Raw genomic sequence first — 57,671 nt, 5'->3', positions numbered from 1 at the left:
AAATAGATCAATTTTTAAGTAGTGAAGAGGATTTTGGATATTTTGGTCAAGTAGAGGCAAACTATAAAGATCAGTTTATTGCTACCGTAGGGTATCGTTTGGATAAGTCCAGCAGAAATGGTGACCCCAATAAGTTTTATGGTTTTCCAAAAGCTTCGTTAGCCGTTAATGTTGCCAATTTTGATTTTTGGAACGTTGAAGCTATTAGTCAGTTGAAGTTTAGAACCGCGTATGGAGAAACAGGAAGTCCTGCTAACTTCGGTGCTACTTTTACCAGTTTAGGTGCCAGTAATATAGGTGGTGCTATTGGACAGTCGGTTTTAGGATCCAAGGGAGATCCAGGTATTGAACCTGAAACCTCTGCAGAATTTGAAGTCGGTTTCGATTTAGGTCTTTTTGATAATAAAGTAGCGTTTGAAGCTACTTACTATAATAAAACTGTAAACGATCTTATTCTAACAAGGGCTTTACCATCTTCTTCAGGATTTGCCTCAGAAACGACTAACCTTGGCGATCTAGTCAATAAGGGCATTGAACTTGCTTTAAGAGCTGATGTAGTTGAAAACGAAAATTTTAAATGGAATACAGGATTGAATTGGTTTAGGAACCGATCGGAAATGACCCGACTAGACGTGCCTGCGTTTCCACAGCCCGGTGCAGGTTTCGGACTTGGCTTAGGAACAATTTTTATTCAAGAAGGAAAACCTGTAAACCAATTTGCTACCAATTTGGACTTGGATGGTGACGGGGTTACTGAACCTACACAAATAGGCGTAGCGGAACCGGACTATCAAATGGGCTGGAGTAATAACATTACCTTGTTTAAGCAGTTCGATATTTCGTTTATCTTTCAGATGAAAGTAGGAGGGGATAACCTAAACCTTTCTAAGTTCTTAACCGATTTAGGAGGTGTGACCCCAGATTTGGAAACTCCAGAAGGGCAAGCGAGATTGGCTATACCTGCAAACGGACAGCGTTTTCTGGAGCCAGCCGGTTACTTAAGATTACGTGAAGCGGCTGTGTATTACAGGTTGCCGTCTGATATTGTAGCCAATGTTTTTGGTGAGACCGTTGAAGCCGTTAAATTTGGTATATCTGGTAGAAACTTATTCTTAGTTACAGATTATTCAAGCTATGATCCGGAGGTTTCTGTAAATGGAAGTGGAGGTTTGTCAACAGGAATAGAAGTAACTCCTTTTCCAAGTTCACGTCAGTTGTACTTTCACTTAAATGTTAACTTTTAAAAAATTGATGATGAGAAATAATACAAAAATAATAACCCGATCGTCATTTTCATTGCTATGTGCACTACTAGTGTTTTCTTGTAGCATTGATACCGTGGTAGATCCTAATGGCCCCAGTATAGATGGTGTGGGAGCAAATGCATCTAAAGGGCAACTGAATGAACTAGTCACGGCTATAGAATCTACCTTAAGAAACGGTTTGGGAGGTGCAACTTCGCAAATGGGTTCCATGGCACGAGAATTATATGTTTTTAACGCCGACCCAAGAAATACAGGTGACGTTCTTGGAAAAAACGGGATACCACTAGACCCTAATGGTTTTTATGTTACGGGTTTATGGAATTCTAGTTACAGGAACATTAAGAATGTAAATCTCTTGCTAGACGCAGCTGCGAATACTGAGTTGTTAAGCGATGCAGAACAAAGCGGGTATTCCGGTTTTGCAAAAACAGTGAAAGCGTATCGGCTTGTGCAATTAATTAAGGCGCATGGCAAAGCAAGGATAGTGGTGATTGATCCCGAAAATTTAGGTCCAATCGTAGAATTCGACCCGGCCATGGATGCAATTAGGGCATTATTGGATGAAGCAAATACCGAGCTAGGTAATGCGGGCGACAGTTTTGCTTTCTCTCTTAGCGACGGTTTTGAAGGTTTTGACACCCCGAGTACGTTTGCACAGTTTAACCGGGCTGTAGCCGCTGTAGCTGCTTTATATGATGGAGACAGTGCAGGAGTATTAAGCGCATTGAACGCTTCTTATTTTGATCTTGCCGGCGACTTGAATGTAGGGCCTAAACATATTTATGGATTAGGCGCAGGCGACCAACCGAATCCAATGTTCAAAGTGGCATCTACACCCGATTTACCTAATAACGGTGATCAATTTATTGTTCATAATAGTTGGATTACGGAAGCAGAAGCTGGTGATGCAAGGGTAGCTGCAAAATCTGCGGTTAGGCCAGATGCAAGCAGCCAAGATGATCTTAACGGTACTCATGAAACAACATTGTATGCAACCAATGTATCCGATATAGCTATCATTAGGAATGAAGAATTAATATTGGTCTATGCCGAAGCAAATATATTAGCTAGTGATTTGCCAGAAGCAGAAACAGCACTAAATATAATACGCACTTCTGCGGCACTACCTGCCTACAGCGGGCCAGTTACGGCAGATGCATTGACTACAGAAATGCTAAATCAACGACGGTATTCACTTTGGGCAGAAAATCATCGATTCTTTGACCTAAGACGGTACGGTTTATCCAACACTCTACCCATAGATAGAACCGGTGACCAGATATTTAACCAACTTCCTATTCCTTTGTCAGAAAACGAGTAGTGCAGCCAGTTATATAAGATAATGCTTGTTTAGAGTTGGCCATTGGCAACAACAAACGGAGTCGAGATGCTATGAACTAAAAAGGTTCTTAGTTATCGACTCCGTTTTGATTTAAAACCTAAGTTAAATCTTTTAAAAATAGATTTGTGATATAGGAAAAAATAGAGCTAGCGCTGTCGTTCCACCCATTGCAGCTGCATATGTTTGCCAGTAACGCAGGTTTGGCCAGAACTCTAGTGCTGAACGAAAGCTCCTTCCAACGAATACTAGATGAACAGAGGTTTATATCGCAGTGTTTCTTTTACGCGTTCAATTTCTTAGTAATTCTGATAATGCATATGTATAGGGGCAAAATTTATTAGTGTTAAGAAATTAAAACACCCTTCTAGCTAGGAAATATTGGTTTTCAAGTTAGAACGGTGTTTTGGTAATTCTCTTACTTTTAATTACGATTAAGCCGCAGTTTCCAAGGTGTCTTTGGAAGTTTCTGTTTTCTTTCCACGCCCCTTTATCGCTGTTTTAATCCGATAGGTAATATTGAAAAGTACTGGTACAATAATCAAGGTTAAGAAGGTAGCGACTATCAAACCAAAAATAACCGTCCATGCCAAGGGCCCCCAGAAGATTACATTGTCTCCGCCGATATAGATTTTTGGGTCAAAATCCGTAAAAAGTGAGAAGAAATCTATGTTTAACCCTATCGCTAATGGAATCAATCCAAGAACTGTTGTAATAGCGGTTAAAATAACCGGTCGTAATCTCGCTTTTCCACTTTTAACGATAATTTCCGTGGCATCATCCATAGGTAATAAATCCTTATCGCCTAAATCAAGTTTTACTTTTCTACGGTCAATTAATATTTGTGTATAATCCAATAATACCACCCCATTATTTACCACAATACCTGCAAGAGAGATGATTCCCATCATCGTCATCAGAATAACAAAAGACCAACCGGTAATCATAAGTCCGCCGAATACACCTATAAAACTTAGGAAAATAGCGATCATAATGATAAGGGCTTTGGAGATACCACCGAATTGAAAGATAAGAATGAGCATAATAAGTCCAAGACCAGAGAAAAAAGCGCCAATCAAAAACTCCATTTGTTTGTTCTGTTCTTCAATCTCACCCGTGTAATCAACCTTCACGGTACCTGGAACACCATCATAGTTTTCCATCACTTTTTTAATTTCTTCTACCACCAATGCGGGATTTCCACCGGCTTTTAGTCCGGAATATATAGTTACGACACGGTTGCCATTTCTGTGTTTGATGGCACTAAAACCTGATGAGTTTTTTTGACTTGCCACTGCAGAAACAGGAACTTCCTTTATTTTACCTGTAGCCGCATCCCTGAAAATAATGTTTTGATTAAAGAGTGCATTTTTATCAAAACGGATGTCTTCGTTAAAACGTACGTTAATATCGTAATCCTCACCGTCCACTTTATAAACACTCGCTTTTTCTCCAAACAAGGAACGTCTTAATTGTTGCCCTACCTGGCCAACACCTACGCCTAGTTCACCGGCTTTTTGGCGGTCCACACTTACCTCCATAGAAGGCTTGCTCTGATTTACGTTAATCTTTAATTCCTCTACAAACGCAACGTTTTTAGTGTTGATAAAGTTTCGAATATCTTCTGCTGTACTGATCAACTCATTGTAATCATCACCTTCCAGTTCTATATTTACAGGATAGCCCGGTGGTGGACCATCTGCATTTTTTTCAACAGAAATAGATACACCAGGATAGATACCTGTGAGTGTTTTTTGAATTTCACCTCTTAGTTTCTCCGTGTCTAGACCGTTTCTGTACTTGTATTCACGCATAGATACAGTCACTTTGCCACGATGCGGCATCTCCGCAGAAGAACCGCCATCCGTTTGCGGGTTTCCAGCTCCCTCACCTACTTGAGAAACGGCAGATTCTACCAAATAATTCTCGCCCTTTGGATCTACATACATTTCCCTATTTACCACATCATAAACGCGACCTTCAATAGCTTTGGTAAGCGTGTTCGTCTTTGTGATGGAAGTACCTTCGGGGTATTCTATATAGACATAAATTTCATTAGGTGTATTTTCTGGAAAGAACTCAATTTTAGTTCTCCCTGACCCTACGGACATTCCAAAAAGCATGACCGTCGTAATTAAAAGCGCGAAGGTTAAACCAAAGAACCAATAGACGTTCTTGCCTCTTAACGCGTGTTCTATTCTTCTTTCGTACCAGTTTTCAAACCGTACCATGGTATTGTTCTGAAATTTGGTAGCCCATTTTTTAATAAGGTATTTGTAGACCCAAAATAGGATAGCGGTAAAGATCATTATGGTTCCCAAACCTCGCATCGCCCCTCCGAACACTAAAATGAAAATACCAAAGCCACCTAAAATCCCACTGATGCGAAACAGTTGTTTTATAGTGAGTTCCTTTTCCTCGGTATTCATGAATTGAGATACGAGCATAGAGTTCATGAAAATGGCCACAAATAATGAGGATCCCAATACCACAGATAAGGTTATTGGAAAGAAAATCATAAACTGACCAAAGATACCTGGCCAAAAAGCCAAGGGTACAAATGCCGCTACTGTGGTGACCGTAGAAATAATAATGGGAAGTGCAATTTCGCCAACTCCTTTTTTGGTCGCTTCTGTACGGCTCATCCCTTCACTCATTAAACGATATACGTTTTCTACTACTACGATACCATTATCTACCAACATACCAAGTCCCATAATCATTCCAAAAAGAATCATTGTGTTCAAGGTGTAACCAGCTAAATTTAATACGGCAAAGGAGATAAACATGGACATTGGAATAGCAAACCCTACGAACAGGGCGTTTCTAAAACCAAGGAAGAACATTAAAACCGTTACCACTAAAATAATCCCGAAAATGATGTTGTTTACTAAATCATCCACTTGGTTTAAAGTTCGGTCTGAAGAATCATTCGCTATGGAAATATTAAGATCTGCTGGATAGTAATTCTTTTTTGCTTTTTTTACGATTTCTCTAATTTGAGTTGTAGCTGCAATAGTATTTTTCCCCGATCGTTTTTTAATATCTAGCATCACTACGCTTTCTCCAAATTCGCGGGCGTAGGTGGTCTTTTCTTTTTCTTGGAAATATACTTTGGCTATATCTTTAAGATATACAGGGCCATTATCAGATTTGACAACAAAATTATTAAGTTCTTCTGGTTTTTCAATTTCGCCCAACACACGAATAGTACGCCTTTGTTCCGAGGTTTTAATATTCCCTGCGGACATGGTCATGTTCCCATTACTGATAGCCCCAATAACATCTTGAAAATTTACTTTGGACGCCATCATCTTGTAAACGTCAACGGCTACCTCCACCTCTTTTTTCTGTGCACCACGAATATCTACCTGTTTTATCTCTGGTAAATTCTCAATCTCTTCTTCTAGGTATTCCGCAAATTCCTTTAGTTTTTCTACAGGGTAATCTCCCGTAAAATTTACGTTCATTATGGGGAAGGATTCTGCCAGGTTGAGGTCGAAAATATTGGGTTCTACCTTTGCTCCGTTGAAAGTGGGCCAATCTTCACCTGCTTTTTCCCCATCCACTTCATCTTTTACCTTTTGTTTGGCTTGTTCTACGGTAATATCCTCGTCAAATTCAACCGTTATGATAGAGTAGTCCTCTTGTGAGGTAGACGTAGTCTCTACCACATTACTCACATTTTTTAAACGGTCTTCCAAAGGATCGGTCAATAAACGCTCAATATCTTCTGCGGTATTTCCAGGATACGGCGTGCTTACATAAATCTTAGTCTCCACAATCTCTGGATAATCCTCTCTAGGCATGGATTGATATCCTTGATAGCCAATGATAAGAAACAGTATAATCATGACATAGATGACGGAGGGGTTGTCAATTGCCCAAGAAGACAGACCAAATTCTTTATCCGCGTTTTTCTTTTGTTTACTCATTTTTGGTGTGTAATTAGTCGTTTTTATAAGGTGGTGTTCCTTCTTAAAACTTTTAGTTTTCTATTTTTTTCAAGCAGTTTTAGAATACATCAACTATATACTACTCAAAACCTGTACGTTCTGACCGTCCTTTACGCTTCTAGCTCCTTCTTTTATCAATAAATCACCTTCTGTAATCCCAGAAAGTACTTCCACCATATTACCTTGAGTACGCCCTGTTGTAATAATTCTTCTTTTTGCAATTGCCTTATTATCTTTTTTGTCATTGGCCACATAAAGATATTGTTGCCCATCAGCATTTTCAGAGATGATACCCTGTGGTACTAAAATTGCTGCATCGGAGCTGTAGTCGTTAAGGCTTACTTTTGCAGTCAGATTCGGTTTTATCGCATCGTTTATATTAGGAACGGCTACTTCAACCGTAAAGGCTCTGTTGCCGGGATTTATAAAATTACCTGTTTGTCGTATTTTAGAAATAATAGTATCTCCTAAAACCGGAAAATAAACTTTTGCTAGGTTTCCTTTATTAATATCGCTCAGGTAGCTTTCCGGGACATCTACTTCTATATACATATCAGATAGATTTACAATTCTAAATACTTCGGAGCCTGGGCCAGGCGCAACAACGGTTCCCTGGTCTTTTATCACGTCATCAATAATACCGGAGAAGGGAGCGCGAATGTTTGATCTACCTAACTGGCTACGGATTTGTTTAACGCTGCTTTCGGCAGCCACAAAATTTGTTTTAGCCTGCAGGTATTGGATTTCAGAACCGATTTTTTGATTCCAAAGTCGCTTTTGTCTCTCAAACGTAGTTTTTGCCAATGCGGTTTGGGTTTCTAATTGCGCAAGCTGACTCCCCATACCGCCATCATCGATTGTTGCAAGAAGCTGCCCCTTAGAAACGCTTTGTCCTGCTTTTACCAAAACGCGTTGCAAGGTGCCTTGCATTTCAGGATATATCAGCACGTTTTGTTTTGTGGCAACATCTCCCTGTAATTCTAAGAAATGATTGAATTTTTCTGCTTTAGCAGTAATAGTAGAAATAAGGGGAAGGTTGCTCTCACCCGTTTGCACTGCGATAGCGGAATCTAGTTGTTTTATCTCCACGCCCAGGGTATTATAGGTTTCGGAGATCTGGTTTTTCTTAGACCTAAGGATTTCTAGATTTCCTTCAGCAATTAAATCATCTACTGATTTTTCCCCAGAGCCTCCACAGGAAGCTATCAATAAGCTAAGGAGTAGTAAATAGGATATGTTTTTCATTATGTTGTAAGTTTTTATGATTGGTGTTTTAGGATTTGTTGTTGAGTATTGTTTCTAGTGCCGTCTTCTTATTAATAACCTCTACCATGCTTTGTAAATATCCCTGTTGGGCATCATAAAGCTGGGTTTGAGCTTGGCGAAGCTCAAAACTGCTAGCAAGGCCTTCTGCATATTTGATTTGATTTTTATTCTCAATACGTTCTGCCAAGTTTAAATTGTTTTTGGAAGTTTCATATTCTTCAACAGAAAGGATGTAATTGCTTTTAGAACTCTCTAATTGTAATCTTATTTGTTCTTCGGCCTCTGTCAATTGGGTTTTGGCTTTTTCTAAGGCTATTTTTGCGCGTGCCGTACTTGCGCTGCGCTTTCCTGAGCTGAAGATGGGAATACTAAGGTCAACCCCAACCACAGAGGATTCGAACCAATCTTGTCCGTTGTCTAAAAAAGCGAAGTTATCAGAGAATGAATTGGCTCCGTAGTTTACAAAGGCATTTAAAGTAGGCAAGGCTCTACTTCGAGCTAATTTCCATTCAAAGTAGCGTTGTTCGTTCTGATTTAATGCTAGTTTAAAATCAACGTTATTCTCTAGTTTGAAATCGATATCTAATAAACTAAAGTCTATTTTTTTCTCTGTTAAAATATCCAAATCTTCCTCTAATTGTGTGGGAGCGTCGATAGCTATACCCATAACCAGATTTAACATTTGTAGGGTAATGTCCTTAAGTCGAACTCCATTTTTTAACTGGTTCTCAACCGAAGAAAGTGTAATCTGTAATTGCTCTACGCTTTCCTCATCTCCAAGTCCGTTCTCGTAAATTTTAGTCGTCTCGAAAAGATTTTTATTAAGGTTCCTGATATTTTTTTCAAGTATTTGAACACTTTCCCTGGCAAGCAATACATTGCCGTAGGCTTCTGTAACTGCTTTGCGTATTTCTAGTTGGGTTTTTTCCTTGTTGTTCGCACTGTAGCTTAAAAACGCTTTTGTAGCCTGTACCCCTACAATATAGGAACCGTCAAAAATTTGCTGTTTTAAAGTAGCTGAGGCAACTGCTGATTGAGGTTGGCCAAAGATTACGTTTTGGAACGTGCCTGGCTCGCCGCCAAAAAATTCTGCTGGTATTTGAGCTACGGGTTGTATCAATTGATTCTGATACCCTATAGCACCCGTTATTTGAGGTAAACCAGTAGCTATTGTTTCCCATTTTTGCTTTTGTGCATCCAGCATATCCCGGTCTGCGTTAATAGCACTGTAATTATTTTCAAGGGCAAAGGCGATAGCTTCCTCTAAAGTAAACGTATAGGTCTGTTCTTGGCCAAATGACCAACTGCTTATAAAAAGGGCTATAAACAGTATTTTAAGTGATTGCATTTATTTTTCGTTTGAATTGATGATTTTATGTAAGATTATTCTTCCTTCTGGGGTAATAATTCCTCTAAGATGGTATTCTAAATAATCGTCCATTAGTTTTCTTATTGGGAATCTATTTACAGGAAATAATTTCAGGTCTTTAATACTGGTAACTCCTGTAAAATATATGCGTGCAACAAAATCTATATTAAGGTTTTCCCTGTATATTCCATGTTCCATACCTCTTTTGATATTTGCCAAAACACAATCTTCCATGATTTCAAACTGCCGAGTGTGCATAATCTTATGAATCTTGGGATAATATTTTTGAAGTTGATATTGTGGTGAAGATTTTTCGTCCTTTAGATGTAACATTACAAACTTCTTGATTTCGTAGAGTTCCTCTATGGGGTTCTTGTGTAATTCTCGAATATCATCTATCCCCGCTGAAATTGAATTCAAGAGATGTGATGTACTTTCTTCAATTAGTTTTGTTTTGTTTTCAAAATGGCTGTAGATAGTTTTTTTGGAAATACCCATTTCATTGGCCAAATCGTCCATGGTTACACTTTTGAAACCTTGTTCCAAAAATAATTCGGTAGCCTTATTAAGAATAGTTTCTTTCATAACAATATGCAAATGTACATCGGGAAACTATAAAAACATTAAAAGTTTCCTAAGTTTTGTAATTTTTTAACATTTCGGATTATTTTAGTTCGACTGTTAATGCCTTTATCCATTATTTTCCTCTTTCAATCGTTCCACATACAAGGTATAGGCTTGTTCTCCTTCTTCGTTCCAAAATTCGTCGTAGTGTTTCCATTTCGAGAAGTCTCTTCGGTACGATGCACATCTTCCCGATTTTGGATGATTTTCACTCTTTTTCCTACTACGGGGACCATCGCCACTGCCAAATCCGAAAATAATTTTTGCGAGGACGAGGACTCCTACTGCCTGCCAATAGCCAATCAAGGGCAAGTCAAAAAGTTCTGGCATTAACCAATTCCATAACCGCATTACTAGGTAGCCTACCAAAAAGGCAATAGCAATACCCAACAGGATAAAGAAGACTATTTTAAATCCTTTGGTGACATAGTTCTTAGTTTTTTGTTCTACTTCCATACTACCTTTTTCTTTATACGCCATGATGTTCTATTTTATGGTTCTTTATTAAACTCGATTTGTTTTGATAAGATGGCTATTGCCCTGTGTCTTCTAGACATTAAAGTACCAGCAGAAATACCTGTTTCCTTAGAAATTTCTCGGTACGTGTAGCCCTCAAAATCTATAGCTAGTATAATATCCCTATAGCAAGGTTTTAAGGCTATAATAGCGTTTTCTAAATATGTTTTTAACTGATTGGAATAGTTTCTGCTATCCACTTCATAAAACACCGATGCAAATTCTGTCCATAGCTGTTCTAGTTCATCTTCATTGTGAACCCGTTCTTTTTTGGTTCTCATGGTATCGATAATTTTATTCTTTATCGCATGGTAAACAAAACCTCCAATATTGGTAATGGGAAGCGCTTCAGGAGGTCTAGAGAAAATCCTAAGTGCAACGTCTTGGATAATATCTTCAGCATCACTTTCTGATGTATGTTTAATTTTGGAGCGTACATATCCCTTTAAGGCCTCATATTCTTCCTTAAAAAAATCATTCAAGTATTTGCGCTGTTGCTCTGGCACCCCTTTGGTCTATGTTTTGGTCTTCAATAGTAAAGACGAGGATTTTGAAATCTATTGCATTGATACTACTTTTTAGCTATATGATTGACGCTTATGAGCGGTATTTGTAACAATGGGTGTATTTTTGAAAAAAATCATCCTATGCATTCCATAGAAAAATACCGTGAGGAATTTATCTCCTATTTGGAGTCTAAGGCCCTAGTCCAAGAACCTGTTAATTTATATGAGCCTATTACCTATATTTTAGGTTTAGGAGGAAAGAGATTACGGCCTGTATTGGTTTTAATGGCGACGGAAGTGTTCGGAACAGATTATAAGAAGGCATTGGATGCCGCCTTGGCTATAGAAGTGTTCCATAATTTTTCCTTGGTACATGACGATATTATGGATGATGCTCCTTTACGAAGGGGAAGCAAAACCGTGCATGAAAAGTGGGATATTAATACAGGTATCCTTTCAGGCGATGCCATGCTTATTAATGCATATCAATTATTTGAGAATTATGAAGGGGAGACTTTTCGCGATTTAGCCAAATTATTTAGCAAAACGGCACTACAGGTCTGCGAAGGACAGCAATACGACGTTGATTTTGAAACACGTGACGATGTTACCGAAACAGAGTATCTAAAAATGATAGAATACAAAACAGCGGTCTTGGTCGCAGCTGCTCTTAAAATGGGTGGAATTATAGCCAATACTTCGGTAGCCGACCAAGATAGTATGTATGAGTTTGGACGTAATTTGGGTATCGCTTTTCAACTTCAAGATGATTACTTGGATGCCTTTGGGGACCCAGAAACTTTTGGCAAGCAAGTAGGCGGTGATATTATAGAGAACAAGAAAACCTTTTTGTATCTAAAAGCCTTGGAAAAGGGAACACCACAACAGCAAAAAGAGCTTTCGGATTTGTTTTCCATTCAGCCCAATGACCCCTCTGATAAGATTCAGACCATTACAACCTTATTTGTAGAAACGGGTTCTTCAGAACTAACTCAAAAGGAAATTGAAACGTATACCAAAAAAGCATTTGCGGTGCTAGAAGGGCTGAAAATAACGGATGACAAGAAGAATTTACTCCAACTCTTTGGAGAGAATTTGATGCGCAGGAAGGTTTAAAAAATTCTTCTGAACAACGCTTTAATAAAAGGAATTATTGGACTTCCCATCATATTGCCTATGTCTTCGGCAAAATTCGTATCCTCGTCCAAAAATTTGAAGACTTGCTGTGGTTTTCTGTTTTTAAACAGGGTTTCAAAAACGTTGTATCCTTTGGCATTATCTTTATAAAGTACATCTAAAAACAAGAGATCATAAAACCAAAACTTGGTTTTATAGCTTAGGGTATCTAAAGGTTTTCCAGATTTTATATGTGCAATTAGCTTGGGGGTCTTTTTTGCCGTACTTCTAAAGGTATATCCCGTACTAGGTTTGGCCCAGCCGCCAGCAGTACCTATATAACGCATGTTTTTTGAATGATGCTCCTTAAAATCATAAGCAGTCATGGGAATACTTCCCATCTCGGTATCCATGATTTCATAGTCGGGACAATCGAGGTTATTTGCCAGATAGTCTTTGATGGCCTTCTCATATTCTGCTTTGGGTAGCAAATGTTCGGAAAACAAGGTGTATTCTATAAGCGCTTCGTTTTCGGAAGTAGGCAGCACATACATAAACCGCGTATTTCCTTTTTGCGGTATAGAGAAATCCATATAGGTAGCCTGATCGGTATCAAAAACAGGTTTACTAGTTTTTACGAACCACCCTATAAAATGCTGTTGAAGCACGGGATAAGTTGTTTGATGCCTTGTCATATCATAGCTAAAGAGGCTATTAAATACGTTCCGCCCTGTGTAGTTTTCTTCTGCTGTTTTTACGGTTACTTGGGTACCGTCATCTAGTACGTCTGTAACTTCGGCTTGTTTGAAAATAATTCCTGGGTGGTTTTTAATTCGGTCTAGAACGGAGTTATAAAAATCAATCCCGCGAATCATTTTATAGGTATACGGGTTGATATTAAAGCGTTTTGCAAATTTTTTCCCTGCGAAGTAGACGTGGTTCCATGTTTTATCAACTATAGCGTCAAATTGGCCTTCTCCTTTTTCCCAAAAGCACCAGGTACGGTCATTGGTTGTTTTGGTATCCTTATCTAGAATTAGGATGGACTTGTCCTTAAAAAAGGAATCTTTGCCCATGGCATCTACCAACATGAGACCTGCGGCACCAGCTCCAATAATAATATAATCGTAATGTAAGACGGTCATCCATCAAAAATAGGAATTAATAGTTGATTTAATGGTTGTGAATCGTAGGTTGTGAGATAATTTTTTAATGTCAGATAAGTAATAATATTTAGGTTTGAAATTTTGTATGTTATTTACATAATCTTGATAGGAGGGTTGTTTTTGGTAGACTTTTTAGGATTACTGTCTTGACTAGGAAAGATGATTTACTCCCTTAAAACCAAAGTTTGGTGCTGTACTCTCGCCCGTATTTCTAGCTTGAGATGTGCCTCTTTATCTGACGTCTCAAAATCGCAGTCTAGGGTAATGGTATTCTTGCCCTTTTTAACTTTAAAATCAGAAAGGTCTAGTGCTATTTTGCGATTAATTTCCCAATCGGCATTGTATAAAATCAGTTCGTTTCCACTGGTATATTGGAGCGTCTGGCCTCGTTTTATTATGACCGGAATCTGAATCTTCTTATAATTATTTAGCTCTAACGCTATTCCACGTACATCACCGTCAGTTGCAGACAAGCTAAAACTGCCTACCTGTTCGGCTGCCGGATTATGGAATGTGAAGGTAGAATGTACTGGTTCTCCAGGTTGCCGCACCTTTTTTTCATGGATAAAAATTTCTGAATAAAACTCTTGCCAGTTCCATTCACCATCCTTTATTTTTTTAATGGAAAACTCTTTCGTGTTATCCCGCATCAGTTCTTTCTGCGCTTCGGTAAATGAATTTGAAAGTCTTAATTTTTCCCAGTCGCCTATCAGTTCTAATATTTTATCGGAGTTGCCATTCTCGGCAACAATCTCCAAATCTGTTACTAAGGCATAGCCGGCATCGTAACCAGCGGACTTGGCTAACATCCACTCCATATCTTCTATACTGGTTTCAGGGGCCATTTTAAACCAGCCTAGCATGCCTGGCATAAAATTCCGTTTAAAATAAGCCTGATTGTTAAACCGGTATTCCATCTGACTTTCACGAAAACCGGCATACCAGGGTTCTCCCCAGTTCATACGGGTGTAGATATGCCAAAAAAAATGTGTGGTGCGACTGGCATCTATGATGAGATGATTCTTTAACTCATCGGATAGGTTTGTATACCAAACATAGGGCATTAAAGATTCGCCGTAGGTACCCAACCCCGTAGATCTGTTTCCTTCAAGACCATCAAAGGAAATTTGTCGTAGTCCTGTTTGGTTATAGATGTCGGCCAACGTTTCAGACATTTCCTTGGTGAGGTCCGCATCGGTTAAAAAGACCTTGTAGGCATGGTCTAATAACTTAGAAATGGTGTCCCCAGCCTTATGATTCAGTATCTTGGTTTCAAATGCCCCACGTTGGCAATCCAATAATTTCCATGGCGCTTCTTCAGACACACTACCATAGCGTATCAGTTCTTCACCTAGCATCACAGTTTTTAAACTATTGTTATTCATTTGGTTGAAGTAGTCTGGGGCTTGTATTGTTATTTCGGTAGTTTTCATATCAATAGCGCTCACAAGAATGGAACTCCCTACTTTAGCAAGTCTTTTGTCTGGCACAGGCGTAACGTAAGGGTCATCTGTTGAGATGAAATTTGATAAACAATGCGTACCTAGTTTTATGCCCTGTGCTGTAGCTTTTTCTACACATTCTTTTAAACCTGCTATCCCATTTGGGAACTCTCCTTTATATAACTGAAAATGGCCCCAGCTTTCAAAGGTTTTCCCGTAGTGGTACAGGTAATTTAAACCGGCTTTTTTAGTTAATGCAAGCGCATCATCGATGGTCTTTTCCGTAAAAGAAGTAATGAGATATGCGGCGGCGGCATTTCGGTTTGTTTTAGCCCATTCGCCGTCAATCATAGGATGGGGTAGTCCTTCCGCGATTTCAATAGCACCTATAGTTTCCAAGGTTGCAGCTTCAGCACTTCCAAATAGTGCTATTTTAGAACCAATAATACCGCCATCATCATAGGGTGGGGCAACGATTTTATCATGATCAAAATCTGAAAATATCCTTTCGGTAGTTCTATTTCTGCAATATGCTTGTAAGCTACTTCCATTGGCAATGGGCATTGCAGCTTCAACCCGATACAAGACGCTACCATCAGATTTGGGATGCATACCGTTTAGCTCCTCTTCTTTAAAAATATCGAATGCGGGCATGCGATCGCTTTCGTTCCATGGGTATCCTCCAAGCGTTTTAATATTTAAGGATTGTATGCCTATAGCAAAATCATCATCCCGTACCACACCCACAGTTTCGCTAATTATTTTTTGTATAGAGGTGGGGTAGGGTCCCCAAATAATTAGCTCAATAGTATCGTTGTTTGTTATGGATAGTAGTTCAAATGTAAAGTGGGTATTCTTTTCTTTTACTTTGATGGTGGCGACGATATCATTTTCAAAATTTAAAGTAATAGTACTATCGGTAGCTGTTGCAGCTTTTGGATACATGATTTTATTGTTAACTCTTACGGATAGTAAGGGAGCCAACGAGTCTTTTAAAATATAGTCTTTGCCGGTGCTTGCATCAATAAAATGTACAAATAATCCTGTATCATCCAGTGCAATTTTTAACGATGGGGTTGCTAGGTCCATGATTATTGCGTCTGACTGTCTAGCGCAGGAAGCAAGGGTTAAAGTGAATAGAAAAAGAACTCCATATATTTTTTTCATTGTTTCATTCTATTTGATGGTTGCCTTTCTGTTTGCAGCTTTGTTTCGGATGTAAGCGCTGACTTGACTGTTAATCTACGAAAAATTATATTTCAGTCCATTTGAGAAAATACGTCTTTGCGGGGTATGCTGATTTTTATTTCAATCTAACTTCGTTAAGAAGCTTGTATTTTAGCATAAAATCTAAGGTATTATGACTCCTGCAGAGGAAGACTACATTAAGGCTATTTATCATTTGAGGAAGGAGGGGCAGGCTATGATTAGCACAAATGCGATTGCTGACAAAATGGATACCAAACCTTCGTCGGTTACGGATATGGTCAAAAAATTAGCCGACAAGCAATTGATATCCTACAAGAAATACAAAGGAGTTTCTTTGACCAAAATGGGTAGTTTATGCGCACTTTCGGTAATTAGAAGGCAACGCTTATGGGAAGTTTTTCTTGTTGAAAAATTGGATGTTTCCGAGGATGAGGTAGCCTTGTTAGCAGAACAACTGGAACATGTAAAGAGCGAGCAGTTAATAGTTAAACTAGATGCTTATTTGGGGAGTCCTAGTGTAGGATTTTTAGGAGCACCCATACCGTACAAGGATGGGAAGTTTAAGAAAACGGTCAAGATGCTATTGAATAAGCTTTCGCTTGGTGCAGAAGGAATATGCGTGGGTGTAAACGATACGTCAGCTGGATTTTTAAATTTTTTGGAGAAGAAACGTATTTCTCTTGGGGATACTATTAAGGTATTAGAACGGGAGGAGTTCGACGGTTCTATGAAGATAGAAATCAAGCAAAAGGAAATTCAAATATCGGATCAGATTGCTTCAAATCTGTTCTTAGAAGTTACAGAAAACAAATAAGGGGCATAATTACTTTGGCTACGCTGATTAATCTAAATTTACTGTCATTAAGCGTACTTCGCAAGAAGCTCTTGAGTTCTGAGTACTATTTTGGGCCGAAACAAGGTATTAGAAATGAGTGTTTTCGAGGTACGAATAGATTAATATTGTTTTTCAGTTTGGGTAAGATAATAAAAATAATAATGTAATGAAAAGTAACAAAAGACATTGGTTTTGGAATTTATTGTTGGTGCTTACAGTTATCGTATGCGCCTTTGCTTTGACCATGCATTATAAGAACTGGGTGAGCGTAAAGTCAGATTATATACAGGTAATGTCCGGTTTTTATAACCAATCGGTACATTATAATGAATTGGATAGTGTTGTTTTTGTAGCACGTTTACCACCTATGGAACGTTTAAACGGCTTTTCTGCCTTAGAAAAGGAAAAGGGGATTTTTAGAGCGTTTAAAGATTCGCTTACCGATAAAAAGGTCTATGTTTTTGTGGACAATATATCCCAGCAAAAGATTAAGTTGGTCTATAAGGATTCCGTAAAGTTGTATCTTAATTTAACCGATTCGGTAAAGACGGTGAACCTCTTTAATTCCCTTGTTCCTATGCTTCGCGGTGAAATTGACGCACCCAACTAAGGCTAAATTCTTTGTTTAAAAGTATATTATTTATTATGAATAAACATTCACACCTTTTTTTAGTAATCCAACCAAAATGCAATAAGTTATTTAGTACCTTATATTTGATAGTGAACATGGCCTATTAATTGCCGCGTATCCTATATATTACATCCATATGAAATTAAAAAATTCGCTAATGATTATCGCTATGTTAACTTTTGGAGCCAGTGCCGCACAACACACTTTACGTTTGACGATTACCGGCGTTGGGTCCTCAGAAGGAAGAATAAGTGCTGCGCTGTATACTGATCAGAAAACCTTCTTAAAATTTGATGCCGTATTTAAAGCAGTCTCGGAAAAAGCAGAGAAAGGAGTTACTAATCTTGTCGTTAAGGACATACCAGATGGTGACTATGCCGTGGCTGTTTTTCATGATAAGAACGAAAATGGAAAACTGGACACCAACATGCTGGGCATCCCAAAGGAGCCAGTTGCTTTTTCAAATGCAAAAATGAAAATGTTCGGTCCTCCAAAATTCGATGATTGTGCTTTTTCGATAACTAAGGACACCCAAGTGTCTATTACACTAAACGATTAAATAGTACGCCATTATTTTAATAGGATTGCTGAATAGGCAATACGCTTGGATGATATTTACAATTCAAAAATGAATTCCCCTTCCTATGAGTGTGCGGGTCTAAAGTGTATATTTGATAAAAAGGAATCATGGTTTTACTAGCACAATGTATTGGCGCACTTTTTGGACTGACAGCGATTGTATTCGGTGCCTTTGGAGCGCATGCTTTAAAAAAAATAATGTCGCCAGAGCAGTTGGCCAGTTTTGAGACGGGCGTTAAATATCAGATGTATCACGCCTTAGTGCTGTTAATGCTAAGTTTTAACATGAACTTGGATACCTCCTTGGAACGGTATATGGTGTACTGTTTTGTTTTAGGCACGTTTTTGTTTTCTTTCAGCATTTATGGTCTGTGCATTAGTGGCGCCAAAGGGAAAAAGTGGACGTTTTTAGGTCCACTTACGCCGCTTGGCGGACTCTTTTTGGTTGTAGGGTGGGGGTTGCTTTTCTATTCTTTTATTCAGAACTTGCTTTAACGACGTAGGTACATATTTCCGTTAATGGTGTTTAAACGTAGGGTGTTTTTGCCTTCTGCAATCGTACCATAAATTTCTTGACCAATATGACGGTCCTTAAAACTGAATTTAAGTTCTTTATCTGCATAAATATCTCCATGAATGGTTTCGGCAACTAAATTGGCATTCACCATTCGTAAATCGATTTCCCCATTTATGCTGGTTAACCCTAAGGTTCCAGCGTATTTCTTGATTGTGATATTGCCATTAATCAAATCTGCTGTAAAATCTCCTTCAATCAAATCAGAAGAGAGATTGCCATTAATACTGCTGATTTTAAATTTGGTATTTTTTGGCACACAGAGGGTATAGGTAAACGTGTACCATTCGCCAGTGTTGTAGTATCGTTTTTTCTTATTACCATTATTAGTGTTCCACTCCGCTTGTAATTCTTTAAAAACCCCTTCGGCCTTAGACAGGATGCTAATTTTATCGGAAGTTTGTTGAATATTCACTTTGTAGGATTCTAAAAATTTCCCTTCTTTGGTGGTGATATCGGCTTTAAAATAAACCGTGTTTTTATCCCACGTCTGAACCTTTATTTCAGACGCAAATTTTAGATCAGCGACAACATATTGATTGTTGAAATCAAGCTCTTTTTCAATTATTTTTTGACTACTGATGGCTTGATTGACAATCCCTGTTAGTATAATAAATAAATATTTTTTCATGACTGCTTGTGTGTTGATGATGAATTTAGTTGTAAAACGTTGCTTTGAAACGAATTTAAAGCAGCTAGTTGAACTAATTCTGCTTTTGCAGCGGGATATATAGGTTTAATACCTCGTAAGCTTACTTCGAAAATTGAAAAAGCTATTTTTCTTTTAAGGCCTCGTAAGATTGCCTCGAGGGTTTTCATTTTTTTTGGTTTGTACTATTATTCCTTTCTCAGATAAATGGTGCCGTTGGTAGATTTTAGTTTAATATTTACCCCACCACCGTTTATGATGCCATTGATATCGCGGTCCGAGAATGATTTAAGTCCGTCTTTTTCTTTTGTTTTTATATCAAAATTTGAATAGATATCACCGTTCCAAGAACTAAGTACTATGTTGGCGCTGGTTTTTTCTGGGAGGGTAACATTAATTTCGCCATTGGTGGTGCGAATATCTATGGGAGAATTTTGGTTTATTTCAGTGAAATTTACCTGTATTCCATGATTCAATGAATATGCAGTAACTGCTCCGGTCAGATTGCTTAACACCAATGCTCCATTTAAATTGGAATTGGCTTCTACTTCGCCACTAAAACCTGTTATTTCGGTCGTCCCTCCCCAGGAATTGGTAACGGAAATATTTTGCGATTTTGGAAGAAAAATAATTGCTTCACCAGACTTTCTAACATGTTTCACAATAAGGTTATTGCCAGATGTGGTAACATTAAAACCAACAGTGGTGTTGTCTTCTCCGGCATCACCATAGAGACGTAGGCCTTTTGCCTTTTCTGGGATGGGTTTAGGGTCGTTTAAAACGATACGTATCTCTTTTTTATCGTGTGTTTTAATGGATACGCTAGATTTGGATTCGATTTTCACCCATTCGATACCGGCTAGGGATGTACTATAGTCGGACTGTGATTGGATTGTCCATGTAAGTAAACAAGTGAAAAGGATGCTTGTAATTTTTTTCATGATTCTCGTTTTTGATGTCATTGAATTGTGATTTGATGTTTAAATGATTTCTCCCAAAACTCTGTTTATCTCTTCTTTTACAAAGGGTTGGGTGTCTTCTTGTTCCAGTAAGTATTTCATTGGTTCTGCAGCATTCTGGGCTTGTATGCGCACTAGATTTTGAATGATGGCAATCTGTATGCTAGGGTCTTTTTCAGTAGCTAGCGCCTTTATAAATGCTAATTTAACGGTCTCTGACTTCGCGAACATGGAAAGCGCTTCTACCGCGGTTAAGCGTACGTTCATGTTTTTGTCTAAGAACAGTCTATTCACCAAGGCATTTATGATTTCCTCATCCGGATTTTTAAATTTGGTAATTAAATTTACGCCTTGGATGCGTTTACTTGGAGATTGATTGCCCATTAGGGAAATCATAGCTGTTTGCTGCATTTCTAACATTTTATACTCTTGGGTCGCGAGACTTTGGTTTGCTTGTCTTTCGTTTTGATTTCTTCCTAACATAAAGGCCCCAAAAAGAAGAGCAATACCAGCGGCTATTTTTAAAAGAATACGTACTCCTGATTTTTTGGGTAGTACGTTGATGTTGTTCTCGAGGGTAGTAGCAACCTTAGTTGTTTGTTCCGATTTAAGCGCCTCCAGAAAATGCTCCCTGACCCGCTTGGAAGGTGCTAAAACATCCTCTTGCTCAAAAGCACCAAATAGTTCTTTCAGTTGCGCCAATGCCTGCTTGCATGTGCTACATTCTTTTAAGTGCGATGCTATCGCTGCGCTTTCCTCTTGGTTAAGAAGGCCATCTAAATAGTCTGTTAGGGAATCGGTAACATGTTTCATACGGTTTATATTGCTTTTAAATAAACTGATTTTAATTTTTGCATCGCTCTGCTCATTTTGGTTTTAACGGCTCCAGGTGTGCTATTTATAATAGCTGCAATTTCTTGATATCGAATTCCATGGAACCGATGTAAAACAATCAATTCCCTATCTGATGCGGATAATGTGGCAAGTGCTTTTTGAAGGGTAGAATAGTCCGATTCGATATCGTCCTGCACCAAGGTCAAAGCATAGGTTACACTACTTATATCCTCATGATTTTCCTTATGCTGCCTAAAATGTGTTTTTAAACTATTTCTTGCTATGGTAAACATCCAAGACGTAAAATTGCCATGGTTATAAGAGGTTCTATACTTCATAAGTTTATAAAAAACTTCTTGGGTCAAGTCCTCACTTAACATTTTATCTCCACACATTTTATATAAAAAATTGAATACGTGTTTGTGATGTCTTTCAAAGAGAACCTTCAGCATGTCCAAGTTTCCGACGGATACGGTGGCCATTAATTCTTCATTGGTTAATTCCTTCAAAAGGGTACGCTTTAGTTCGTGTTCAACAGTATATAGTCGGGAAAGTACAAAAGGTTACACATGTATATTAAAAAAAGGCAAAAAGGATGCATAGGGCGTGTAATGTGCCACAAGGAAACAGAGAAATATATTCACATGCAACATAGCGCTAATGGGAGCGTGACTATAATGAATACTTGTAATGGGAGCTAGGGTTATGGGTAAACCATGATGCCTATTAGTTTTCTGAAACTACCTCCGAGATAAACTGCATAATAGCCGTATTGGGCTCTAGAATACTATAGCCTTTCCAAAATTGCGGATCATAGTTGGCCATGTATGTGGGTAGTATATCGCTTTTCTCTTCAAACGCGTCAAAGGTTGCTTGACTAATAGTTTCAGTTTCAAAAACGACGACTTCATGTTTTACTACATTGTTAAACCCAAAATCCATTCGTCCGGAAAGCTCATTCTGTCTGTTTTTTCCTTTTACGATTTTATTTTTTTCAATGATTTTCAAAGCACGATTAATACCCACTCTGGTAGCCGATTCAGATTCATAGTAGCGCAGTCCATAAAATCCGTCAGCACCTTTGTTGTAGATGATTTTCCCTTTGGACAAATAGTTATTTGCAGAAACACCCAACAAATTAAATTTTCGAAGCGGCTTTGTATTTTCATAGTTTACCTGTAGTACGGCAAAATTATCTGCATTGATGTATAAGGTGCCTTGGTAGTCTGCGGAACCCTTGGACTCAAAATCGACCACATAAACCGCGTCATCGCCTAAATAGGTAAATTCTTTTAGGGTGAACTCGTACTTTCTCGCTTTGGAGATAAAATTTAAATCAGTATCGGCTGCTGTTGGCAAACCGTTTATGATACTAGCTAAATTGTTTCTTTTCCATTTAACGTAGTTTTTCTTTTCTTCTTCCTTGTTTTTCTTCTTTTCTTCAAGCTCTTTGTTTAGCGCTACGGTATCCGTAGAATCTATATCTTCTTCAAAGAGTGCGCTTACCTCATCTGCGTCTATTTTAAAGCTTAAAAGACCAGATTTTATTTTAAAATAGGAACCGTCTTTTACGTTTTTTCTTAGAATTTCATTAAATTTTTCTTCTAATTTTTCGGCATCTAGTTCCGTGCTTTTGTCATAAAGTTTGGAAGCCTTAAGCAAGTCTAGTTTTTTATTTTCGGTGTTATTGTCTCCGTATAAATCGCCTAATACTTCAGAGTAATAGGGGTTGTATTTGGGTACAGATGCAATGATACTATCTAACAAGCGCTGATTTAAAATATCAATAGTTGATTTTTTAACCGTAAAATCACTTTTTATCCACCGATCAAAACTAGACCTTCTGTGGAAGACTCTTTTTTTAGTAAGGTCATTGCTATAATTTTTTTCTAGATTGTCTTCTACCAGTTCTATAATTTCGTCTGCCGTGTAGTTCTTATTCGATACAATTACCTCCCGCAGTTCAATTGCCTTAGGTTTTAGGTAAATGGTGTTTTCTGTAAACTGGCTGATAGGTTTTCCTAAAGATTCATACCCCATACATGAAATATGTAGCGAGTCGGTTGCCTTAATCGATTCGTCCAACAGAAACGTAAAGTGGCCCTCTTCGTTGGTGATAACGCCCTTGCCTTTAAGGAGAACGGTAACATAAGGAATCGGTTTTTGTGTACTGCTATCAAGCACCCTAGAGCTAAGGCTCTGAGCCTTTGTGTTTAAGGATAATAAAACAACAGAAATGAGGGTAAGGAATGTGAATTTTTTGCGCATGGATGGTTATTAACACTTTTCAAAATAACAAATAGCTTGCCAAAAAAGCATTCGATTTTAGATTTCTTTAGGAGGTATTTATTCTTTATTTAACGAAAATAAGATATTGTAAAATAAGAAGACGAATGACAAGTAAAACTGTTACATTTTAAAAAAGGCAGAACAATAATAGGGTATGAGTGTAGGTTAATGACAGCCGCAATCGTCCTGTCCACAACTTTTTGAATTCGATTTTTTAGTGTTGAAGAGAGATTTTGGTAACACGAATTTTTTTACCAAGTAGGCCAAGGCCGCGAAAAGCGTGATATAAACCAATACATGTTGAAAAATTTCCATTTACTTATTTTAAAAGTTGATAGGCTATTAAGGCTACGATGTAGGCAAAAAGGCTCATAAAGACCAACTGCCCAAGGGGCCACTTCCATGAATTTGTTTCTCGTTTTACGACGGCTAGGGTACTCACACATTGCATGGCAAAAGCATAGAATAATAATAAGGATATACCAGAGGCTAGATTAAATAAGGGTTTTTTGGTTATAGGATTTACCTCTGCCGCCATTCTGTACTTTATTGTTTCTTCCTCGTCGTTACCTACACTGTAAATAGTAGCCAAGGTACCTACAAAAACTTCCCGTGCCGCAAAGGAGGTCAATACCGCTATGCCTATTTTCCAATCGTAGCCCAAAGGCCGTACAATCGGTTCTATCCCTTTACCCATATATCCCATATAGGAATGTTCCAGTTTGTAACTTGCAATTTCTTGGTTTAGGGCGCGTCCTCGTAATTCAGTTGTTTTAAGTGAAAGAGAGTCCTGTATAGCGGTACCGCTTGGGTTGTTTGCCGAAGGGGAATCAGTTGTATTAATACCTTGGGTGTACTCCAGAAGTTTGTTTTCGATATAGGTTTCGCTATTAGCGCTGAACCCGTTTTCGGTAACGCGCTGGGTAATAATTTCTTCGGCATTTTTAAAATCATCAGAAAAGCCGTTTGACCCTAAAAACCAGAGTATTATGGATATGGCAAGTATGATTTTACCCGCGCCAAAAACAAAACTTTTTGTCTTTTCCAGTACGGTATATACAACGTTTTTTAATAGGGGTAGCTTGTAGCTAGGCATCTCTACAACAAAGAAGGACCTACTTTTTATTTTTAATATTTTGTTGAGAATTACGGCTGATACGATTGCGGCACCAAAGCCAATCAAGTACAGAAGCATGAGCGTCAAGGCCTTATAACTCAAACCTAAAAATGTCCCTTCAGGAATGACAAGGGCAATAATGATAAGGTACACCGGAAGCCTAGCGGAACACGTTGTAAACGGAGTAACTAGGATAGTAATAAGGCGTTCCTTCCAATTTTCTATGGTTCTGGTAGCCATTACTGCAGGGATGGCACATGCTGTACCCGAGATTAATGGCACTATACTTTTTCCGCTCAGTCCAAAAGGACGCATTACCCGATCCATTAAGAATACCACGCGGCTCATGTATCCAGATTCCTCAAGCAAAGAGATGAAAAGAAAAAGAAAGGCAATTTGCGGTATAAAGATGACGATTCCGCCAATTCCAGATAGGATACCCTCTGCAATCAAGTCTGTAAATGCGCCTGCCGGAAGCGTATCCTTTACCCACTCGGTTGCCGACGCAAAAAAAGTATCGATCATATCCATTGGGTATACGCTCCATTCGTAAATAGCCTGAAAAATGGTCAGTAGAATAAGTAGGAAAATAAGATAACCGAATATTTTATGGGTAAGGATTTTATCTAAATTGGCCCTAAACCCTTTTGCAGCGTTGATGTCTACTTTATATGCCTGTTTTAAAATATCATTTATAAACTGGTACCTAAGAATTGTTTCTTTTTGTTGTAAGCGTTTAAGTTCCGATTTTGATTTGGTGCTAAAGGCCGAGGCGTCCTGTATCAGTTTCTTTTCAACAGGCATGAAGTTTACATCTTGGGTAATGACCAACCAAAGTTTATATGACTCCTCCTTTGGGAAAGTATTTTTTATTTTTTCAAAATAGTCTGGCGCGATAACACTAATGTCAATATTTGGTTTTTTAGAGAGGTTTTTATACTCGGCAATCAGTTCTTTTAAACGGTCTATTCCAGTTCTCTTTCGGGTACTGACTAAGGCCACTTTTGATTGTAATTTCTCTTCCAGAAGGGGAATGTCTATGCTTATTCCTTTGCGAGACATTCTATCGGCCATATTAATGACCAGTATTGTGGGTATCAGTAAATCTTTAATTTGTGTAAACAGCAGCAGGTTCCGCTTTAGGTTCTCCACATCGGTAATCACAAGAGCCACATCTGGGTGGTCCTTATCGTTCTTGTTAAGCAACAATTCTACAGCAACACTTTCATCTAAAGAAGTCGTGTTAAGGCTATAGGTTCCCGGTAAATCCAGTACATGTGCTTTTACCCCTCTTGGAAGCTTGCAGACACCTTCTTTTTTCTCAACGGTAATACCAGGGTAATTCCCCACTTTTTGATTAAGGCCTGTAAGTTGGTTAAAGACCGAAGTTTTCCCTGTATTGGGGTTTCCAATGAGCGCTACATTAATTTGTTTGCTCATACTACGGGGCTTTCGTCTATCAATTCTAAGGCTATTTTCAAGGCTATTTCTCGCCTTATGGCAATATGCGAACCGTTGACGTTAATGTAAATAGGGTCGTTAAGTGGTGCCACCTGTACTAACTCTACCTCATTGCCGGGCAAACATCCTAATTCCAATAATTTTATTGGAATAAAATTATTGGAGAATTCTTTTATAATTCCACGTTGTCCACGTTTAAGATGTGCTACGGTAATCTCCAATTTTTATTTAGATTGACTTCGATTAAGTCCAAAAATACAAGAAATATTCGAAAGCTAATCCCTGAAATCATAAAAGAAGGGCAATGTGATTATATGGAGTATGTTCACAAAAGACAGCAGGTTAAAAAATTAATTTACATAGGATTGCTGCAATATGTTTAGGTCTTCCAAAAGCTTTTCTATGTCTTCTGTTTTAGTGCCGTCGTAAAAACCTCTAATGCGACGTTCTTTATCTACCAAAATAAAATTTTCGGTATGTATCATGTCAAACGGTCCGCCGTCGCCATCCGTTTTTACGGCTAAATAAGATTTTCTCGCAATTTCGTAGATGTCTTTTTTAGGTCCTGTAACCAAGTTCCATTTCGCATCAACAACGCCTTTATCCAAGGCATATTTCTTTAGTTGTGCAACAGAATCTATTTGTGGGGTAACCGAATGGGAAAGAAGTAATACCTCAGGGTTGTCTATAATTTCTGTTTGTATAGCCGCCATATTTTTGGTCATGATGGGGCAAATGGTAGGACAGGTGGTAAAGAAGAAATCGGCAATATAAATTTTGTCTTGGTAATCTACTTGTGTTATGGTTTTTCCGTTTTGGTTCGTAAAGGAAAAATCAGCTATGGTGTGATATTTGCGTACATGCTGAATTTCTTCTGCTACAAGCTCTTCGTTTACCATGGCGGGCGAGTATACTTTAAGCATCTTCTTAGGTTGGAGCGCATTGTAAAATAGATAAACAATAACAGCAGATATCGCTAAAAGCACTACTCCCAATAACTTAAACTGACGTAGAAAGGAGCGCATGTTTTTTTGTTGTAAAGGTACGGTAGCGAGGGGATTCTTTCAAGTGCGCTAGGTGTTATTGCTGCCAAAATATTCTTAAAATAATACAACCATTATCCGTTTCTTTTTTTATTCTTTTTTTAAGCGGACGTAAAAATGTACTTTTGTTCGATTTTAATTTTGACAAAGAACGAATGGACCCCATTTTTATAAAAATCATACAGTTTTTTTTAAGCCTTTCCTTACTAATTGTGCTGCATGAGCTTGGGCACTTTATCCCGGCAAAATATTTTAAGACTCGCGTAGAGAAGTTTTATCTCTTTTTTGATGTAAAATTCGCTCTGTTCAAAAAGACCATAGGCGGTACTGAGTACGGTATTGGTTGGCTTCCCTTAGGAGGATATGTAAAAATATCCGGAATGATAGATGAGAGCATGGATACCGAAGCCCTAAAAGAAGAACCCAAAGAATGGGAGTTTCGTAGCAAGCCTACATGGCAACGTTTGATCATTATGTTAGGTGGTGTAACCGTAAACTTTATCCTTGCGGTAATAATATATATAGGCATGGCCTGGTCTTACGGAGAACAATATATATCAGCCGATAGTTTACAGGATGGTTTTTGGGTAACTGAAAAGAGCATAGGTGATAAATTAGGAGTACAGACCGGAGATTTGATTATCGCTGTAGACGGAAATAAAATCAAAAAATTTGGAGAAATTCTACCGGAGCTCGTAACCGGAAATAGTATGACTATTCGCAGAGACGGTAATACTTTTGAACAAGAAATACCGATAGATTTTATAGCTACCCTTATTGAAGATGAGGATAAGATTCGATTTTTGAGCCCTCGTTTTCCTTTTATTGTCGGAACTATTCCGGATGCTTCTTCGAATAAGGATTCTGGATTAGCCGTTAAAGATGAAGTTATAGGCATAGGTGGTTACCCCATTACATACTTTGATGAGGCAAAAATACTACTAGAAAAATATAAAGGACAAAATATTGATTTAACCGTTCAACGAGAGGGTAGCGGGGAAATGAAAATACCTGTAATAATAAGTGATTCTGCAACTGTTGGCGTAGGTCTAGGTGGCTTAAGTTATAAAGAGTTGGGAGAAAGAGGTGTATTCAAATTAGAGATTAAGAAATATTCTTTTTTAGAATCAATACCAGCTGGTATTGATAAAGGAGTTTCTACGCTGACAGGTTACATAGGTCAAATGAAGAAAATATTCAATCCATCTACGGGGGCCTACAAGGGTGTTGGTGGGTTTGCTGCTATTGGGGGGTTGTTCCCAGATACTTGGGATTGGTATGGCTTTTGGAGTGCAACGGCGTTTATATCTATTATCCTGGCCTTTATGAACATTCTACCCATTCCAGCTTTGGATGGTGGTCATGTGATGTTTTTACTATATGAAATGATCAGTGGTAGAAAACCAAGCGATAAGTTTTTGGAGTATGCCCAGATGACAGGATTTTTCTTATTAATAGCCTTATTATTGTTTGCCAATGGTAATGACGTTTATAAATGGCTAATTAAATAGAAAATGGCTTTTAATTGTTTGGCGTATTTGAAAAAACGAGTATATTTGCAGCCGCTTTGAGTGATTAAAGCGGGTTATTTTCCTCCTTAGCTCAGTTGGTTAGAGCATCTGACTGTTAATCAGAGGGTCCTTGGTTCGAGTCCAAGAGGGGGAGCCAAAAACAAAATCCAATCTACTTAGTTAGGTTGGATTTTTGTTTTTAGTCAGTATATGCTGGGGTAATACGAGCATTATAGGTACTAAGGGTACTTTTTAAAACACCTTCTACAAATCCAATAATCGCATGTATAATTTAAAAAGACCCAGCAAGTTTTGTAATTTGTTTTTTCTTAGGTAGTGTTCCAACAACGGCTAACAAACTAATGCCATAAACGAAACTATCGGCAACAAGTCCTATAGATTTTGAAATCAGTCCTGTCATCATTTTGATAATGAAAAAGGTTAAATTGATTACAAGTATAGATTAAAGAAGTTTTTTTGGTGTTTATTTTCTTCAAATTCCGTTTGGTCAAAATTCTCTTTCCTTCTTTCGACAGTCCATTTTCGATATTATGAATGTAGATTTACCCACTTATTTTTATACCGTATTTATTCTCAACTAATAAAATTAATTACAAATGTATACGGTGTTCCTTTAATGGCACATATCCGCGGGTAATAATGATTTATACAAAAAAGATAGAAACCGATATGGCTAAAGGTTAAGCCATTGCTTAAATTCGGAGGCCTTGTTTTTGCTGATGATAATTTCTATTTCAGAATTAGGCTGCACTAAAATTTTAAGTTGGTTATTACCATACTTTATTATTTTTTCGATTGCCGGTACAGCAATAATAACCTGTCTATTGGCCCTGTAGAATTTCACAGCATCTAGCGTTGTGTATAATTCGTCTAGACTAGAATTGGTTGTTGATTTTTTGCCATCGAAACAAACGACGTAGGTTATGGTATGGTCCACGTAAATATAGGCGATGGTTTCTATAGGTATGGTGAGCAGTTCGTCTCTATGATAGGTTAAAATCCGTTTCTTGCTTGGGTCAACAGCATTTTTTTCTTCAGATATCTCTTCTCCGTCTACTTTTTGTTGGTAGGCAACCAAATCACTATTAAACTTTGAGGTGCTTACAAGTTCTTTCTCAAGATTTTTATTCGTGACCTCTAAACTTTTTTCGTAAGCACTTCCCAGTATTCTAACGGCAAAAAATGAAGAGAGCACGACAATCACACCCATGATACTGAATATGAAATAAAAACGTTGCTTCAAATTAGTAACCTGGCGCAGTGTCTTTTGCATATTTGCATGGGCAGCAATAATCCAATCGGAGTTCGCTACCGGTACAAGAACAATAATTTCAGATGCTGTTGCTTCATTACTTTTAGCCAAAATGGCACTGAGGTTTTCGGGTGTTACATCGTCATTCATTGAAAAAATAGATGCCTTCTCCGAGTCCAATTTGGTACCCACCTTTGTTTTATCTGGATGCGTAATTTGTTTTCCAGACCAATCTATCGTAGATATAAAACTAGTCTCAGTATGGGTGCCTTGAATGGCTTGTTGTAGATTATCTATGATGACCTGTTTTGGGGTATTGTTCGCTAATTGAGATTCAATTAACTGTGAAATTTCGTTTGCTTCACGTTGGCTATTTTCAATTTGTAGTTCAAAAACTTTGTCGTTGCTCGCTTTTACGAAAAACTGTACCGCGATAATCGAAATCAAAAAAACGATTACGGTAAGCGCAAAAAAAGTAAAGAGGTATAATCTGTCTTTTCGCATCACACAATACCATTAGGTTTTAGATGGGCTAAGGGTGGGTAAAGATAACATTATTGACTAGAGTACTTCGTTGTGTCCCATAACTCAAAATATTCAGGATACGAGTCAGATTCAATTAGTACAGTTTTGAGCAAAGTAGAGATAACTCAGTCCGTTATATTCACTTTTAAAGCTAAATTTTCCTCTTCCCGAACATTAAGTAGTCTACAAAGCGTAAGTAAATATACATTTGTTTAATATTAATATCAAAACATTAAACAATGAAATGTGTAAGTAAAAGTTTTTTACTATTGGTAATGGCTATACCGTTTGCCTTTATGAGTTGTAGTAACGATAACAATGGTTACAGTGATGACGGTTATATTGAACCGGTTGATGATTCACCAACAGAATTGAATTCTAAAATATACGATTTGGGTTCAGTAGAAGGTTCTGGAATATTAGGAACTGCCAATTTTATTGAAAGTAGTGATGCTACCTTACGTATAGAACTGGAATTGCAAAATACACCCCAAGGTGGTTTGCATCCAGCACATATTCACGTAAACACCGCCGCAGAAGGGGGTAGTATTGCACTATCGTTAACACCTGTAGATGGAGCTACTGGAAAAAGCACAACTACTTTTAGTGCTTTAGACGACGGCACGGCTGTCACCTATCAAGGATTACTTGATTTTGATGGATATATTAATGTGCATTTAAGCGATAACGAGTTAGCTACTATTGTTGCACAAGGAGATATAGGTCAAAATGACCTTACCGATGTTTCTAAAGCGTATGCACTAGGAAGTGTTGCTGTTCCTGAAATAGATGGTATGGCTACTTTTTACGAAAGAGTAAACGGAGAAGCGCTTGCGGTTATTCAATTAAACAATACACCAGACGGCGGAGTACATCCTGGTCATATTCATATGAATACGGCAATAGAAGGTGGTAGTATTGCATTCTCTTTCAATCCAGTAAACGGGGATACAGGTATGAGTAAGACAAATGTTGCCGCTTTAGATAATGGTACTGCATTCGGATATGATGAGGTATTGAACTATAATGGTTATATCAACATTCATTTAAGCGCGGACGAATTAACTACGTTAGTTGCCCAAGGCGATATAGGCCAGAATGAATTGACGGGTAAAACGACGAGCTATGAACTAACCGAAAAAGACGTTCCAGGAATCAACGGAACAATTGAGTTCGCAGAACGTGTAAATGAAACTACTTTAGCCACGATTATGCTTACAGGAACATCAGCAGGTGGAAGGCACCCTGCACACATTCATGAAAATGATATTGCCACTACGGGTAACATTATCGTAGGATTAAATGCGGTAAACGGGGATACTGGAATCAGTAAAACACAAATAGCGGTCTTGGTTGGTGGCGCTGCGATTACCTATACAGAAATTTTGAGCCTAAACGCTTATGTTAATATTCATTTAAGTGATGAGGATTTAGCTACGTTAGTTGCTCAAGGAAATATTGGCGCTAATGCAGGCAATGATAGTTCTGGAAATACAGAATCAAAAACATATGATGTAACCAATAGTGGAGTTACTGCATATATTTTTAACGGAGAAGGACTTTCTGGTTCAAGCAACCCAAATTTCACCTTCAAAAGAGGAAGTACATATACCTTCAATGTGGATACTCCAGGTCATCCATTCTTGCTAAAATCAGTTCAGGGTGCGGGAAGCTCAAACATATATAATGCAGGGGTAGCGAACAACGGAGCAGTATCCGGAACAATCACGTTCACGGTCCCAGCCGATGCACCTGAAACCTTATATTACAATTGTGAGTTTCACGGTTTTATGACCGGTACAATTACGATTACAAACTAGATTTTATAGTTAAGCTTGCTTGTTTTAATCGTGGGACGTTTTTTAAACGCCCCACGATTTTTATTAGGTAGTATGCCAAATAAAATCAACAAAATACATATCTTAAATTTCCTGTGTTAGGAAAGACCGTGCAGACAACAAAAATAAGATTTGATTTTAGATTTTTTAATTAGCAACTTCAAGAGAAGATAAAATGAAAAAAATATCAAAATTTTTACTGGCTACAGTAGCAGTCTTTGTATTGGTTTTCAGCATGCTTTACTTTTATATCACAAGAGAAAATAACGTAAATATAGCGGCTGCACATACAGAAATTCAAATCTCATCTGAAAGCTTAATTTCTTCCTTCTTAAACAATGAGAGTTCTGCAAATTCAGAGTATATTGAAAAAACTATAGAGATAGCGGGTGTCATCAAGGACATCACTTTTTTAAACAATCGCTATACCGTATTATTGCAAGGAGAAACAGATTTTTCTTGTGTAATTTGCGACATGCAATCAAATCAGTATAAGAGCATAAAAAAATTAGAGTTAGGGCAAAATATCGTATTAAAAGGCATTTGTAAAGGCTTTCTTATGGATGCTATTTTTTTAGACTGTATTATACTTAACCCCAAAGACAATGAGTAAAACTTGCACCATCATTCTTATCTTTATACTTTATTCAAGTCTTAGCCCTAGAACGGAGCAATACATTACTAAACAAGGGAAAATTTCATTCTTTTCGTACACTACAGTAGAAGACATAAAGGCGGATAATAATCAGGTTTTAAGTATTATTGACTTAGCGAAAAACGAAATAGCGGTGAGCATGCTCATGAGAACATTTGTTTTTGAAAAAGAATTGATGCAAGAACATTTTAACGAAAGTTATATTGAATCGGATATCTACCCAAAAGCAACATTTGAAGGGATTATCCAAGATTTTGATTCATCTATAGTGGGTACACAGACCAAAGTAATTAAAGGTCCTTTGACCATACATGGCATCACTAAAAATGTAGAAATAAAAACAGATATAGAGAACACTCTGGGTAATTATATACTCTCTGGCGAATTTGATATATCCATTGAAGATTTCGATATTAAGGTTCCCGCATTGTTAGCTCCGAATATTGCAAAAACGATATCCATTTCATTTAAATTCGAATACCTACCCTATGAAAAATAAAAAGCTTTTTTTCTTACTATGTTTTGTTTTTGGAATGGCTTTTGTACAATCTCAAGACCTTTTAGAAACCATAAATAAAGAGTATCCAAACGAACCACTAAAGGCCCAAGCCACCTTTAAAACGACTAGGATTTCCATTGGCCATTCTGTGGAGACGCGAAAACAAGGCCTTCTTGAGTTTCATGTAATGAACCGGTTTTGGAATACGCCAGCACCAAGAACACAAAGCTTTGTCGCAGATCGCATGAGCAGCAGAATAGGTCTGGAATATGGCATAAATGATAAATTAACCTTAGGCGCAGGAGGTACCACTTGGGATGGCATTTTCGATGGTTTCCTAAAATACCGTTTAGTACAACAACAAATCAACAAAGGCGGATCCCCGTTAAGTATTACTTTGTTCCAAAACATGTCTTACCGCAGCAAGGCAACAGACAATATTTATGCCTTCGATAGTTTTGGTGACCGTCTCTCTTTTACGAGTCATTTATTAATGGCTAGAAAATTTACACCAAACTTTTCATTACAAGTTTCACCTACCCTGATACACAGAAATTCGGCTTTGTTCGAGGAAGATCCACAAACGCAATTTGCCATCGGTCTTGGCGGACGTTACAAAATAGGACATCATGTGTCCATTGTGTCCGAGTATTATTATGTTGCCAATCCTTTAGAAACTATAAATACGTATAATGCTTTTGCATTAGGAGTTAATTGGGAAGTAGGGGATATTATCTTGCAATTTCAATTGACCAATGCAAGGGCCATGGTCGAAGATGCCTTTATCACCAAAACCAGGACAAATTTTAATTTTAACGATGGTAATTTACACTTTGGGTTCAATGCTACATATATTCTACATTTAAAGCGAAATAAGTAATAGTCCTAAACGTAAACTTATAGTTTACGGCTGTTAATAAGAGCCCCGATAGCTATCCTGGTTGGTGCAACATCAAGAGGGGGGAGCCCAGCAAGAATACCTATTCCTAGCGTTTACACTCCTGATGCTTTTTTTATTTGGATATAATTGGGACATGAAGCAATTTTTCTTTGCAGCTTAAAGACTTCAACGCTCAAATTAAACTAATACCCCACAAATTTTATGAAGGTATTTATATTGAATGAACTTTTTAGTTACGTAAAAGGTGAATGAATAGAACTATGAAAAATAATAACGAACGCAACCGGAATCATTTATTCGAAATGCTTTTCAACCTAGTTTCGTAAAACGGCCATTTAATGGAACTGTAAAACGTGATACTTAAAATCCATTCCTAAAATATGAATACCTATTGTTGCAAATGAAATGATAATTTTAGTTTACAGGATAATTATTGAAATAAGAAGCGTGTTATATCTCTCCATGCTACTCAAATAATTGTGAAGCATCTATATAATTCAAACGATTGCTTACCATAAAGTTCCTTCGATACTCGCTAAATATCAGGATACCGCTGCTTTTTTAGCGTTCCGTAACTTTTTCCAAACATCAAGTTCCCAAGGGGCTTGTAGACCAGCCATGTAATCTGGTAGCGGATTGGGAAATTCCTTGTCTGGCTCGATATCGGTCGTGGCTTCCACAGCTCCGTTTCGGGTATAGCGACCTGGTTTTACGACTTCTGCACCACCCTTAAATCCTACATAGGGTAAGTATTCACCCTTTCTCTCACAGACTTCGTTTTTAGCGATTTGGATTTCCTGCTTCTGAACAAACGCATTACTGACAATGACATATAAGAATTGATTTTTTTAAGATTACTATGGAACGTGGTATTGTCGTAGCTACCCTTCTTTTTCTTTGCGATGTTTAATTACCTGTAACCTCTGCTTTTCCTCTTGTTTGTGATTGAAAAGGAAATAGATTTGGTAAGTATTTCAACACAACTTACTTTTTGAATTTACTCGTTTACTAAAGATAGAACTACTACTTAGGTAGCAGTTCTCATTATTTTTTAAAATAAGCTGAAAACTGGTTTTACTACCTAAGGAACTGGTTGGATTAAATTAGTATAAATACGTTCCTAGACAGGCGATACATGCAGGGGCTTACATTCAAATTAGCGTCTTTTTTATGACATTTGTTTCTTCTTGATGGTTCCCTAACATATTTATTATACGGATAAAGCGGTTCTTTTAGTATTCCAGTTGTTCTTGGTAAGAATCACACATCAATCACTATTCCTTTGTTTATAGAGAGTTCTGTTTATAGGCTGATTATACTGGTGACGATTTGTGAAATATTATGATGATTTTTAATTGATACAATAAAAATTAAAAAACTAAGAATCTAAATTATTAGAAAACAGTTTGTATGTATTTTTATTTTTATACTTTTAAGATAAGTTGTTGGAGTATACATCTATAGTTCGGTCTTTAAAGATGATGACATCAATTAAAAGAGTTGGTGAACATATTTTACAGATAGTCTTAAATTTTATTCTAATTAATTTCGTGGAACATATAGTCTTAATCAGTGGAAGTAAAGTCTTTTAAATACAAAGTTATACTCTTTTTGGACCTTGTTCTTATAGCTTGATTTAAATTGTTTGTTGTGTCAACCGAACCAAAATACGTAAATGAAAAAATTCTCATTGAAGAGCTAAAGAAAGGCTCTGAAGAGGCCTATGGTTTTTTTTTCAAAAGCTACTACCAAGACCTTTGCAACTATATTACAGCTGTTTCTGGAGATTTTAGGGTTGCCGAAGAAGTTGCACAACAGGCTTTTATAAAATTTTGGGACAAGAAAGAAATAATTCACATTAAAGAAGACAGCCTTAAAAGATACCTTTTTGTAATTGCGCTTAATCTTTTTATAGATACACAAAGAAAAAAAAAGAAAGAATTAGCATTCTTAGATAGCCTTAAGCAGGAGGCACATTTAGAAATTTTAGAGACAGATTCCTCACTTTTTGATGAAAGATTGAAACAGATGGAAGTAGAAATTGAAAATTTACCCGAACGATGTAAGAAAGTATTTATAATGGGTAAAAAGGATGGTCTTAGGTATAAAGAAATTTCAGAAGAGCTGCATATTTCTATTAAGACTGTTGAAGCACATATGTCCAAAGCCATAAAAAGACTTAGAACACAGTTATCCCTATTCTTCTAATTTGGTATGAATTATTTCTTAGTTTATGTGTTAATAAGGTACACGGGCTATTTCCTTAGTATTCCAAATTAATTTATTAAAAAATTGAATTAACAGTAAGGGTTTTTAATAAAATCTACGTCTTTTAAATAAGGAGACTTAATTTTTTTAGATGACCAAGCTTGACATTAGAAGAATAATTACAAAATATCTTAACCAAGAAGCAACCACAGAAGAAGTTTCAATACTTTATGAATGGGTGAAGAAGGAAGGGAACCAAGAAGTATTTAAGAAAATAATTCAAGCTGATTTTTTAATTAATTACCAAAGTAAATCTTTGGATTCTAGACCCGCTTTCACACAATTTTTGAAAAGTATTAGAGATAAGAAGACAGGAAGGTTAATGTCATTTTATGCTAATAAACACGTATGGGGATATGCTGCAGCGCTATTGGTTTTAATTACGTCTTCTATCTACTTAATTACGAACACGAATTCAACAGCCACCCTTCAACCAACGTTTGATTCAAATCAAATAACCCTCCAATTAGATACTGGTGAGATTATCAATCTGGAGCACGATAATGATACTATTTTAAAAAGCAAAAATGGAATTGCTAACATTTATCTTAACCATGGTACAATACGTCATGATTGGAAAAAGACTAGTGGAGTTAAATCCGATAATAATGTTTTAAGAGTTCCTAACGGTAAAATTTTATCAGTCATATTGGAGGATGGATCAGTTATTAAGTTGAATTCTGGATCAGAATTAAGATACCCTTCCAGTTTTGAAGGTAAAAGCAAAAGGGAAGTCTTTTTAAAAGGAGAGGCATTTTTTGAAATAGCCAAAAATACAAGTAAGCCTTTTGTGGTAAAAACTGATGAAATGTATACCCAGGTGTTTGGTACCGTGTTTAATATATCCAACTACGATGAGGATACTATATCTGAAGTGGTATTGGTAGAAGGTTCTATTGGTGTTGGTGCTGAAAAAGATTCTAATGGGGAACTTCTTACCATGTTAAAGCCATCTCAAAAGCTTACGAATTCTAAAATTTTAAATCAATCATTTTTTATTGAAGATGTGGATGTAACTCCATACATAGCATGGACCAAGGGTATTGTGTATTTTGAAAATGAAAAAATGTCAGAAATCATAAAAAAATTGGAACGTCAATTCAATGTTCACATTGTTAATGAAAGTGATATTCTGGGTGAATTAAGGTTTACAGGTATGTTTGATAAAGAGGATATTGATTTAGTATTAAAAACAATACAAACCCACACCTATTTCAATTACACCAAAAACGGAAAAACGATAATAATTAAAAAATAACAATGCCTATGACTAAAATCAATTGCTAACAAAAGAGAAATCAATTACTAACTAGACCAAATTAATTATGAAAAAACAGAAAATCATATGTGCTAAAGCTCTAAAGTTTCCAAAGAGCTTAATGTTATTCTTATGTATGCTGCTATTTTTTAGCTACGCTAATGCAAGTAACTGTGCACAGGAAAACATTGTAACCATTAGTCTTAAAACTAAGAATCTTGGTCACATATTTGAAACAATAACAAATACGACAGGGCATAAATTTTTTTACGAAGCATCTGAGGTAAATTTAAACCGTAAAGTAATCATCAAAAAAAGTAATCTTTGTGTTGAAGATCTTTTGAAGGAAGTATTCGATGGCACAGATTTGGATTATCAAATACTGTCTAGCCAGATTGTTATAACCAGAAAGGAAACCATCAAATTGGGTAATTCCGCTCCTACCATACAGCAAGAGCTGCCTAATTTACAGACAAGTCTTAAAGGAATGGTTACTGACATGAGCGGCGTACCTTTACCAGGAGCAACTGTTATAGCAAAAGGCACAACTGTTGGAGCAACAACTGACTTTGATGGAAATTTCGAAATTTTAATGCCAACAGGTGTTTCTAAAATTCGAGTTTCCTATTTGGGATTCAAATCTAAGGAAGTTGAAGTTTCAGGTCAAACCTCGATTACTGTAAGTCTTGAGGAAGATGCGGCAGCTTTAGAAGAGGTCGTAGTTGTTGGTTATGGAACCTTATCTAAAAAAAGAGTAACGGGTTCCGTAGTTTCTATTACTCCAGAAACTATTACTGAGGTTCCGTCATTAAGTCCAGAGGCTGCTATCATTGGCCAAGTTGCTGGTGTTCAAGTTCAAGAAACTTCTGGTGAGCCAGGCGCAAGCCCAAACATTCGGATTAGGGGTTCAGGCTCCATTTCCGCTGGGAATGACCCATTATTTGTAATTGATGGAATCCCAATATCTAGAAACCTTACATCAGTGGGCGTTAACGGAGGCGTGGCCCGGAGAAGATCAGCTTTTCAGCCACCGCCAGTTAATCCACTTGCAACTTTAAATCCAAATGATATTGAGTCAATCCAAGTGTTAAAAGATGCTTCTGCTGCTGCAATATATGGTTCTAGAGGAGGAAATGGAGTGTTGTTGATTACTACAAAAAAGGGATCAACGACTGACGAGGGTAAGTTTTCATTTGACTCATTTATTAGTATGCAGGATGTCGCTAATAAAATTGATTTAATGAATGCTCCGGAACTAATAGATTTTACCCGAGATGCACGGAATAATAATTACCTATCCTCGGTACCAGGAGCGTCTATTGATGATCCTATTGGACCAGGCGATAGAGGTAATGCCAACTATGAAATGCCTCAATCCTTCATCGATTGGGACGGTACTGATACGGATTGGCAAGACACCATGTTTAAGACGGGTATCGTAAACAATTATAATTTTTCATATGCGTCGCCAATTAAGAACAACACAAGTTTCTTTACATCTGTTGGGTATTATAAGCAAACTGGTGTAGTCGAAAAAGCAAAATTTGAGCGTTACAATATGATGTTAAACTTAAATTCTCAGCTAACGGATAAACTGAATTTAGATTTAAGAGTAGCCCCGACAATCACTGAAAATCAAAGAGTACCTGCATCTGCACCCTATTTTGCTAGACCACCGGGTGTTATTTATTCAGGGCTGGTGCATTCGCCAACCGTAGCGCCTTTAAATCCTGATGGCACTATAAACCAACGGAATAACCAATCCTTTTTGGGTGGGGCAACCACAACAGCTAGTAATCCACTAGCCATTATTGAAGGGGTAGATGATGAAATATTTCAGTTTCAAACCCGAGCATCCCTAGGTCTATCCTATGATATTTTACCTGAGCTAACCTTTAAAACTTTTGGGGGTACCTATATTAATTTATACAATCAGGATTTGTACAGAGGGAATTCATTATTGTACAGAAATTCTGCTGAAGGTGAGTCTTTTGCGCAGGCAACTTCTTCTACTGAGGTGAATTGGGTGTGGGAGAATACCTTGAATTGGGAAAAGGAATTTAATGATCATTTTGTAAATGCTGTTTTAGGATATACAGCCCAAAAGGACAATATTTCAATAAAGCAAGTTTTGGCAGACAATTTCCCAGATGACTTGGTAAAGACAATAAGTGGAGGGCAAGTATTTGCTGGTAATTCAGTACAAGAACAATGGACTTTAGCCTCCTCTTTGTTTAGATTGAATTACGCATTTAAAGACAAATATCTTTTTACTGGAACTATTCGTTCTGATCGTTCTTCACGGTTTGGAGCCGATAATCAAACAGGATACTTCCCATCAGTTTCTGCGGGATGGCGTTTAAATGAAGAGAGCTTTTTGCAATCGGTTGAGGCTATTTCAGAATTGAAACTTAGAGCTAGTTGGGGTGAAACAGGGAATTTTGAAATCCCTAATTATGGAGCAATTGGCCTGCTTTCCCCTGATAATTATAACCTTGCTGGAAACGAGGTGAATGGATTGATACAAAGTACCATTCCCAACCCAGAATTAACTTGGGAGAAATCGCAACAAATTAATATAGGTCTGGAGTTAGGTCTTTACAAAAACAGGGTCTTTTTATTGGCGGATTATTATACCACTAAAACGTCCGATTTGTTATTGAATGTAAGTATCTCTTCAGTTTCAGGTTTCCAGACAACGTTACAGAATTTGGGAGAAGTAGAGAATAGTGGATTTGAATTAGCACTAAGTACTAAGAATTTTGTTGGAGAATTTTCATGGGAGACCAACTTAAATTTTTCTACAAATAAAAATGAAGTACTATCTCTTAATGAAAGCAATGAACCTATATTTTCGGCAGGTAGTGCTGGTGTTAGGCACGTAACTAGGGTTGGAGACCCCATAGGCAGTTATTATGGTTATGTGGTAGATGGTATATATCAAACTCAAGCTGAGATTGACGATGCACCTGCAGATACACAAGCTCCAAATGCAGCACCAGGTGACTTTAGATTCAAGGATGTTGATGGCGATGGTCAAATAACTCCAGATGATAGAACGGTTACAGGAAGTTATTTTCCTGATTTTACATGGGGTATTAATAATAGATTCAGGTATAAAAACGTTGATTTTAGCTTTTTGATTCAAGGGGTTGAAGGAAACGAGATTTTAAACCTGACATCACGCCACATGAAAAATGGAGAAGCAAATTTCAATGCTTACGGCATACTAAATCAAAGATGGCGTTCAGCTGCTGAGCCCGGAAATGGAATAGTGCCAAGAGCTGATAGGGAGACCGGTAATCATGGGAACAACAACAGACCCTCTTCTTATCAAGTAGAAGACGGATCTTTTATTCGTCTAAGAAATGTCACGTTAGGATACTCAGTGCCAGCTAAGAAATTATTTGGTAATAGTGGTATCGATAGACTAAGATTTTATATTACTGGAACTAACCTTGTTACATTCACCGATTATTTAGGGTATAACCCAGAGGTGAGTAATATATCCAATAATAGCTTGACTCCTGGAGAAGATTATGGAGCATATCCACTAACAAGGTCTTTTACCATGGGAGTAAATCTAACTTTTTAATTTAAAACTGTAAAAGATGAAAAAAATAATCATAGTATTCTTAATGACATGCGTAACATCAGCATGCAGTGAGGATTTTACGGACTTAGCACCAATCTCCAATAGGAATGAGGCTGATTTTTATAATACTGCAGATGATTTTGGAGCTGCTATAAATGCAAGTTATGCAGGACTGCAGGATGCAGGTGTGTATAATAGAGCCTATTGGGCTTTGTTTGAAATGCGTTCAGATAACACGGATCAAGGCCCAGATGCAACGGGTTTGGCTAGACAATATACAGAAATTAATCAATTTACCGAAGATCCATTAAACGAACAGGTGGATGCTGCCTGGAGCGGATCATATCGGGTAATTGCAAACTGTAATGTTATTCTTGAAAGGATAGACAATGTCGTTGACATAGAAGAAGCTGTCAAAAACAGTATCATAGGCGAGGCAATTTTTCTTAGATCGTTAATGTACTATCATTTGGCAGTTGCCTTTGGTAATATTCCATTACAATTAACTCCATTTGCTCCTGGTGATGATCTTACCCAAGTAGATGCGACTACTGTTTATAACCAATTGGCATCGGATTTAGCGGTTGCTGAAGGCAATCTATCTTCAAGTAATACAATTAGGGCCAGTAAAGGAGCAGCGGCTACGTTACTAGCAAAAGTTCAGTTGACCCTTGGGAATACTGCTGAGGCTGAAACTACTTTACGACGAGTTATCAATAATTACAACTATGAATTAGTAACAAATTATGCCGATTTATGGGGTACAGGTAATGAGAATAACGTTGAGGCCATATTTGAGGTGCAGTTTATAAGTGGTGGTATAGGTCAAGGAAGTCTTTTAACAAACGAGTTTTCCCCAAGTGGTGATTTGCAGACTGGGCAGGGATTTGGAAGAAATAGACCAACTGATGTGCTTGTAAACGCTTTTGAGGAAGGGGACTTACGTTTTGAGCCTTCTATGGGCACTTCTTGGATTAATGTTAATGAAGAGGTTATAGAACAGAATTATGTAAGGAAATATGAAAGTAATCCACCGCAAGAAAATGATTCAGATAACAATTTTGTGGTTTTTAGATACGCAGATGTGCTATTAATGCTTGCGGAAGCTCTAGGAGAATCACCGGAAAGCTATGACTTGATAAACGAAGTTAGGACTAGGGCTGGGCTGGATGCTATAGATGCTACGACGCCAGGTTCTTTTCAAGACAAATTACTTAAAGAACGGCAAGTGGAACTTGCATTTGAAAATCATCGTTGGCCAGACCTTAAAAGGTTTGGAGTTGTAACTGACAAATTAATAGAATCGGAGTCCGATGTTATTAATGCAGGGGATATAAGAAACGTATTCTTTATACCGCAGCGGGAAATAGACATCAATCCAAATTTTATCCAAAATTAATGACCATCAATAGCAATGAAATGGCTTAATTATTTGAGTTTGTTTGAGTGAACCCATACTATGAATTTCCTTTTTATAGTGCTATGGGTTCTTCTCAAATAATAGTACTCGATTAACTGTGCTTTCAACGCTTTGAAAAGATGCTATACTAATACCTGAGAAATTTTAATTTAATAGAATAACGTTATGAAGAAATTTACATTAATTATATGCTTGTGCTTAGCATTTACGATGGGTCAAGCACAAGAAAAAAAAGTATTGAATATACTAGCTATTGGTGCACACCCAGACGATTGTGATTCAAAGTTTGGAGGGACAGCAGCATTGTTTGCTAAAATGGGGCATAATGTAAAATTCTTGGCTCTTACCAACGGTGATGCAGGGCACCAAAGTATGGGAGGTGGTCCATTAGCCAAAAGACGCAGGCTAGAGGCTAAGGATGCGGCAAAAGCCTTGGGTATAGCGGAGTATGAGGTTTTGGATAATCATGATGGTGAATTGTTCCCAACATTAACTGTAAGATTAGAAGTTATAAGAAGAATTCGAAATTGGGATGCGGATATCGTATTAGGACTTAGACCAAATGATTATCATCCTGATCATCGGAATGCGGGATCGGTTGTGCAGGATGCTGCGTACATGAACATTGTGCCCAATGTTGCTCCAGATACCCCGCCGCTTAAAAAGAACCCTGTTTTTCTTTATATGAGTGATAACTTTAAAAAACCTTATCCTTTTCAAAAGGATGTTGCGGTAATAATTGATGATGTTATTGATACGAAAGTAATGGGATTGGCAGCGCATGAGTCGCAAATGTTTGAGTGGCTACCGTGGACCAATGGAACTGATCCCGCTACAATTCCAACAAGTAAAACAGAGCGTTTGGCTTGGTTAAAGGCAAGATGGATGAACAGAAAACCAGATGCAGGTACTTTGGAGGCTGTTAAAAAATGGTACCCTAATGTCAACACTTCAAACGTTAAGCAAGTTGAGTTTTTTGAAATTTGCGAATATGGGAAGCAGCCAACAGACCAGGAAATCAAAGAAATGTTCCCGATGTTGGGTGGTAAGTAACTCGTGGGTCGCCAACCTTTCCCAATATCATTCATAATTTTAATAACCAACCAAACTTATAATGGAAAATAGTAAGCCTACTGCAAAAAGGTATTACCATATTATTGGATTGGTAATGCTGGTATTTTTCGTAATATCCTTCATTACCAACATACTTAATTCGATTATTGTAGATGTTAAGGATAGTTTTGATTTAAGCCTTACTTCCACTGGCTTTTTACCGTTCACGTTCTTTATAGCGTACGGGATTATGTCAATACCGGCAGGGTTCCTAACCGAAAAGTATAGTGAAAAAGTATTACTCTCTGTATCATTCTTTGTCATGACTTTGGCTTCTTTGGGTTTTGCTCTATTCCCTGGTTATGGAACTTTTAGTGTAACACTGTTCACTTTAGGTTGTTGTATGGCCGTTTTGCAGGTGATCATAAACCCAATGCTACGGGTAGCAGGTGGAGAGGAACATTTTGCTTTTAATTCTGTACTGGCGCAGTTAGTTTTTGGTGCGGCATCTTTTTTAAGTCCATACCTCTATAAATATTTGGTAAATACAGAAAATGAATCAAGTGGTACGTTAGGAGATGTCCTAAGGGGATATGTGCCAGAAAATCTGCCATGGGCATCACTGTATATCGTGTTTGCTGCAATAGCACTTTTTCTATTTTTTTACGTCTTTTTTACCAAGTATCCAAAGTTTGAAAAAACTGAAGAGGAAAAAGCAGGAGATAGCAGTTCCTATTGGGATCTCTTAAAGAACAAATGGACCTTGTTATATTTTCTGGGAATCTTTTGCTATGTAGGAACTGAGCAAGGGGTTGGTAATTGGATTTCTCAATTCTTGTCTCAATACCACGGTTTAGACCCACAAACGGTGGGCGCAGATACTGTGTCTTATTTTTGGGCAATGTTGACGGTAGGATGCCTTTTAGGACTGGTATTGATAAAGTTTATGGATAGCCGTAGATTACTCATTTGGGCAACTGTAATTACCATACTCAGTCTTATACTAGCATTAACAGGCTCCTCAAAAGTGGCACTGATAGGTTTTCCAATGGTTGGATTTTTTATCTCTGTGATGTATTCGATTATTTTTTCATTGGCGCTTAACTCAGTCAAAGAGCACCACGGTTCATTATCGGGTATTTTATGCACTGGAATTGCTGGTGGGGCTATAATACCATTTATCGTTGGAGGTTTAGGTGAGATGATGACGCTTAAAGCTGGAATGTTTTTTCTTATTATACCCTTGATTTTTATACTAACCATAGGTTTTTGGGCCAAACCATTGGTCACTAATAAGACTTTTAGTTTATCGAAAGACGTATGAATCTAGGGAAACCGCAGGTTATAGGTGTTGATATTGGTGGTACTAATATCAAAACTGGACGGATATTTGGCAACGAGATACTTCAAAGTTATTTGGTTGAAGTAGCACGTGATAATTCCGAAAAAGTCATACTGGCAAAACTTTTTCAAACCATAGATGAAATAATGACAGATTCGGTTGAAGCTATAGGAATAGGAGTTCCGGCCGTGGTTAATCCAGAAACAGGTGTTGTTTATGATGTGCAGAATATACCTGCATGGAAAAACGTTCCGCTAAAAGAAATGGTTGAGCAGAACTATCAGGTTCCGGTATACATAAATAATGATGCCAATTGTTTTGCATTGGGTGAAAAGCACTTTGGTAAGGCAAAAGAGTACGCTAATTGTGTGGCCCTTTCCTTAGGTACCGGACTCGGCATGGGTATTATCATAGATCATAAGTTGTATAACGGTGTTTTGTGCGGCGCTGGGGAAGTAGGTATGCTTCCTTATAAAGACGGCATTATGGAGCATTATGCGGGTAGCTTTTTCTTTGATAAAACACATGGACAATCCGCAAAGAGCCTATTTAAAAAAGCGCTTGAAGATGATTCAATTGCCTTAAAAGCATTTAACGAATATGGCTTTCATTTAGGGCAGGCCATTAAATCTATTTTATATCTATATGCGCCAGAAGCAATTATTCTCGGAGGCTCCATAAGCAAGGCATATCCTTTCTATAAAGAAGCTATAAAAGAATCACTTGATTCGTTTGCTTATCAAAAACAAATAGAACATTTAAAAATAGAAAAATCTGATTTGGCAGATTCTCCGATACTGGGGGCTGCTGCACTTTGTCTCTAAAGAATTTTTATAAAAATGAGAAGAATTATAACAATACTTATCGCATGTTTTTTAGTAACATCATGTGAAACTAAAGAATCTGGTAAACAAGTAAAAATCACCATTGAAAATAATACCTTGGGAGCGCCAGTTACGCTTGGGATACCATTTCCAAAGGGAGAACTCTATTCACCTGACCATATACGTTTACTAACTTCTGAAGGCATTGAGATTCCTTGTCAGACAACTGAGGTAGCAAACTGGGGTCCAGTAGATGATAGTATAAAATGGGTGTGGGTTTTCTTCTTTTCGGAAGAGGCATCGGATTATGTGCTAGAATATGGGGATTCAATTGTACCAATACGTTCTGAAGAAAAAATTGTTTCAACAAACAATATGCGACCTGAAGGAGGTATAGATGTTAATACGGGACCACTTTCCTTCTCTATTCATAAAATGGGTAATGGTTTTCTAGATGAAGTTTATTTAGATTCTGACAAAAATGGGGCATTTGAAGAGCGTGAACTTATTGGTTCTTCACCAGAGGAAAATAGAGGTTCTTTTCTAGATCTTTTGGATGATGCGGGGATAGATGCTTCTAAAGCAGTTATCAACGAAGTTTTTAGGGAAAAGGGTTCAGGGCCTATGCATAATATTTTTAGAATAGAGGGGACTTATAGGTATAACAGGCCAGATAATAATCTATCACCATTTACCATGTTGCTGCATGCTTATGCCGGTAAAAGTTATATCAAAGTATTGCATACATTGACCTATACTGGGGTGCCGGATAAACATAAGATACAGGAAGGGGAACATCACTCTATAGCCACCCAGAATAAAAGCATTTTGCCTGAAGATACCGAGGAGGACCTAGGATGGACGCAGCCAAATGACCAAATAGCAGCTAGTGGAATTCAACTTAAGTACCATCTTGACGAAAACGCAAACGTATCTATTCCAATAAATGAAGGAAGCTGGCAAGATGACCAAGCTAAAACTATTTTGCAGGAAGTCTCTTTGAACGAGGAACAAGCCGTTAAACTTTTACAAAAAGGCCCTGCAAGAAGGAAAAGTACAAGCTTAAGAAGTGCTTACCGTAACGGATTTAAAAAAGAAGATAACAAGGAGTTAAATAGTGAACTCGTATTCGAAGCTACAGTTTCTAAAGGGGAGACTAATGTGGCGATATCTGAAAGAGCAAAAGGATGGGTAAATATTGCTGACGGGAAAAGAGGTGTAGGAGTTGGAATAAAGAATTTTTTAAAGGAATATCCAAAGGGTATTGAAATTGATCCAATATCTGGAATACTTACAGGCAGTATATGGCCATTAGAAAATGGTCCTATGAGCTTTGAAAGGCACAATACCGAACAAGATGGTGGAATGCTTGCAAATTTTGCTCAAGGCATCACCAAGACCACGGAATTTATATATTATTTCCATGACAATATAGATACAAAAGAAGTGGGTCAGAAAATGGACTATGTTCTTGACAGTCCGGTAGCCCATGCTGCACCTGAATGGTATACGGGTTCTAAAGTTTATGGTAACATGGCGCCCGCGTCAACCAAATTCCCAAAGTTTGAGAATGCTTTGCAGTATAGATATCAATGGTGGGGCTACAATCAAAAGCATGAACCTTGGTACGGTATGTTCAATTATGGGGATGGGAAGAGTTATTTCTTTAATGATCGTTGGGTACAGTGGACCAATAATGAACCCACGGTTGATTTTATGCTTTGGACGAATTTTATGCGTACTGGAGATGCAAAATATTTTAATATGGCTCAAGCAATGAGTAGACATACAATGGATGTAGATAACATTCATTGGCCTAAAAAGCGGACATATTATGGTGCGAATAATGATGCTATTGATTTTTGGAATTATGAGAACGAACCAGAATCAACCCCTTATTTAGGGATTGGGAGAAGGCACGCAAACGAACATTGGTATGCCTTATTAAGCGCGCATGTTTGGATTCAGGGTTGGATTGCATCTTATTATCTTTCTGCTGATCATAGGGCTTTGGAAGTTGCCAAAATGACGGGAGATACATACCTTAACAGAATATGGGGCGAACACGATTTAAGAGGGCGTAGATTGTACTTATCCGTTCTTAATCTTGTGGAACTTTATGATGCAACCAAATTACAGAAGTATAAAAAGGAATTAGATGAAAGGGTGAGTTTAATGCTAGAATTCCAAGAAAGACAGGGAGGGAATCTATTATTAGATAGATATGGCTATAGTCAACCCTATGTAACTCAAGGCCTCTATAAGTATCAACAAATATTCAATGATGAAAAGGTCAGAAAAGCGCTATTAAATCATGCCAGATGGGTTAGGGATGTGCCGCCATTAAATCATGAAATGGAATCTTATTTAGCCACTATTTATCCCTTACTTCTTGGATATGAATTCAGTGGTGAAAAAGGATATTTAGAAGAAGCCTTGGCAAGGGCAGAGGTTTTAAAGGTTGGTGAATTACAAAAATTATCAGAAGAATATACTGATTCAAAAAAATATAGTGAGGATCTTTTGAAAATATCAAACCTTCCAGAAAGTAAAGGGCGTTTTACTAATTGGCAGACGAATCAAGGTCTTCGCGTATTTGGATGGACTCATGCGTACAACATACCTTACTTATTGTATTGGATGGACCAAGAGAATATTGAATAAACCAACCAGTATATATGGTGGCTTACCCTCTTGTTCGTTTTCTATTTACTAACTTAGTTTTAACAACACAACTAGCCGTAAAAGAACAACTTACAGGCAATAATATTAAATTTATTTAATCTTCCATAAAATATGAAGGAGCTTATTGAAAAAATCAAGTCATTTGAAATTGACGTCAATTTCAACACCTTAGGTGAATTTATCAAGGCAATACATATAGATAGTATCAATTACCATGCATTCATCAATGCGCCAGAAAATATAGGTGATTATGGAAGAAATATATTAACAGTTGACCCATTCGAATGTATACTAATAAATTGGCCGGCAGGGGTAGAAAGTGCTGTTCACCATCATAAAGGTTTGTTTGGATACGTTTGGGTTCTTGAAGGAGAATTGGATAATGTCTCCTATAAGTTTGATAATAATAAACTCTTAGAATACTCAATTGACAGATACGAGAGGGATGGTTTGACTCCTGAGCCTGATGGTATTATCCATAAACTTCGCAATAACTCTAAAACCAAAAGGGCAATCACATTACATTTTTACTATCCAGCTATTCACAGTTTTGAAGGAATGAAAATTTTTAATTTAGAAAATGGTCAAGTGGGGATTTTAAGTAAACAAGCAAAAACAGCAAATTGGAGTTTAAATACGGGGCATTTTAAAGAGATTCTGGAGAATGCATTTGAGTTTGTTTCGTTAAAAAAAACGTAAACATAGTACATAATAAAAGTCCTATTTGTTGAAAATAAATATGCTGCTAACCGAACCTAAACGGGATTAAACCTAGTTTAGCCAAAACGGAGTAGCGCACCAAACCATTCCCAATTGCTCTTTAAAAGAATACTATCTCAATAGCGATAATCAAAAACACATAATGATTACAAAAATCACTGTCCTAGTAATTTATGTCTCCATTCTATTTTTAATCGGAATACTAGCCTCGCGGCGAGTCAAAAGTATGAGTGATTTCTATTTAGGAGGAAAAAAAATGGGCTTTTGGGCTGTTGCCTTTTCTGCTAGAGCAACGGGGGAATCCGGATGGCTTTTAATAGGTTTAACGGGAATGGGAGCCATGGTAGGCTATTCTGGATATTGGGTTGTTGCTGGAGAATTACTCGGAGTTTTTATCTCCTGGCAATTTATGGCTAAACGATTTAAAAGACGGTCTGATGAATATGAAGCGATTACAATACCGGACTATCTTCAAAGTCATTTTAAATCATCTACAAACAGTCTTCGAATCATCTCTGCTTCTGCACTAGTAGTTTTCGTTGTCATATATGTCGCATCTCAAATGGATGTAACGGGAATCGCGTTTGAATCCTTGCTGAATATTGACTATCGAATAGGCGCCCTAGTAGGTTTCGCTATTGTTTTGGTCTATATTTTCATTGGTGGATTCGTAGCTGCGGTTTGGTCAGATATGTTCCAAGGGGTTTTAATGTTTTTTGGATTGGTTTTACTACCCATTGTTGTGTGGTTCTCTATGGACCATGGAATTGGAATAACCGAGGGCTTAAATGCCATTGACCCCACCCTAACACAAATAATGGGGAGAAGTAATGACGGGTGGATGAACTTAGTTACGATTCTAGGTTTCTCGATGATTGGATTGGGCTTCTTAGGGTCACCACAAGTTTATGTTCGTTTTATGTCAATTAAAAGTGAAAATGAAATTGATAAAGGAAAGTGGGTTGCACTTCTTTTTACGCTCCTAACAGGTGCAGCAGCAGTAACGATTGGTATTCTTGCTCGAATTTATTTCACAAAGGAAGGGCAGGATCCAGAAGCAGTGTTAGGAACTGGTGGTGAAAATGTTTTAAGTATGTTAACCCATGAGTTCTTACCAACAATTCTAGTTGCAATCTTCATTGCTATTGTGCTATCAGCGATTATGTCAACAATTGATTCGTTACTCATTCTTGCCTCTAGTGCTATTACGCGTGATTTCTACCAGAAAATATTCAGACCTGATTTAAAAGACGAAGACTTAACGAAATTTTCTAGGATTGTTACTGTTATTATGGCACTAGTTGCACTTGGCATAGCCATTTTATTATACAACCTTTATCCTGATAGGCAGATTTTCTGGATTATGGTATTTGGCTGGTCTGGAATTGCCGCAACCTTCTGTCCTGTAATTATTTTATCTCTTTTCTGGAAGGGCTATTCTGAAAAAGGAGCTATTTCTTCAATGATTACTGGGTTCACGTCAGTGATATTATTCAAATTTGTATTTGTAAATATTGAAGGAATAGACCTATATCTTAAAGAATTAGATGTGCTAGCTCCTTCCTTTGCTTTAGCAATGATTGTAGGGTATGTCGTATCAAAAATATTTCCACCCAAGAATAGTAAAAGTGGAGAAAGCACCGACTACAAAAGAGATTAAAACAAGCGTTTACACTAAACGTGTGTTATGTGTCTATTACCGAAACTGCGAAAACCAAACGAGATAAAATTAATCAACCAAATATTTGTATTAACGCTGACTTCTCCCAATAACCCAAGTAATCGCTGATTTTGAAATTATAAATAATACTCGATTGAAAGGGCCTCGCTGAAGATGGAACCTACGGTAATTTATTGTAGTGTCCCGGAATTTTTTGTTTATAATTTTCAATTTGTATGGGTATCAAAACATCTTGGAGTAACATTGGAAAGACATAGTTGGTGTCCCTCCTATTCTTATTGTAATCATTTAGGACCTCTCTAAAAGGTGGAAGAATCTTTAGAGAGAAATTGCCCTGTGTTTTAGCCCGTCGTAGGTAACCCTTTGATTGATTATTTCTGACCATCTAAGACGTATTATAGCTGTAAAATTTATACCTCGGGTATAAAAACTGAATAGAAAGTAATTTTTAGTATTGCTGTACTGGATATCTTCTTCACAATCTACATTTTTAAAAAACGCTATTTCTGCGATTGTTAAGGGATGCTTAATTCGTTTACCTCTATGCTTTGATATCTTGTGTTTATGAAAAGGGTAGAGGTTCTGTTTTATCAAATCTATACGTATCACTAAATTAATGATAATACGAAGGCTTCGCATACAAACTGCAATACCACCATTGGTGCCACCTCTACTTCTTAAAAAGACTTCGTACTTATCTAAGAAGGTCACATTGATTTCACGCATGTGTAAAACTGGTTTTTTATAAAACCGTTTTAGAGAACGAATAGTATCATGGTTATTACGCGCATAATCTGTTCTTCCTGAAAGAATCAAATCCTTAACAAAAGATTCCTAAAATCCGAAGAGGTCTATTTTACATCTTTTAGAACCAAATCAGAAGCGTCTTTCAAACTCATTTAAGGTGAAATCAATATCGTTTATTTCATATTCTGAGATGATATTCCGGGCCTTAATTTTTATGGTGTCCAAAAGGCAATTGTTTTGCATCGCATTCGGATGTCTTGTCTTAAAATAATGCGCTTTATCGTCCCATCGCTCTTTTTTCACTAAGAGTCCGGTAGCGATACTCTTTTTCTGACGGTCTTTTAGCACTTGTAAGATGATGGAATGCTTCCCGTCCAAGTGGGTGTTAGGCTTCAGTTTTAGTTTGTTGCTTACCATGATTTTGCTATTAAGGGGTGACGCAAAGTGAAACAAATGGCACTTTTGGTGCAAACGCATTAAAACAAGTGAAGACTAGGGTTTCGAGAGGTTGAGAGAAATGAAAACGAATGAAAAAGGTAAATAATCGCACTGTTAATCAGAGGGTCCTTGGTTCGAGTCCAGAGGTGGAGCTAAAAGCGGCAAAGGCTTCGTAGAAATGCGAGGCCGTTCTTTTTTGGTAGGGGTGAAATATATAATAACTCTTATCCCGTTCAAAACCGAAAAGACTTTTAAAAGTTAACGGGCATAGCTTTGATGTTCCCTTTCAGCAATCTCGAATTGTTCATAGGGTAGATTATGATAATACGAGCCTTTTTAAGACTACCTAAAAACAAGCAGGCAGGACTTCTTAAAACTGTTGTCAGGAAAACAGATTTCCTAGAAATTGGTATGCTTGTCATTGACCGATAGGAAACTGCCCAACTTTAGGCTCTTTTCGAGCTCCTGAACTATATCTCCAAGGAGAACTTAGAAGGTTATTATGGAGAGAACCTTGCTGGTCTCTGCAACTACATCACTTTAAATTTCAAATCAAAGGAGAAGGAAGGTGTGGTAAAGGAGCTTCACAAGGCATATTCGGGATGGAAAAACTGTAACCTCAAACGTCTAATGGACCTAAAAATAGCTATCGAAAACCACTTTTTATTACTGGCATAGCACTAAAATAAAAAGGAAAGAGAACGAAAAGGGGAGAAGCCTATCCTTTACTTGACGCTATATCGTATTACAGCCAAATTGCTTTCAAATAGTTCCATGGACTAATTATGGAAAATATGTAAAAACATAATATGAAAGCCTATAGACAAACAAAATGCTTCCTTAGTACAGTTACTTCTCGAAAAAATAAATCATTTGGACGAAGCCGCGTTCGTCAAGAAGAAGGTGTTCAACGTTACCAATCTAAAGGTGTATACGCGATGGGGCCTTTCCAAGATATACAAGCTGACCTCGGCATGGTTGATACTCTTTTCCAAGCCTACCGATGGCTCTTTGTTCTTTGATAGGGAAAAAATCAAGTAATGGTTGGTAAAGAATCCATCGCATATCTTAGAGAATATTGAGGAAAAGGTAAGCACGCATCTGAGAAAGTACCATGGTAGTAAATCTTCACCAAATGCAGACACTCCACCTTGCTGGTTGATAAGGCCTCCATCAAAATGACTAGGGCAGTATGTAATATAGAGGAGGGAAGAGTTTCGTTTGAAAAATATCGTGAGCTTATAAAGACGAGAGGTGAAGACAGGTGAATCTTTAACAAGGTTCTTGATAGCATACTAAAATTGAACCGACCTTCAGGAAATCTCATTTAAAAATAGAACTGGATATAGTTGAACTTAAGAACCGCCAACTAAAGCTGAACGCAAAATAGAAACTACCCTGATTCAAGTAAAAGTAAAATACGCTCTATGCGGTTTTGCTTTACGCTTATCTACCGGAACACTAAAAAAACCGTACAAGATTTTTGCGCGGTCAAGCTGTTGTAATATTTGGGGATTTAGCTTAATGTGGAAATTAGGATACCCATTAAATACCTAAATAAAGGTTGCTTTAATGCTGATTTTGAGTAGGGTATGCTTTGTTTTAAATAAAGTATTGAGCCTCTGAAATTTTAGGGCAAGACGATACTTAAGGCCAGTATTGATTATACCATAAGGGCCTTTTGTAGAATCAACAGGCGTCTCAAAAAAATTGGCGCTATTGTACTCAAATAGCCTGTTTGTTCTCTACTTCGGTGTTCGAATTTCTAGTGCCATAGAAATAGAGCGAATGATTATCGATTGTAATATCAAAAATTTCCTCAATCGTTTTCTTTATTGATTCTATTCGTGGATCACAGAATTCGACTACTTCCCCTGTGTCGGTAAGAATAATATGGTCGTGCTTTTTATCAAAAAAAGATTTTTCGTAATGTGCATGTTTACCGCCAAATTGATGCTTACGAACTAGACCGCTTTCCAAAAACAAATCCATGGTGTTATATAGCGTTGCACGGCTTACCCTAAAATTCTTGTTCTTCATATCAATGTAAAGGGAATCAATATCCAAATGCTCATCAAGACTATAAATCTCCTCTAATATCGCAAACCTTTCTGGCGTTTTTCGATGTCCGTTTTCCTCCAGAAAAGCGGTAAATACTCCTTTTATGATATTGAAACTACTAACGCAAGCCATACAAACCTTTTTGTAAAATTACAAATTTGATTTTTATTAGGTATTTTACGACCCCATTTTATTTTCAAACATAAATTACGTCTGAAATGAGTCTTTAACTATCCTGTTATTATACGCCAATAAAGGGGCTTATTGACTCCATAACCCATAAAAATAAGCCTAAACCACGTCCATTATTCTTCTAAATCATTGTTATTTGAAAAAATAACGTCACGGTTAAAAATAATCTGAAAGCTCAAAAAATAGTTGAGATGGATTTAGATTAAAAGTAAAGCTGTTTGTTTCTCCTGTTCCGATTAGTAAATTTGTAGCATCGCTAGTTTCAGAATCCGTGGTTGAATAACCAAGAAAACCTATTCCCGTTTCTAAAGCGAGACCTTTTGATATAACATAAGTACACCGATGTTTTCGTCGGTTCCATCGCTACTTGCATTAGCATAGCCTAATTCTCCGTGGAGAGAGTGCCAACTTTTTACCAACCGGAAAAAAGCACCTAACAAAAGGTGCTATAGCTAAGGTATTTGTTAGTGTAGAATTGTATGATTAATGGTCTTGCCCTCAATGAAGGAGTTTTCTGTGTTTTGAAAGCTGTACCCAAACCTTAGGCCTAGGATAGTATTTTCAGCAATCGAATAACCGATATTCGGTAAAGCCGTAAAACTTATGGTTTTGTTTTCACGGATTAAGGGTTGTTTGTTTGCGGTATTCTTAAAGGTGTTGAAGGTAAGATTACCACCAACATTCCATCTTCCTTTGGGAATGGTCAGTTTATCTTTTGATGGGTTTCAGGCATTACCGATTACTACGGCAAAGAGGGGTGTAAGAAATCGAACTTTTTTCATGTGGTTAGTTCTTTAAATTTGCTGAGATAAGTAGCACTCCCTAATAGCTTAGCAAATGTGAATTGACACTAGTTTAACGCTTCTACTACATCAGTTTCGGCGAGTGGTCTCGTTCCCTATTCCCATGTTATAAAGTAATAAAACAAAACCAATTTTCTTCCTAACCATCGCTATAAAACACGGTGAATGTGCATATTTTGTTCCATCAGTTTAGTACGTACCACTTGTGATGTAGCACATCAGTATCCGTTTTTAAATGTTTATTTTATTCATTTTTGATTGTGATGAACGGAAAAGTCCAACTTTTCTGCGAACCTTGCCTTTAGAGAAATAAATAAACGTCAATTTCTTTCGCAAGGTTTGTCATTGTAATTATTTCACTTTTGTAGTAGTGCGGAGGCCTTAATTCAAATACTGTACATAATCCATTTCCGATAAGCTAATTGGAGCGTCTATTTCAGTACTTGTTTTAAATAAAATCGCCTTCAGGGAATTGAGTTCTCGCCTATTAAACACTATGGCGAGGTTCTGTTGCATGGTCTGTATGGGAATCCTTCGTTTTAATAGCACACGGTCGCAAGAAGATTCCCAGTATGCTACATCAATCTGTGAAACGAATTTTTTAAAGCATTCCATTTCGGACTGTTTAAATTCTAGATAGATATTATTGAAATATAGATGATAGATATCACAGGTAGAACAATAGGTAAGTTGCCCATCTTCATTTTTAGCCAACGTATGTACTTTATGACACATAATCTCAGTTTTATAGGTTTGTATTAAGTGATTAGAGTAACAGATTATTTCAATTTCTGAGTTAGTTGAGGAGTTTCTTATAAAAAGTAACTCTTACAACATAATTAAAAAGAGAGTGGCAAGTAATGCGACAAACCACCCCCTAAACTAACTAAATGTAAGTAATACTATCTTTTATGAAACGCCAATTCGATCAACAATCCGTCCCCAGCTAACCTACTATGAAAGCATAGATTAAAGATGTATGGTTCTTTCATTATTAAAATAGTACATGTTAAAAGTATTAAATTTATTTAGATTAAATATAAATAGTAGTATTTTTATCGCCAATAATAATAAATACAATCCCATGGATCTTATTTACAAGAATGAATACGGTGCCACGTATCACGTAAAAAACAGTCAGAATCCAGAATGTGAAATACAATTGGTGGTAGATACTGTTGGCCTTTTTATGTCAAGAGCCGATTTGGCATATTTGTTAGGTATTGTCCAAAAGTCACATGGTCCTTGTGGTTGTTCTGAATGTGGTGAAAAATGTGATAAGATTTGGTGTAAGAATCCATTAGTCGATATCTGCCTGAAAGTTGACGAACCAATTTTACACAGAATGGAAGATTTAATAAAGGGGACTCAATTTACCTTGAATATGGATGCCACGTTAAAGAAGAATAGGGTAGCATCAAAGGATTCTTAGCAATGGTAGTACCCTCCAATACTGCAATCCTAAATCTCGCAGAACAATTACGCTGTCCAAAAGGGGAGGCAGGTAAAGACCTAGGTAGTATTATGTATGAAAGTAATAAGGGGATGATTATTGACTCTATTGCCGTGCTACGGATTAAGGACAAGAATAGAATACTGGAAATAGGCCCTGGTAGTTGTGCCCATCTAAATGTACTCTTTAGGCAAGCAGCAAACCTACGTTACTTTGGATTGGAAATTTCTCAAGTAATGGTGGATGAAGCTAACAAAATCAATTGTAAGTCCGTAAGCGATAGAATAGCCTTGTTTTTAAGATACGATGGAATCAAGATACCATATGTACATAATTTCTTTGATCGGATTTTGACGGTAAACACTATTTATTTTTGGCAGGACCCCAAAGCTTTTTTATGTGAAATCTATAGGGTGTTAAAACCAGATGGTATTTGTGTTGTAACTTTTGTCGAGGGATCGTTTATGAAAGACAAGCCGTTCGTAGACGAATCTTTTGGCCTATACGATATTGCCAAATTCGCTAATCTAGTTTCAGAACAGCATTTTAAAAGCCTGGACATTCAGACAAGAAACGAGGATGTAAAGGACAAGACTGGTATAGTGGTAAATAGACCATTTTTAGTGGCTACCCTTCAAAAAGTGGCAAAGTACAAATCAGAAAAGGAGGATTCCTAATCATTATGTTTAACAGACCAAGATAGAAGGATATGGAAATCGATAGAACTAAAATTGGGCTAGTGTATGGAAGTGATACCGGTGCTACTGAGGATATTACGTACGCTATAGTTCAGAAATGTGAATTTTGGGAGATTGATGTACAAGCGGTTTCAAAAATCGATACCTCTTACTTTGAACAATACGATTTTATCATTTTGGGTTTATCCACTTGGTACGACGGAGATTTGCAAAGTGACTGGGAGGACTTTTTTGAGGATTTCAAAACCGTTGATTTCACAAATAAAATTATTGCAATCTTCGGTCTGGGTGATCAATTCGGTTACGACGATTACTTTATCGATGGTGTAGGTATGCTTGCTGAATTTGTTCTTAAAAACGGAGGGAGAATAATTGGGCATTGGCCATCTGAAGACTATGACTTTTCAGCTTCCAAGGCTTCGGTAGACCAAGATACTTTTTATGGCCTCGCCTTGGACGAGGATAACGAATCACATGCTTCTGAAG

Annotated in this window: 49 protein-coding genes and 1 tRNA gene (1 of these 50 running past the window's edge); 27 read left to right on the top strand and 23 right to left on the bottom strand. The window is 37.3% G+C overall.

The genetic code is table 11. The features are described from left to right. A protein-coding gene (locus Q360_RS0111705; RefSeq protein ID WP_027077271.1) for a SusC/RagA family TonB-linked outer membrane protein crosses the window boundary here: on the top strand, positions 1-1,244 show its final stretch. It extends 1,702 nt beyond the left edge of the window; 1,244 of the gene's 2,946 nt are visible here — the last part of the coding sequence; its start codon lies off the left edge, out of view; it ends in the stop codon at positions 1,242-1,244. 10 nt (positions 1,245-1,254) lie between these two features. Continuing rightward, positions 1,255-2,586 (top strand): RagB/SusD family nutrient uptake outer membrane protein, encoded by a 1,332-nt coding sequence (locus Q360_RS0111700; RefSeq protein ID WP_027077270.1) that lies wholly within the window; start codon positions 1,255-1,257, stop codon positions 2,584-2,586. A 452-nt stretch (positions 2,587-3,038) separates the two neighbouring features. On the opposite strand, the gene Q360_RS0111695 is transcribed toward Q360_RS0111700, so the two are convergent. From Q360_RS0111695 to Q360_RS0111670, 6 genes are all read right to left on the bottom strand, one after another. Then, complete coding sequence (locus Q360_RS0111695; RefSeq protein ID WP_027077269.1) at positions 3,039-6,539, bottom strand: efflux RND transporter permease subunit; 3,501 nt, start codon at positions 6,537-6,539, stop codon at positions 3,039-3,041. Between the two features lie 93 nt (positions 6,540-6,632). Then, complete coding sequence (locus Q360_RS0111690; protein WP_027077268.1) at positions 6,633-7,805, bottom strand: efflux RND transporter periplasmic adaptor subunit; 1,173 nt, start codon at positions 7,803-7,805, stop codon at positions 6,633-6,635. A 28-nt stretch (positions 7,806-7,833) separates the two neighbouring features. Beyond that, positions 7,834-9,174 carry a TolC family protein gene (locus Q360_RS0111685; protein WP_027077267.1) on the bottom strand — a complete coding sequence of 447 codons (1,341 nt, stop codon included), beginning with the start codon at positions 9,172-9,174 and terminating at the stop codon, positions 7,834-7,836. Further along, positions 9,175-9,780, bottom strand: a complete 606-nt coding sequence (locus Q360_RS0111680; protein ID WP_027077266.1) for a TetR/AcrR family transcriptional regulator — start codon at positions 9,778-9,780, stop codon at positions 9,175-9,177. 105 nt (positions 9,781-9,885) lie between these two features. Next, complete coding sequence (locus Q360_RS0111675; RefSeq protein ID WP_027077265.1) at positions 9,886-10,299, bottom strand: hypothetical protein; 414 nt, start codon at positions 10,297-10,299, stop codon at positions 9,886-9,888. A gap of 11 nt (positions 10,300-10,310) precedes the next feature. After that, positions 10,311-10,817 (bottom strand): RNA polymerase sigma factor, encoded by a 507-nt coding sequence (locus tag Q360_RS0111670; protein WP_245603247.1) that lies wholly within the window; start codon positions 10,815-10,817, stop codon positions 10,311-10,313. A 165-nt stretch (positions 10,818-10,982) separates the two neighbouring features. On the opposite strand from Q360_RS0111670, the gene Q360_RS0111665 reads away from it, so the two are divergent. Next, the gene (locus tag Q360_RS0111665) at positions 10,983-11,957 is read left to right on the top strand and encodes a polyprenyl synthetase family protein (RefSeq protein ID WP_027077263.1); all 975 of its coding nucleotides are present in this window, start codon (positions 10,983-10,985) and stop codon (positions 11,955-11,957) included. Here the strand turns inward: Q360_RS0111665 and Q360_RS0111660 are convergent. Further along, a complete protein-coding gene (locus Q360_RS0111660) occupies positions 11,954-13,102 on the bottom strand; it encodes a lycopene cyclase family protein (protein WP_027077262.1) in 1,149 nt (382 codons plus the stop codon). The genes Q360_RS0111665 and Q360_RS0111660 overlap by 4 nt on opposite strands. Before the next feature lie 185 nt (positions 13,103-13,287). Continuing rightward, a complete protein-coding gene (locus Q360_RS0111655) occupies positions 13,288-15,732 on the bottom strand; it encodes a hypothetical protein (protein WP_027077261.1) in 2,445 nt (814 codons plus the stop codon). A 193-nt stretch (positions 15,733-15,925) separates the two neighbouring features. On the opposite strand from Q360_RS0111655, the gene Q360_RS0111650 reads away from it, so the two are divergent. The 4 genes from Q360_RS0111650 (at position 15,926) to Q360_RS0111635 (ending at position 18,314) form a co-directional block, all read left to right on the top strand. Beyond that, positions 15,926-16,588 carry a metal-dependent transcriptional regulator gene (locus tag Q360_RS0111650; protein WP_027077260.1) on the top strand — a complete coding sequence of 221 codons (663 nt, stop codon included), beginning with the start codon at positions 15,926-15,928 and terminating at the stop codon, positions 16,586-16,588. A gap of 187 nt (positions 16,589-16,775) precedes the next feature. After that, the gene (locus Q360_RS0111645; RefSeq protein WP_027077259.1) at positions 16,776-17,219 is read left to right on the top strand and encodes a hypothetical protein; all 444 of its coding nucleotides are present in this window, start codon (positions 16,776-16,778) and stop codon (positions 17,217-17,219) included. 157 nt (positions 17,220-17,376) lie between these two features. Continuing rightward, positions 17,377-17,799: a DUF2141 domain-containing protein gene (locus Q360_RS0111640; RefSeq protein WP_027077258.1), complete on the top strand. Its 423-nt coding sequence runs from the start codon at positions 17,377-17,379 to the stop codon at positions 17,797-17,799. A 128-nt stretch (positions 17,800-17,927) separates the two neighbouring features. Then, positions 17,928-18,314 (top strand): DUF423 domain-containing protein, encoded by a 387-nt coding sequence (locus tag Q360_RS0111635; protein ID WP_027077257.1) that lies wholly within the window; start codon positions 17,928-17,930, stop codon positions 18,312-18,314. Here the strand turns inward: Q360_RS0111635 and Q360_RS0111630 are convergent. The 8 genes from Q360_RS0111630 to Q360_RS0111590 form a co-directional block, all read right to left on the bottom strand. Next, positions 18,311-19,024 (bottom strand): DUF4097 family beta strand repeat-containing protein, encoded by a 714-nt coding sequence (locus Q360_RS0111630; RefSeq protein WP_027077256.1) that lies wholly within the window; start codon positions 19,022-19,024, stop codon positions 18,311-18,313. The two genes, Q360_RS0111635 and Q360_RS0111630, sit on opposite strands and share 4 nt — an antisense overlap. A gap of 206 nt (positions 19,025-19,230) precedes the next feature. Continuing rightward, positions 19,231-19,983 (bottom strand): DUF4097 family beta strand repeat-containing protein, encoded by a 753-nt coding sequence (locus Q360_RS0111620; protein WP_156950093.1) that lies wholly within the window; start codon positions 19,981-19,983, stop codon positions 19,231-19,233. Between the two features lie 39 nt (positions 19,984-20,022). After that, positions 20,023-20,814, bottom strand: coding sequence for a zf-HC2 domain-containing protein (locus Q360_RS24695; protein WP_027077253.1), 792 nt, complete (start codon positions 20,812-20,814; stop codon positions 20,023-20,025). Between the two features lie 5 nt (positions 20,815-20,819). Next, positions 20,820-21,344 carry an RNA polymerase sigma factor gene (locus Q360_RS0111610; RefSeq protein ID WP_156950092.1) on the bottom strand — a complete coding sequence of 175 codons (525 nt, stop codon included), beginning with the start codon at positions 21,342-21,344 and terminating at the stop codon, positions 20,820-20,822. Positions 21,345-21,561: 217 nt separating this feature from the next. Beyond that, positions 21,562-23,103, bottom strand: coding sequence for a carboxypeptidase-like regulatory domain-containing protein (locus Q360_RS0111605; RefSeq protein ID WP_027077251.1), 1,542 nt, complete (start codon positions 23,101-23,103; stop codon positions 21,562-21,564). A 340-nt stretch (positions 23,104-23,443) separates the two neighbouring features. Beyond that, on the bottom strand, positions 23,444-25,681 hold the full coding sequence (feoB, locus tag Q360_RS0111600; RefSeq protein ID WP_027077250.1) for a ferrous iron transport protein B: 2,238 nt from the start codon (positions 25,679-25,681) through the stop codon (positions 23,444-23,446). Continuing rightward, entirely contained in the window at positions 25,678-25,923 is a 246-nt protein-coding gene (locus Q360_RS0111595; protein ID WP_027077249.1) for a FeoA family protein, read from the bottom strand. The genes feoB and Q360_RS0111595 overlap by 4 nt, the downstream gene beginning before the upstream one ends. A 129-nt stretch (positions 25,924-26,052) precedes the next feature. Beyond that, positions 26,053-26,727 (bottom strand): SCO family protein, encoded by a 675-nt coding sequence (locus Q360_RS0111590; RefSeq protein ID WP_027077248.1) that lies wholly within the window; start codon positions 26,725-26,727, stop codon positions 26,053-26,055. Between the two features lie 173 nt (positions 26,728-26,900). Between Q360_RS0111590 and rseP the strand changes: the two genes are divergently transcribed. Further along, the gene (rseP, locus tag Q360_RS0111585) at positions 26,901-28,256 is read left to right on the top strand and encodes an RIP metalloprotease RseP (protein WP_027077247.1); all 1,356 of its coding nucleotides are present in this window, start codon (positions 26,901-26,903) and stop codon (positions 28,254-28,256) included. An 80-nt stretch (positions 28,257-28,336) separates the two neighbouring features. Next, a tRNA-Asn gene (locus Q360_RS0111580) sits at positions 28,337-28,413 on the top strand. A gap of 135 nt (positions 28,414-28,548) precedes the next feature. Here the strand turns inward: Q360_RS0111580 and Q360_RS26980 are convergent. Continuing rightward, on the bottom strand, positions 28,549-28,680 hold the full coding sequence (locus Q360_RS26980) for a hypothetical protein (RefSeq protein ID WP_262493218.1): 132 nt from the start codon (positions 28,678-28,680) through the stop codon (positions 28,549-28,551). A gap of 270 nt (positions 28,681-28,950) precedes the next feature. Beyond that, the gene (locus Q360_RS0111570; protein WP_027077246.1) at positions 28,951-30,033 is read right to left on the bottom strand and encodes a LytR/AlgR family response regulator transcription factor; all 1,083 of its coding nucleotides are present in this window, start codon (positions 30,031-30,033) and stop codon (positions 28,951-28,953) included. A gap of 260 nt (positions 30,034-30,293) precedes the next feature. Between Q360_RS0111570 and Q360_RS0111565 the strand changes: the two genes are divergently transcribed. The 4 genes from Q360_RS0111565 (at position 30,294) to Q360_RS0111550 (ending at position 33,926) form a co-directional block, all read left to right on the top strand. Then, on the top strand, positions 30,294-31,874 hold the full coding sequence (locus Q360_RS0111565) for a cupredoxin domain-containing protein (RefSeq protein WP_027077245.1): 1,581 nt from the start codon (positions 30,294-30,296) through the stop codon (positions 31,872-31,874). Between the two features lie 193 nt (positions 31,875-32,067). Beyond that, the gene (locus tag Q360_RS0111560; protein WP_027077244.1) at positions 32,068-32,505 is read left to right on the top strand and encodes an OB-fold protein; all 438 of its coding nucleotides are present in this window, start codon (positions 32,068-32,070) and stop codon (positions 32,503-32,505) included. After that, positions 32,498-33,046 carry a YceI family protein gene (locus tag Q360_RS0111555; RefSeq protein ID WP_027077243.1) on the top strand — a complete coding sequence of 183 codons (549 nt, stop codon included), beginning with the start codon at positions 32,498-32,500 and terminating at the stop codon, positions 33,044-33,046. Before Q360_RS0111560 ends, Q360_RS0111555 begins: the two co-directional genes overlap by 8 nt. Continuing rightward, positions 33,036-33,926 (top strand): DUF5777 family beta-barrel protein, encoded by an 891-nt coding sequence (locus Q360_RS0111550; RefSeq protein ID WP_027077242.1) that lies wholly within the window; start codon positions 33,036-33,038, stop codon positions 33,924-33,926. The genes Q360_RS0111555 and Q360_RS0111550 overlap by 11 nt, the downstream gene beginning before the upstream one ends. 563 nt (positions 33,927-34,489) lie before the next feature. Here Q360_RS0111550 and Q360_RS27425 read toward each other — a convergent pair. After that, entirely contained in the window at positions 34,490-34,627 is a 138-nt protein-coding gene (locus Q360_RS27425; RefSeq protein ID WP_394331949.1) for a hypothetical protein, read from the bottom strand. A gap of 970 nt (positions 34,628-35,597) precedes the next feature. On the opposite strand from Q360_RS27425, the gene Q360_RS23050 reads away from it, so the two are divergent. The 10 genes from Q360_RS23050 (at position 35,598) to Q360_RS0111495 (ending at position 50,772) form a co-directional block, all read left to right on the top strand. Next, positions 35,598-36,155 carry an RNA polymerase sigma factor gene (locus Q360_RS23050; RefSeq protein ID WP_036195793.1) on the top strand — a complete coding sequence of 186 codons (558 nt, stop codon included), beginning with the start codon at positions 35,598-35,600 and terminating at the stop codon, positions 36,153-36,155. A 151-nt stretch (positions 36,156-36,306) separates the two neighbouring features. Then, a complete protein-coding gene (locus Q360_RS0111535; RefSeq protein ID WP_027077241.1) occupies positions 36,307-37,473 on the top strand; it encodes a FecR family protein in 1,167 nt (388 codons plus the stop codon). Positions 37,474-37,540: 67 nt separating this feature from the next. Beyond that, positions 37,541-41,068 carry a TonB-dependent receptor gene (locus tag Q360_RS0111530; protein ID WP_027077240.1) on the top strand — a complete coding sequence of 1,176 codons (3,528 nt, stop codon included), beginning with the start codon at positions 37,541-37,543 and terminating at the stop codon, positions 41,066-41,068. Positions 41,069-41,084: 16 nt separating this feature from the next. Further along, complete coding sequence (locus Q360_RS0111525; RefSeq protein ID WP_027077239.1) at positions 41,085-42,467, top strand: RagB/SusD family nutrient uptake outer membrane protein; 1,383 nt, start codon at positions 41,085-41,087, stop codon at positions 42,465-42,467. A 186-nt stretch (positions 42,468-42,653) separates the two neighbouring features. After that, positions 42,654-43,541, top strand: a complete 888-nt coding sequence (locus Q360_RS0111520) for a PIG-L deacetylase family protein (RefSeq protein WP_027077238.1) — start codon at positions 42,654-42,656, stop codon at positions 43,539-43,541. Between the two features lie 61 nt (positions 43,542-43,602). Further along, complete coding sequence (locus Q360_RS0111515; RefSeq protein WP_027077237.1) at positions 43,603-44,865, top strand: MFS transporter; 1,263 nt, start codon at positions 43,603-43,605, stop codon at positions 44,863-44,865. Further along, positions 44,862-45,707: an ROK family protein gene (locus Q360_RS0111510; RefSeq protein ID WP_027077236.1), complete on the top strand. Its 846-nt coding sequence runs from the start codon at positions 44,862-44,864 to the stop codon at positions 45,705-45,707. Before Q360_RS0111515 ends, Q360_RS0111510 begins: the two co-directional genes overlap by 4 nt. A gap of 15 nt (positions 45,708-45,722) precedes the next feature. Beyond that, on the top strand, positions 45,723-48,371 hold the full coding sequence (locus tag Q360_RS0111505) for an exo-rhamnogalacturonan lyase family protein (RefSeq protein WP_027077235.1): 2,649 nt from the start codon (positions 45,723-45,725) through the stop codon (positions 48,369-48,371). Between the two features lie 132 nt (positions 48,372-48,503). Continuing rightward, complete coding sequence (locus Q360_RS0111500; RefSeq protein WP_027077234.1) at positions 48,504-49,091, top strand: cysteine dioxygenase; 588 nt, start codon at positions 48,504-48,506, stop codon at positions 49,089-49,091. Between the two features lie 163 nt (positions 49,092-49,254). After that, the gene (locus Q360_RS0111495; RefSeq protein ID WP_027077233.1) at positions 49,255-50,772 is read left to right on the top strand and encodes a sodium/proline symporter; all 1,518 of its coding nucleotides are present in this window, start codon (positions 49,255-49,257) and stop codon (positions 50,770-50,772) included. Positions 50,773-51,111: 339 nt separating this feature from the next. Here the strand turns inward: Q360_RS0111495 and Q360_RS0111490 are convergent, their stop codons facing one another. Further along, a complete protein-coding gene (locus Q360_RS0111490) occupies positions 51,112-51,609 on the bottom strand; it encodes a phage integrase SAM-like domain-containing protein (RefSeq protein ID WP_027077232.1) in 498 nt (165 codons plus the stop codon). A gap of 60 nt (positions 51,610-51,669) precedes the next feature. Continuing rightward, positions 51,670-51,957 carry an Arm DNA-binding domain-containing protein gene (locus tag Q360_RS0111485; protein WP_027077231.1) on the bottom strand — a complete coding sequence of 96 codons (288 nt, stop codon included), beginning with the start codon at positions 51,955-51,957 and terminating at the stop codon, positions 51,670-51,672. 894 nt (positions 51,958-52,851) lie between these two features. Here Q360_RS0111485 and Q360_RS0111480 point away from each other — a divergent pair. Next, entirely contained in the window at positions 52,852-53,019 is a 168-nt protein-coding gene (locus Q360_RS0111480) for a hypothetical protein (RefSeq protein WP_156950090.1), read from the top strand. Positions 53,020-53,703: 684 nt separating this feature from the next. Here Q360_RS0111480 and Q360_RS0111475 read toward each other — a convergent pair. Then, positions 53,704-54,171, bottom strand: a complete 468-nt coding sequence (locus tag Q360_RS0111475) for a Fur family transcriptional regulator (protein ID WP_027077229.1) — start codon at positions 54,169-54,171, stop codon at positions 53,704-53,706. A 1,244-nt stretch (positions 54,172-55,415) separates the two neighbouring features. Beyond that, a complete protein-coding gene (locus Q360_RS0111470) occupies positions 55,416-55,769 on the bottom strand; it encodes a DUF6686 family protein (RefSeq protein WP_027077228.1) in 354 nt (117 codons plus the stop codon). Between the two features lie 271 nt (positions 55,770-56,040). Here Q360_RS0111470 and Q360_RS0111465 point away from each other — a divergent pair, with 271 nt between their 5' ends. The 3 genes from Q360_RS0111465 to Q360_RS0111455 all read left to right on the top strand — a co-directional run. Beyond that, on the top strand, positions 56,041-56,466 hold the full coding sequence (locus Q360_RS0111465) for a hypothetical protein (RefSeq protein WP_036195770.1): 426 nt from the start codon (positions 56,041-56,043) through the stop codon (positions 56,464-56,466). A gap of 2 nt (positions 56,467-56,468) precedes the next feature. Next, entirely contained in the window at positions 56,469-57,164 is a 696-nt protein-coding gene (locus Q360_RS23045; protein ID WP_051554681.1) for a class I SAM-dependent methyltransferase, read from the top strand. Positions 57,165-57,196: 32 nt separating this feature from the next. Further along, a partial coding sequence (locus Q360_RS0111455; protein WP_036195767.1) for a flavodoxin occupies positions 57,197-57,671 on the top strand: 475 nt, incomplete at its 3' end.

This window comes from Maribacter antarcticus DSM 21422 (genome assembly GCF_000621125.1).
GTDB classification, from domain to species: domain Bacteria; phylum Bacteroidota; class Bacteroidia; order Flavobacteriales; family Flavobacteriaceae; genus Maribacter; species Maribacter antarcticus.
The sequence above is the reverse complement of the archived record's forward strand: the minus strand, read 5'-3'. Positions and strand labels throughout refer to the sequence as shown.

What these genes read in the sequence shown, in the direction of transcription:
- Q360_RS0111535 (WP_027077241.1), top strand. Translation starts at nt 36,307, where the DNA reads ATGACCAAGCTTGACATTAGAAGAATAATTACAAAATATCTTAACCAA.
- Q360_RS0111505 (WP_027077235.1), top strand. Translation starts at nt 45,723, where the DNA reads ATGAGAAGAATTATAACAATACTTATCGCATGTTTTTTAGTAACATCA.
- Q360_RS0111525 (WP_027077239.1), top strand. Translation starts at nt 41,085, where the DNA reads ATGAAAAAAATAATCATAGTATTCTTAATGACATGCGTAACATCAGCA.
- Q360_RS0111650 (WP_027077260.1), top strand. Translation starts at nt 15,926, where the DNA reads ATGACTCCTGCAGAGGAAGACTACATTAAGGCTATTTATCATTTGAGG.
- Q360_RS0111495 (WP_027077233.1), top strand. Translation starts at nt 49,255, where the DNA reads ATGATTACAAAAATCACTGTCCTAGTAATTTATGTCTCCATTCTATTT.
- Q360_RS0111685 (WP_027077267.1), bottom strand. Translation starts at nt 9,174, where the DNA reads ATGCAATCACTTAAAATACTGTTTATAGCCCTTTTTATAAGCAGTTGG.
- Q360_RS0111500 (WP_027077234.1), top strand. Translation starts at nt 48,504, where the DNA reads ATGAAGGAGCTTATTGAAAAAATCAAGTCATTTGAAATTGACGTCAAT.
- Q360_RS0111590 (WP_027077248.1), bottom strand. Translation starts at nt 26,727, where the DNA reads ATGCGCTCCTTTCTACGTCAGTTTAAGTTATTGGGAGTAGTGCTTTTA.
- Q360_RS24695 (WP_027077253.1), bottom strand. Translation starts at nt 20,814, where the DNA reads ATGAAACATGTTACCGATTCCCTAACAGACTATTTAGATGGCCTTCTT.
- Q360_RS0111675 (WP_027077265.1), bottom strand. Translation starts at nt 10,299, where the DNA reads ATGGCGTATAAAGAAAAAGGTAGTATGGAAGTAGAACAAAAAACTAAG.
- Q360_RS0111660 (WP_027077262.1), bottom strand. Translation starts at nt 13,102, where the DNA reads ATGACCGTCTTACATTACGATTATATTATTATTGGAGCTGGTGCCGCA.
- Q360_RS0111605 (WP_027077251.1), bottom strand. Translation starts at nt 23,103, where the DNA reads ATGCGCAAAAAATTCACATTCCTTACCCTCATTTCTGTTGTTTTATTA.
- Q360_RS0111560 (WP_027077244.1), top strand. Translation starts at nt 32,068, where the DNA reads ATGAAAAAAATATCAAAATTTTTACTGGCTACAGTAGCAGTCTTTGTA.
- Q360_RS0111645 (WP_027077259.1), top strand. Translation starts at nt 16,776, where the DNA reads ATGAAAAGTAACAAAAGACATTGGTTTTGGAATTTATTGTTGGTGCTT.
- Q360_RS0111520 (WP_027077238.1), top strand. Translation starts at nt 42,654, where the DNA reads ATGAAGAAATTTACATTAATTATATGCTTGTGCTTAGCATTTACGATG.
- Q360_RS0111640 (WP_027077258.1), top strand. Translation starts at nt 17,377, where the DNA reads ATGAAATTAAAAAATTCGCTAATGATTATCGCTATGTTAACTTTTGGA.
- Q360_RS0111635 (WP_027077257.1), top strand. Translation starts at nt 17,928, where the DNA reads ATGGTTTTACTAGCACAATGTATTGGCGCACTTTTTGGACTGACAGCG.
- rseP (WP_027077247.1), top strand. Translation starts at nt 26,901, where the DNA reads ATGGACCCCATTTTTATAAAAATCATACAGTTTTTTTTAAGCCTTTCC.
- Q360_RS26980 (WP_262493218.1), bottom strand. Translation starts at nt 28,680, where the DNA reads ATGATGACAGGACTGATTTCAAAATCTATAGGACTTGTTGCCGATAGT.
- Q360_RS0111510 (WP_027077236.1), top strand. Translation starts at nt 44,862, where the DNA reads ATGAATCTAGGGAAACCGCAGGTTATAGGTGTTGATATTGGTGGTACT.
- Q360_RS0111690 (WP_027077268.1), bottom strand. Translation starts at nt 7,805, where the DNA reads ATGAAAAACATATCCTATTTACTACTCCTTAGCTTATTGATAGCTTCC.
- Q360_RS0111550 (WP_027077242.1), top strand. Translation starts at nt 33,036, where the DNA reads ATGAAAAATAAAAAGCTTTTTTTCTTACTATGTTTTGTTTTTGGAATG.
- Q360_RS0111680 (WP_027077266.1), bottom strand. Translation starts at nt 9,780, where the DNA reads ATGAAAGAAACTATTCTTAATAAGGCTACCGAATTATTTTTGGAACAA.
- Q360_RS0111700 (WP_027077270.1), top strand. Translation starts at nt 1,255, where the DNA reads ATGAGAAATAATACAAAAATAATAACCCGATCGTCATTTTCATTGCTA.
- feoB (WP_027077250.1), bottom strand. Translation starts at nt 25,681, where the DNA reads ATGAGCAAACAAATTAATGTAGCGCTCATTGGAAACCCCAATACAGGG.
- Q360_RS23045 (WP_051554681.1), top strand. Translation starts at nt 56,469, where the DNA reads ATGGTAGTACCCTCCAATACTGCAATCCTAAATCTCGCAGAACAATTA.
- Q360_RS0111655 (WP_027077261.1), bottom strand. Translation starts at nt 15,732, where the DNA reads ATGAAAAAAATATATGGAGTTCTTTTTCTATTCACTTTAACCCTTGCT.
- Q360_RS0111475 (WP_027077229.1), bottom strand. Translation starts at nt 54,171, where the DNA reads ATGGCTTGCGTTAGTAGTTTCAATATCATAAAAGGAGTATTTACCGCT.
- Q360_RS0111565 (WP_027077245.1), top strand. Translation starts at nt 30,294, where the DNA reads ATGAAATGTGTAAGTAAAAGTTTTTTACTATTGGTAATGGCTATACCG.
- Q360_RS0111665 (WP_027077263.1), top strand. Translation starts at nt 10,983, where the DNA reads ATGCATTCCATAGAAAAATACCGTGAGGAATTTATCTCCTATTTGGAG.
- Q360_RS0111485 (WP_027077231.1), bottom strand. Translation starts at nt 51,957, where the DNA reads ATGGTAAGCAACAAACTAAAACTGAAGCCTAACACCCACTTGGACGGG.
- Q360_RS0111515 (WP_027077237.1), top strand. Translation starts at nt 43,603, where the DNA reads ATGGAAAATAGTAAGCCTACTGCAAAAAGGTATTACCATATTATTGGA.
- Q360_RS0111465 (WP_036195770.1), top strand. Translation starts at nt 56,041, where the DNA reads ATGTTAAAAGTATTAAATTTATTTAGATTAAATATAAATAGTAGTATT.
- Q360_RS0111530 (WP_027077240.1), top strand. Translation starts at nt 37,541, where the DNA reads ATGAAAAAACAGAAAATCATATGTGCTAAAGCTCTAAAGTTTCCAAAG.
- Q360_RS0111695 (WP_027077269.1), bottom strand. Translation starts at nt 6,539, where the DNA reads ATGAGTAAACAAAAGAAAAACGCGGATAAAGAATTTGGTCTGTCTTCT.
- Q360_RS0111470 (WP_027077228.1), bottom strand. Translation starts at nt 55,769, where the DNA reads ATGTGTCATAAAGTACATACGTTGGCTAAAAATGAAGATGGGCAACTT.
- Q360_RS0111570 (WP_027077246.1), bottom strand. Translation starts at nt 30,033, where the DNA reads ATGCGAAAAGACAGATTATACCTCTTTACTTTTTTTGCGCTTACCGTA.
- Q360_RS0111630 (WP_027077256.1), bottom strand. Translation starts at nt 19,024, where the DNA reads ATGAAAAAATATTTATTTATTATACTAACAGGGATTGTCAATCAAGCC.
- Q360_RS0111555 (WP_027077243.1), top strand. Translation starts at nt 32,498, where the DNA reads ATGAGTAAAACTTGCACCATCATTCTTATCTTTATACTTTATTCAAGT.
- Q360_RS0111620 (WP_156950093.1), bottom strand. Translation starts at nt 19,983, where the DNA reads ATGAAAAAAATTACAAGCATCCTTTTCACTTGTTTACTTACATGGACA.